Genomic DNA, 44852 nt, shown 5'->3' on the forward strand with positions numbered 1-44852 from the left:
TGCTGTTTTGCAGAAAATTGGCTGCTGTTATCCGGTTCACATTATCGTAAGTAAAATCATATTTACGGTTAGTGGCACCACCGGCAGATTTCCATACTGTACCTGTAATGTTACCATTGTATTGTGCATTGGCATAAGTTGTGCCTGCAACGGAATTGGTTTTGTCATAAGCTAATTCCATTCCAAATTTATTGGTGCTGCTAAACTGAATGCAGCAAGTGGTGCAATTTGTGCATCAGCAAATTGCACAGCGAAACATGTGCAGAAGAGAGGGATGGATACCTCAGGTGCACGCTCTTAAAGCCGGGGGGCACTGTTCATTTCCTATAAGTAATACATTGAACAAAGAAAGGCAAGAGATATCATTAAACTGCCAATTCGTCATTAAATTAACCTGTTCTCTCCTACCTACCTGCTTCGAGAATGGTTCGATACAAGTTCGACTCAACAGCGTTGAAAACCGAACTTGTATCGAACAGGTATGGGTTTTGTCTCCTGCCAGTTTTGCAGTTTTTTTTAGTTTAAATGGTGCATACATCAACACAACGGTACCAAAGGAGAATGGAAACATACTTCTTCTCATTATGCCTAACACAAAAACAGGCAGCTAAAAATGTTTATGATTGTTTTTACATCTTTCCCTTTACTTTGCAGCCAATAAAAAAGGAAGTATGGAATATAGAAAGTTAATTGCTATTTCAGGCATGAGTGGTTTGTTTGAACTGGTAGGCAGTAAAACAGATGGCGCTATTGTTCGCTCATTAGAAGACAATACCACCAAATTTGTGAGCAGTCGTGTCCATAATTTTTCGCATATTGAAAGTATTGAAATCTTTACCATCCGTGAAAATGTGAATTTAGTGGAAGTATTTAAGGCAATGGATAAAAATGCAGAAGTAATACCCTCAGAAAAAGACCCGAAAGCCATCTTAAACTACTTTAAAAAAGTATATCCTGAAATGGACTTTGACCGGGTGTATGCTAGTGATATGAAGAAAATGGTGCGTTGGTACGGCATCATCAAACAAAATGATATTGCCATTGAATTACCCGAACATACCGATTCAGAGGAAACAACCTCAGCGGATTAATCTCCTTTTCTCCAAAAAAATTTTTATATTAACGCCGTACCACATCATTGTACGGCGTTTTATTTACCCACCACTCCTGTATTTTCCTGCAAAATAATTCGGCTTTCTGCCTGTTTTTGGTAAATTGTGACCACTACCAATGGGCAGTACAACTTAACTTTAATATTATTTACCGTATCAGGTTGTTTGTAAAACGGCATCATCTTATCAAAAATATGCGTACCACATTCACGTATCACCCAAAATTTTTTTTTACCCCTACACAGACCAATATGCTTAATACAAAACACATCCAACCATTAACCATAAAAATTATTTTTTGAATATGAAAACATGCTTAGCTGTTGTACAGTTTTTATTTATCAGTTGTTCATTGCAGGCACAAAATTTTTATGCGCACACCAAAGCAGCAGACAAATGGGTGAACCACACCTTTAAAAAAATGAATAAAAAAGACCGCATTGCCCAACTGATGATTGTACGTGCCCATAGTAATTTAGGTGCAGAACATGTACAGGCAGTAACCCAATTGGTGCAACAATACCATGTGGGCGGATTGTGTTTTTTTCAGGGAGGGCCGGTACGTCAGGCTTTACTTACCAATTACTACCAAAACATTGCCAAAACTCCATTAATGATCTGTATTGATGGCGAATGGGGGCTCGGCATGCGTTTAGATAGCGTGATACCTTTTCCACGCCAATTGCTCATGGGTGCTATCAGTGATAATGCACCACTCATTTATCAGTTTGGTAAAGCAGTGGGCGAACAATGCAAACGGATGGGTATTCAGGTAAATTATGCACCGGTGGTTGATATTAACAACAATCCGGAGAACCCGGTGATTAACGACAGAAGTTTTGGAGAAGACAAATACAAAGTAGCTTTATACGGTACCGCCTTTATGCAGGGTATGCAGGATGAAAACATCATGGCTTGTGCCAAACATTTTCCCGGCCATGGCGATGTTTCAGTTGATTCACACAAAGACCTACCCGCTATTAATAAAAGTATGGCTCAATTAGAATCATTGGAATTATACCCATTTAAAACGCTGATTAAAGCCGGGGTAGGTAGTGTAATGATGGGCCATTTGTTTGTACCGGCCATTGACAGCACGGAGCATGTTGCCACTTCCATTTCTAAAAATGCCGTTACCGGATTATTAAAGAACAAATTGGGCTTTCAAGGAATCACTTTCACCGATGCGTTAGAAATGCAGGGTATTGCCAAATATTTTCCTGCCGGCGAGGCAGCCTTACAATCGCTTATTGCAGGTAATGATATGCTATGTTTACCTGGCGATGTACCGGGTAGTATTGAACTGATATTAAATGCCATCAAGCAAAAAAAATTAAGCTGGAATGATATTAATGCAAGAGTGAAAAAAGTGTTATTGGTGAAATACAATATGGGATTAGCACAACGTAGACCTATTGACACCACAAACTTAGTTAATGATTTAAACCAACATACGGCTGCACTGAACAAAACAGTAACAGAACAGGCAATTACTTTATTAAGGCTAAACAATACAAGTTTACAACCATTACAACAGAATAAAAAAATAGCATATGTATCTATAGGTGCAAATGGGGAGCCGGTTATTGCACAACAACTACAAAATAACTACGGTACTAAATACTACGCTTTTGCAGACAAACAGGGCATGGGCAAAGAAGTAATGGATAACTTAAACAACACCATTCCACAGGCAAAATCAGATACGGCGGCTGCCAATCTTTTACTGAACAGCATTCATTCGGGCAATTATGATATCATTATTGTTGGCTTACACAATTACAGTCGCCGCCCCGCCCATAACTTTGGAATAGATAATCCTTCAGTATATCTGTTAAACCAATTACAACAGTTACCACAAAGTATTGTATGCATTTTTGGTAATCCGTATGCCATTGCCAATGTTTGTGAAGCACCCAATTTGTTAGCTTGCAATGAAGATACTTACGATACACAATTGGCAGCTTACCAATGGCTAACAGGCAACTTAACAGCCAAGGGAACTTTGCCGGTTTCTGTTTGTACTTCTTTGCCTTACGGTACCGGATTGCAGTACAATGATTGGTTTCCTGCAACAACGCCTGAGGCAGTGGGCATGAATGCTGCTATACTTCAACAAATAGATAGTATTGCACAGGAGGGTGTTGATAAAGGCGCCTATCCCGGTTGCCAAGTATTGGCGGCAAGAAATGGGAAAGTAGTGTATCACAAAGCATTTGGCTATACGAATTTTGATAAACAGATACCGGTAACATTACAAACAGTATACGACTTAGCTTCGGTAACTAAGGTATCGGCCACTACAGTAGCTATCATGAAATTAGTAGATGAAGGAAAGGTAGATATCCATAAAACCTTAGGCGATTATTTACCGGTGGCACGTGGCACCAACAAATCCGGTTTGGTGTTGAAAGATATATTATTGCATCAGGCAGGCTTAGTACCTTTTATCAGTTTTTATAAAGAAGTAATTGACTCGGTAACGGGCATGCCTTTACCACAATATTTTTCTACACAAAAAGATGCTAACCACCAGATAAGAGTAGCTGAAAACCTATACCTGCGTAACAATTGGGAGGATACTATTCTACACCGCATTATGCAAAGCAAACTACTGCCACACGGGCATTATGTGTATAGCGATAATGATTTTATTTTATTGGCTAAAGTAGTAGAAGCAGTAACCGGCCAGCGTTTAGATGAATATGTAAACGATCAGTTTTACCGGCCTTTACAAATGATATCTACCACCTTTTCACCCCGCAAAAAAATTCCTTTGGATGAAATAGCCCCAACGGAGGTAGAAACGCATTTCAGAAACCAACAAATATGGGGTGATGTACATGATGAAGGCGCTGCGATGCTGGGTGGTATTGCAGGCCATGCCGGTTTGTTTAGTGATGCCTACGATTTAGCTCAACTATATCAAATGTTATTGAACAAGGGCGTAATGAACGGCAAACGCTATTTATCGGAGCAGGTAATTAATAAATTTACTGCATACAATAGTGCTGAAAGCAGGCGAGGACTGGGTTTCGACAAACCTGAAAAAAACAATGCCACATCCAAAGACCCTTACCCCTACCCGTGTAAAGACGCATCGCCCCTTACGTTTGGGCATACCGGCTTTACAGGCACCTGTGTGTGGGTTGACCCCAAAGAAAATTTGGTGTACATTTTCTTAAGCAACCATGTAAATCCTACCCGCAACAATAATTTATTGTTTAATTTACATATACGACCTAATATTCAGGAAGTATTGTACCATGCTACAAAGAATTGAAAGGAATTTTATATATTTATGTGATTTTGAAAGAAAATTACCACATTTTTACAACCATATTATAAAATACACTTCATGCAACGTCATATTTTTTCCTATTGCATTGTGCTACTGGGCATTAGCCTGCTGGCCGCCTGCTCTTCTAAAACACCCAAAGAGTTAAAACTCATACCCAATGATGCATCTACCATTATGTGCATAAACACCCAACAAATACACAACAAATTAGAAACAGCAGGCATTTCAGTTGACTCGGTTATTCAAAAACTGATTAAAACAGATACAGGCAATACCAATTTGTTACAACAATATCAACAACTGAAGAAGGCGGGCATTAACTGGAATAGCCGGGTAATACTTTTTAAAACTACAAAAGTATATGCCAACAAATCGTACAGCAATTTTATAAGCTTAATTATGGGAATTACCGACAGCGGTAAGCTCTCGGCTTACTTAACCGGTATTGATTATTTGAAAGGAAGAGATATACACCATGAAAAAAATTATGCTTTTATACAATGGGATGGCAACGGTATTGTTTCATGGAATAAAGAAAATGCGATAGTTACGCTGCAAGATTACACAGAACAACCCAAAGGGTTATTTCCTGACAGCATTATGCGGGTAAAAGAACCTGACATAATTAGCAAGGTTAATGAATTAAAAAAAGAAGTAAACCGCTATTATACGGAAAGTACAGGCACATCTATGAGTGCAATACCATTGGTTCAGAATTTATTTAAAACCCCTTCTGATGGCTATTTTTACAGCACCACTACCAATGCACTAAATACTTTTAATACCGGCATGTTGCAATTGCCCAAATTAAACGATTTACTCAATAACAATATTACGACCGGTACTTTTAATTTTGAAAAAGGAAAAATTGTAGCCAATACTAATTTTTATCCCAACAAACTGGTAAAAGCAATTTTAGAAACCTATAAAAGCGGCAAGGTAAATACACAACTGATTGAACATTATCCTTCAAAAAATATTGATTTTGCGATGCTAATGGCATTTAATCCACAAATTATTAATGGCGTTTTACAAGAGCTAGATGTGGCACCGTTAGTAGATGGGTTTTTAGACAAAACTGGTATACCCTCATCAACAATTTACAACGCCTTTACGGGCGATATGGCTTTAGTAATTTCTGACCTGAATTTAAAAAGTTACAAAACCGATATACACAAGTGGGGTAAATTTTTGATAAATATGCCAATTGGCAATCCTTCCAGCTTTCATACTATTATGAACAAAGTTGCTGAAGCCGGCTGGGTAGTAAAAGAAAATAAAACCTATAAAGCAGGTAAAATAATGGGGGCCATAAACTTAACGTTATTCACTGACGATAAAAACATGATCATTACCAACGATACTGCCTTATTGGTTACCTATAATAACAACAATGCACCGGTTGCTTTTAACGATAACATTTTACAGCAAATGAAAGGTAGCCATACATTTGTGTATAGCGATATTGAAAAAATTATTGATGTTATTGCCACCGACAGCAGTGCTTCAAACACGCTTATTCACCACACTTTTAAAGATGTAATTATTAAAGGAGTACCCTTTAATGGCACAAATACATCAGGCAGTTATGTACTGCGTATGCAGAATGAATCGCAAAACAGTTTAGTAAGCATACTGCAACTATTTCCCTACATTTCTAAACAAATGCAAAAAAACAGGAATGCCAGAAAAAATAATGACGGCGATACCAATGAATCTATTTTCAATGTTCCTTTTTCTTCCAGATTGGGCAGCCTGTAATTTGAAGCAACAACATGATGCACTTACATATTGAAAACCTGGTTCCTGTTCCATTAAAATCAAATCTACAAAAGCGTAACAGCGATATTTGGTTACAAGATGTGGAATTTGCATCCGGTCATTTTATTAAAATAAAAGCACCCAGTGGTACAGGCAAAACCACTTTTATTCATTTATTGTACCACCTGCGTAACGATTATGAAGGAAGTATTTACTGGAACAAACAGGAACAAAAACAATACAATGCAGCGGAATTAGCTATTCTGCGCCAACAAAACATCAGTATTATATTCCAGGACCTGCGCCTATTCCCAAATATTACCGCCCGTGAAAATATTGAATTAAAAAGGGTTATGTATCAACCCTATTATCCTTCTTACATCATTGATGAAATGGCAAAAGAATTAGGGATTAGTAAAATTTTAAACCAACGGACAGGCATTTGTAGTTATGGAGAACAACAACGAATTGCAATTATTCGTGCACTGATGCAACCTTTTAACTGGTTATTGATGGATGAACCTTTTAGTCACCTTGACCGTGAAAACACTGCAAAAGCCGCTGTACTGATTGCCGAAGAATGTACCAAAAGAAATGCCGGTTTTATATTAACCGATTTAGATGAAGATGCACATTTTTCATACCACCAAACTTTACAACTGTAGTGAAAGAATGGAATAGCATATTAAAAAAAATCATTAAAACCGCATCGGGCAGATTACGTTTGTTGCTGGCTATTATCGGGCTATCTGCTGCGCTGTTACTCATTTTATCTGCAGTACAGTTACAAGCCAATTACAACGATTTATTGCACAGTAAAAGCAACCAGGATAGTGTAGCCAACTTTTTAGTAGTAAATAAACAACTCACCAACGCCAATTATGGCAATACCACTTTATCGGCTTCAGCCATTGATGATTTTAAAAAACAACCTTTTGTTGATGCAGTAGGTATTTTAACGCCCAGCCGCTTCAAAGCCTCTATACAAAGCTATAGCAGCCAGTTTCCGTTTTATACCGATATTTCATTTGAAAGTGTACCTGCAGCATTTATTGATGTAGACAGTTCTCAATGGCATTGGGCACCCGGAGAAGATATTATACCTATAATTGCGCCAAACTTATTTCTCGATTTTTATAATTTTCAATTTTCACTTTCACAAAACCTGCCGCAGATAACACAGGAAATTGTAAAAATGATTGTGTTTAAAGTGAATATTCAAACACCCAATGGCATGGTATCATTAAAAGGAAAAGTAGTTGGATTTAGCGATAGAATTACTTCATTACTGGTTCCGGAATCATTTATGCAATGGGCTAACTCACAATATGCCACCGACAATGTGTTGCAACCATCCAGAGTGGTAATTCGTACCAAAGACCCCGGAAATCCTGCATTGGTGCAATATTTAAAAGCACACCAACTCACTACTGATGCCGATAAAACCCGCTTTAGCAAATACCGGCAAATTGTAAATATGGTGGTGCGCATTAGTTGGATTACCGGTATCATTTTATTACTGTTTGCACTACTCATCTTTTCATTGTTTATTCAATTAACCATTGCATCTTGTAAGAATGAAATACAATTGCTCATTACCTTGGGTGCAGCACCAAAACAATTAAGGCAGTTTTTAATGCACCGTTTTTTTCCTCCCAATATTTTTATTATTACAGGTGCAGTATTGATTATTGGCATACTGCAATATGCCGTTGCCGGTTGGCTGCAACAACAATATATGTTCATCAGCAATATGCTTTCGGTATATACCTTTACCACAGCAGTATTATTTTTAGGAATTTTGTGGATTGTCAATTTCTTTACCATTCAACATTATATACAAAAAGAAAACAATTGATACTCTTTTACTTTTAAAGCATGTTATACAGTAACGCATTCTACATAAAACGTTTACAATGGTGTTGGCTGTTATGTTTATACTGCATACAAAGCTTGGCACAAAGCAGCTTACAACCCATTGGCTATTGGCGGGAGCATTTTAATTACAAAAATGCAACAGCAGTAGTACAGGGTGATAAATTGTATTGTGCAACAACCAATAATGTTTTTAGCATTGATGCCAACAATGAAATAGAAAGATATAGTAAAGTAACCGGCCTTAACGATATGGGTGTAAGTACAATTGGATGGGATGACCTTACACAGCAATTGGTAATTGCCTATAACAGCAGCAATATAGATGTACTAAAAGGAAGTATCGTTACCAACATCAGCGATATTCAAAGAAGCAATATCAGCGGCAATAAAACCATTCATTCTATATACTGCAATGCCGGTTTTGCTTATTTATCAACCGGGCTGGGCATTGTTGTGGTTAACCTGCAGAACTACGACATAAAAGATACTTGGATAATTGGCAGCAATGGCAATCAAATAAACATCAATGCCTGTATTCAATCTAACAATCAGTTGTATGCTGCTACCGATGAGGGTTTAAAAACAGCACCGGCTGCTGGCACTAACTTAGCCAATTACAGCAACTGGTCAAACATGAGTGGCACCAATGGCTTGCCAGCCGGTACCGTAAACAATATAGTTGTTGCCAATGGTTTACTTTATGCACAATTACAAAATACCATTTACGTATGGAACAACAATAACTGGGTATTGTGGTATGCTGATAATAATTGGCCAATTACTAAAATGGAAGCATCGGGTAATAACCTGTTAATTTGCCAAAGAACGGCTTCAGGTAATAGCAGGGTAATTACTTTAGCAGCAAATGCAAATATAATCAATACCATTGCAGTACCCAACGTAGTATCCTTTCCGAAGGATGCGATTATTGCTAATAATACTACCTGGATTGCAGATTATTATGGAGGATTATCGGCCTTTAGTAATAACAGTTATCAACGGTATGTTCCCAATGGCCCATTAGGGCCTGCCAGTGGCGATATGGTTATTACCCAACAAACATTATATGTAGCTGCCGGCAGTGTTAACGATGCCTGGAATTATCAATATAACCGAAATGGTATTTATTTTTTGAAAGATGGTATATGGAGTGATGTGGGTGCATATACTAATGCGGTTTTAGATACCACACTCGACTTTATTACTTTAGCCACTGATAATAAAGATGGAAGTATTTGGGCAGGCAGTTACGGTGGCGGGTTGGTGCACATAAATGGAAACAATATTCAAATATATAAGCAAAGCAACTCCACCCTACAACCCACAATTGGCGACCCTGGTAGTTACCGCATTAGCGGTTTGGCTTTTGATACGCAACATAATTTATGGATAAGCAACTATGGTGCTGCACAAAATTTACAGGTTTTAAAAGCAGATGGCAATTTTAAAGGTTTTTCGGTTCCTTTTACTTTAGCAGAAAATGCACTGAGCCAAATTGTGGTAGATGATGCCAATCAGTTATGGATAATAAGCCCCAAAAACAACGGTTTGCTTTGTTATAATTATGGAAATAGTATTGATGCTACCAATGATGACCAATGGCAATTGTTACAAACCGGTATTGGCAAAGGAAACTTACCCGGTAATAATGTGTATTGCCTGGCAAAAGATAAAAACGGATTTATCTGGATTGGTACCGATAATGGCATTGGAGTAATACAATGTGCTACCAATTATTTTCAACAACCTTGCGATGCCGTTTGGCCCGTTATTCAACAAGACCTTTTTGCGGGTTATTTGTTTCAAGGCCAACAAGTAAAATGTATTGCTGTTGATGGCGCTAACAGAAAGTGGGTAGGCACTAATAATGGTGTATGGCTGGTTTCAGCCGAAGGCGATAAAATTATTCAGCATTTTACTGCATCCAATTCACCCTTGCCAGATAATAATGTTCAAAAATTAGTAATTAATCCCAATACCGGCGAAGTATTCATCAGCACCTTTACGGGTATTGTAAGCTATAGAAGCACTGCAACAGAAGGTACTACTACCAACGATAGTGTATTAGTGTTTCCAAATCCAGTTCCTCCCGGCTATTCCGGAACCATTGCCATAAGAGGGGTTTCCGAAAATGCATTGGTGAAAATTGCTGATTTATCGGGCAGATTGGTATATCAAACACAAGCATTGGGCGGACAAGCCGTTTGGAACGGATTAAATTATAAAGGCGAAAAAGTAGCCAGTGGCGTTTACTTAGTATTGATACGCGACCAGTTAATTGGACAGGAAAAATTAGCAACGAAAATTGTAATAATTAGTGGCAGGTAATTCAAGGCCTTATTAAACTTATGTTAATACATCAAGGATATACCGTTAGTGGCAGCTGCAGGGCCAATCCTCTTTTAAATCAATACAGGTAATAACGGTTAACACATCACCACATTCGGCTACTATTACCCGCAGGTATTGGTTTTCGTTTGTATTCCCTTCTAAAGCATAACGCTTTTGGCAATTATCGGCTTGTAACTGGCTTTTACGGTAATCAATTTTACCATTATGTATTATTTCACCTATCTCATTCTCTGTAATATGCCTGCATTCCATTCTGCATCTGGCATGACGTGAATAACGAATGATTTTGGGATTAGAATTAAACCCGGCATCTTTTTTCAGTTTTAAAATACCTTTATAGTGTGGTTTTGACTGATTATTTTGGGGTTGCTGACAGCCTATAGTGCCAGCATATGCCATTGTTAGAAAAATGAAAACAAATAGAATTTTCCGCATATCTTTGTTTTTAAAAGAATGGACATTGTACTTTAATCAATTATTAATCCTATAAGGCAAAATAAACGATTCCGTATAATAAACATTACAGTAATTTTGAACAGGTGTATTGCACAAATACAATTTGTCAAAAGTAATTTTAAACATACTATCTATTATGGATGAGATAGAAGTACCTACCGAGCATTTGCATGAAACCATCAAAGAAAAAGTAGAAGAACTCAACGAAAAAGAACCTTCGCATTTTTCAATGTATATTGCTATATCAACGGCATTAATGGCAGTACTGGCAGCAATATCCAGTTTACTGGCTGGCCATCATTCCAATGAGGCCATGATTGACCAAATAAAGGCCTCCGACCAATGGGCTTACTATCAGGCAAAAACAATTAAAGCCGAAATTAGAAAACTAGAATCAACTACTTCAATTACAAGCCACAAAACAGCAGATGAAACCTTACAGGAAAGCAATGCTATAAAAGCTAAAGCAAGTTCTTTTGAGGAAAGTAGTGAGGCGCACCTTGCCAAACATATGTTATTGGCCAGAGCTGTTACATTATTTCAAGTAGCAATTGCTATTTCTGCAATTTCTATTCTTACTAAAAAAAGTATTTTATGGTGGGGTAGTTTAATCATTGCTATTGCAGGATTATTTTATTTTATTAGTAGTATTTTTTAATTAACTTTTGCTGCGTAACCTATTTTTATTTGATGATACTAAAGAATAAAAATTAATTCTGGTACAAGAACTTCATTGAATGAATGAAATTAACAGTATTTTCATTCATCTACCTATGTTTTTCAGGCATTTACCGCCCAATTACCTCCAAATACCTAACTACTATTTTCGTATGGGATGAAAGTATTTAGCTTTGACTCATCAATAAAAAAAACATGATGAATCATCCATACGAACACAAAAGCAACCGGCTCTACATGGGCATCTTCTTTATTATTGGCGGATTATTGTTATTGGCTAACAAAATGGGTTATCCCATCCCTGACTGGATTTTTTCCTGGCCAATGTTACTGATTGCTATTGGCATCTTATCGGGTATTAAACATCGATTCCAAAATTTTTCCTGGATTATTCTAGTTGGTATTGGTAGCTTTTTTCTAATTGATCAGCAATTAGCTAATGCTACATTTCATCAATATCTATGGCCTGCCTTTTTAATTGGCTTAGGTATTATTTTTATTGTAAAACCTAAAAAAATCAATCACGGATGTGGTAGAAGATTCCGGTATGAGCAAAATTATAAAAGTACAATCGCCGATACGCCAACACCAATTACCAGCGAAGAAGATTTCTTAACCATTAATTCAATTTTTAGTGGTGTGCAACGCAGTGTTATTTCAAAAAAATTTTCAGGCGGTAAAATTAACTGTGTATTTGGCGGTGTTGAAATAGATTGTACACAAGCCGACATGCAAGAACCGGCCTGCCTGCAAATAGAATCAGTTTTTGGGGGTGTGAAATTGATTGTGCCGAAAAGCTGGACTGTTAAAAACGAAATGGATGGCGTATTTCATGGTGTAGATGATAAACGTAATCAAAATACCATCATTTCAGATACACCTAATAAAGTACTCATTTTAAAAGGATCTGCCGTATTTGCAGGTATTGAAATCAGGAGTTACTGACGGTGCAGCCATAGGGTAACATTCACATTAAACATAAACATCCGACTATAAATGAATTCAACAAATCAATAAAATGAAACAAACTATTTTAGGTGCCGGTGGGGCCATTGGTATAGAACTGGCAAAAGAATTGCCAAAATTCACTCCAGATATTAGATTAGTAGGAAGGAACCCAAAAAAAGTAAATGAAACAGATGAATTGTTAGCAGCCAATCTTTTCAACCGGGAAGAAGTATTTAAAGCCGTAGAAGGCAGTGTTATTGTTTATTTGTTAATTGGCCTCGAATACAATACCAAAATTTGGCAACAGATGTGGCCCCCATTAGTTAAAAACGTGATAGATGCTTGTGCACAACACCGCTGCAAATTAGTTTTCTTTGATAACGTATACGCCATTGGCGGAGACTATGTAAACCACATTACTGAAGCATCGCCTATTAGTCCTACCAGTAAAAAAGGTAAGGTAAGGGCTGAAGTAGACAAACTGATTCTCAATAGTATAGAAAGTAAAAACTTAGATGCCATCATTGCCCGTGCTCCTGATTTTTTTGGCAGCGTTATTCAGAAAAGTATTCTCATGACAATGGTGTACAAAAATTTAAAATTAGGGAAGAAAGCACAATGGGTATGCAATGCCAAAGTAATACACAGCATGGGTTATACACCTGATTTAGGCAAAGGAACAGCCTTATTGGGTAATATGCCGTCTGCTTACAATCAAATTTGGAACCTGCCTACAGATACGCAAAAAATTACCGGCGAAGAATGGATTCAATTATTTGCAGAAGAGATGCATGCAAAACATCAATACCAGGTATTACCCAAATGGGGCATTCAAACACTGGGTATGTTCATCCCAATATTAAGAGAGTTGAGTGAAATGTGTTATCAATATGACAGGGATTATTATTTTGACAGTTCTAAATTTAACAGGTATTTCAATTATACACCAACTTCTAATCAGGAAGCAGTTAAACAAACCATTACAGCGCTACAAATGAAGCATATCAACAAATAAGAGCTATTTACAACAAACAGCAGTGAAGTGCTGAACAGAATGTTGTCGTTGATGAATGGAGAATAGGTGAATAGCTAAATAAACCATTGAGTTATTTTATATTATATATCTTTCAAACAGAACCACATGAACTGCTATATTGCAAAAATGGTTTTCAGAATTGTTTGTGGAAATGGAAACCATACGCCGCAATTTGATGAACAAATCAGATTGTTTTATGCCACTCACCAACAAGAAGCTTTACAAAAGGCTATTGTATTGGGTAAAGCAGAAGAAGATTGTTTTATGAACATTCACCAACAGCCGGTGCAGTGGCAGTTTATTGCCATTACGGCTTTATACGATATTCAATCGCCGACAGATGGAATTGAAATTGCCTCCTGTATTAAAGAAGTTGATAATGCAGAAAACTATTTATATATTACCCACAAAAAAGCAGTACAAGTTGTAGAAGCCAATTCATTACAAACACAAACCATTTACTAATATAGTGACCCAATCTTTTTTACACGGCAAAGGAAATGTACCAGCACTCATTTTCTGGTGGCTGGTTTGGATAATATTGCAATGGAACATTTTATTAATAACCGGAATAAGTTCCGCAATCGCTATTACAGATAGCATTGTAGGAAATATTTTGTTGTTTGCCTGTTGTTGGTTGGTGATCAATAACCTACGATACTATTTACCCAAAAAAGAAAAATACTGGTACATTATTGTAGTAAGCTTTGTATTAAGCGTAGCATGGGTCATCGTGATACAATTCATACTAAAGCATATTTTTGCCGGTAATGCAGCTTATATACAATTACTAAAAACTACCTTATTATTGCGCTTTGCATTTGGGTTCTTGATGATGGGCTGCATTACATTAGCCGGTTTAATTTGGTACACACAAATAGATTGGTTAAAAACAGAAACCCAACAGCAGAGTATTGCTGAATTAGCCAAAGAAGCAGAACTATCTAAATTGCGCCAACAATTGCAACCCCATTTTTTATTTAATAGTTTAAATTCCATTAGCGCATTAACTACTGTACAACCTGAAAAAGCCAGAGAAATGATACAACAATTGTCTGAGTTTTTGAGAGGCACATTGCGTAAAGAAGACCATTGGAATACATTAGAAGAAGAATTATCCTATATTGGTTTGTATCTTTCTATTGAACAGGTACGTTTTGGGTATAGAATGTTAACCAATATTCAGGCAAACAGCAATGCCTTACCGTTAACACTTCCCTCATTGTTATTGCAACCCTTGGTTGAAAATGCGATTAAATTCGGGTTATATGATACCATTGGTGAGGTTACCATTAACATACAAGCAATAAATGAAAATGGCCAGTTAATTATTACAATTCAAAATCCCTATGATGCCAGCACAGCTGTAACTTTGCCCGGAACAGGCTTTGGAATATCGGCAGTGAAACGAAGACTCTGGCTGTTATTTGGACGAAATGATTTATTAACCATTGAAAAAACTGAGACCACCTTTAGTACAACTTTGTTGATTCCACAACTTAAAATAAATACAACGAACTAAACCCATGAATTGTATTATAATAGATGATGAGCCACTGGCACGCAGTATTATCAAAGAGTACTTGCAACATTATCCTTCTATTCATTTACAAGCCGAATGTGGCGACGGCTTTGAAGCAGCTAAACAAATACAGCAATACCAGCCCGATTTATTGTTCTTAGATATACAAATGCCCAAAATAACCGGGTTTGAATTATTGGAATTAGTAGAAACGAATGCTGCCATTATTTTTACAACTGCCTTTGAAGAATATGCCATTAAAGCTTTTGAACAAAATGCAATTGATTATTTATTGAAACCTTTTAGCCGCGAACGGTTTGATAAAGCCATGCAAAAAGTACTAAACCAAAAAACCAACACCAATACAAGCAATTTTTTAGAAACATTGGCACCTACACCACAGGAAACCAATCGGATTGTAGTAAAGGATGGAACAAAAATAAAAATTATACCGGTTACACAAGTACACTATTTAGAAGCGGCTGATGATTACGTAAAAATAGTAACTAAAGAAGGATATTATTTAAAGAAAAAAACCATGCAGTATTTTGAGCAAACTCTTTCTCAGCAGCAATTTGCCAGAATACACCGCTCTTATATTGTAAACCTGCAGCTCATAACCAAAATTGAATTATACGAAAAAGAAAATTATGCTGCCATATTGAGCACCGGCCAGCAATTACCTGTGAGCAAAACCGGCTATACGCGCTTAAAAACTGTTCTGGGTATTTAAAAAAACGGAATGCCGTTGTCGCATCATGGCATTCCGTTGTATAAAAAATATTACCTGCTTATTCTGATTTGTACACTTTACCTGATTTCATCACAAATACAATTTTGCCCATTACATTCACATCCTGCACAGGGTCGCCATACACCGCCACTACATCGGCCATTTTTCCTTTTTCAAGGCTGCCAATTTTAGTATCCCCAATTAAATCGGCAGCACTAACGGTAGCGGCTTTAATACATTCTAAAACAGGCATACCTGCTTCGTGCATATAACCAAATTCCATCCAGTTTTTTCCGTGGTTGTACACACCGGCATCCGTACCAAAAGCAATTTTTACACCGGCTTTGTATGCTTTTGCAAAAGTAGCCTGAATAACCGAACCTATTTGAATGGCTTTTGCACGAATAATCGGTGGAAAATATCCGGGCATTTTAGTGGCTGAATCGGCTACTGATATACCGGCAATAATGGTAGGCACTAAATAAGTACCTCGTTCCTTCATTAGTTCCATTATTTCAGGCGTCATGTATGTTCCATGCTCAATAGAAGTTACACCTGCCAATACAGCCCGCTTCATGCCTTCAGGGCCATGTGCATGTGCAGCTACCCGCATTCCATAATCTTTCGCTGTTTCTACAATGGTTTTAATTTCATCTTCTGTAAACTGCGCACCTGCTCCATCTTTCTCTAAACTTAATACACCACCGGTGGCAGTAATTTTAATTAAATCGGCGCCATCTTTATAATGCTGCCGAACAGCCTTTCTACATTCATCATTGCCATTTACCACATTTTCATTCAATTGTGGCATCATCATTAAATCTTCTCTTAATCCGTTGGTAGGGTCCCCATGACCACCGGTAGTAGATATAATAGAGCCGGCCGTAAAAATCCGGGGGCCAATCACCAAACCTTTATTAACCGCATTACGCAACGCAATATTTACGCCACTGCCGCCTACATCACGCACAGTGGTAAAGCCTGCCATTAATGTTGTTTTGGCATACACGGCTGCCTGAAAAGCAATATCGGCAGGGTTTTGAGTTAATCGTTTCATCATGGCATCAGGACTGGTTTGACTTTCCAAGTGCACATGCGCATCAATTAAACCGGGCATAACGGTATATTTTTTCAAATCAATTACTTTATCATTAGCAGCGGCATTTACGTAACCTTTTTGAATATCGGCAACTGTATCGCCTTGCACAATAACGGACATGTCTTGCTGTACCGATAATTTATTTACATCAATTAATTTGCCGCAGTAAATAATGGTTTTTTGGGCAGCCGCCATTTGATAAAATAGCAGTGTCAGGAGTAGCATTTTTTTCATATCAATTTGTTTGTTTAAAGGGGTTAAGTTAAGGAATTAAAGTAGTAACCCCACAAAAAAAGCCCTGAATAAACAGGGCCTTATTACAAGTATGATGAAAAAAGGTATTAGTCTTTATCAGGCTGTGGGGTATAACGCAAATAAGGTTTTACCACTTTTACACCTTTAGGAAATTTAGCAGGTGCATCTTCTGTTTTAATTCCCAAACCAATAATTACATCTTCACCGGGATTCCAGTTTGCAGGTGTTGCCACACTATATTTTGCAGTTAATTGCAATGAATCCAACACACGCAATACTTCATTAAAGTTGCGGCCGGTAGAGGCCGGATAAGTGATAAATAATTTTAATTTTTTATCAGGTCCAATAATAAATAATGAACGAACGGTATGTGTTTCAGAAGCATTGGGATGAATCATATCAAATAATGTAGCCACTTTTTTATCTTCATCCGCAATAATCGGGAAATCAACATGGGTATGCTGTGTTTCGTCAATATCGCTTATCCATTTTTTGTGGCTTTCCACATCATCAACACTTAAAGCCAATACTTTTGTATTCCGCTTATCAAATTCTGCTTTCAATAACGCCGTTTTTCCCAATTCGGTTGTACAAACAGGTGTGTAATCCGCAGGATGTGAAAATAAAATACCCCAGCTATCTCCCAGGTATTCATAAAAATCAATGTCGCCAATAGAAGTTTTTGCTTTGAAATTGGGAACTGTGTCGCCTAAACGTAAGCTCATAAAACGATATTTTTAATGGTTAACAAATCAATTTGGGTGAAAAAGAAAGCGCAAAGATAAATACTCTATCAATTCAGTAGATTAATAAATGTACACTTCATCAAAATTTAACTTTACAGGCTTCTTCCTTTTTGCAGTGCAAAGGTACCATATTTGTTTTTTACGGCATCAATTGCTTTGTATAAGTTGGCCTTTGTATGGGTTTGATTAAACAAATCAGGTGCTTGTCCGTGTAAACTTAAAGCACTTAAGCGCACGCCCAAAAGCCGAACAGGAAGGTTAGGTTGATGCAATTGTTGAAACAGTTGTTTAGCCACCGGTATCAATTCATCATCACAAAACGTAAGCGGTATGGTAGTTTGTTTAGAAGTAGTAGTAAAATCGGCATAACGTATTTTAACGGCAAGGCAACCGGTAAACTGAGCATCCTGTCTTAATTCATAAGCCACTTTTTCGGTCATTTGTACCAGTTTTTGTTCCAAAAAAGCCTTATCAGTGGTATTGGCAGCAAAAGTTTGTTCGGTAGAAATAGATTTGGCTTCACGCGCCGTTTCCAAAGGCGAATCGTAACTACCTGTAGCAATGTGGTAAAGGGTTTGCCCCCATTTACCCAACTTTTGTTCTAAATGTTGTGGTGTAAACTGCAATATATCTTCAATGAAATGAATACCCATTTGCTGCAAAACAGGCAAAGTATGTTTACCTACACCCGGAATTTTTTGAACAGGAAGGGACGCTAAAAAATCTTTTTCCTTACCGGGCTGCACAAACAGGTATCCGTTAGGTTTAGCTTCATCAGTAGCAATTTTGGCAATGAGTTTGGTTGTAGCTAACCCAAAAGAAATAGGCAAACCGGTGGCAGCCATTATTTGCTGCCGCAAATCAATGGTCCATTGCAATGGATTAAAAAAGGCATCCATCCCCGTTAAATCAATATAAAACTCATCAATACTAGCTTTCTGAAAGGCAGGTGCTGCTTGGGCAATGATATTGGTAACCCGATTAGAAAAGCGGCTGTACTCTTTATAAGAACCTGGCAACACAATTGCCTGGGGGCAAAGCTGTAAAGCACGCTTCATGGGCATGGCGCTATGTATACCAAATTTACGAGCTGCATAACTGCAGGCAGCCACTACCCCTCTTGCACTACTACCCCCCACCAAAACAGGCAGATGTTGCAGTGCAGGATTTTTAATGACTTCCACACTCACAAAAAATGAGTCTAAATCAAAATGGGCAATATAACGCTGAGGCTGATTCATGAAAATAACAGCAGCTAAATTACAGAGATGTCAGGAGAAGGTGGGAACAAGTCATTTTATCCTACCCTAAATGTTTAAAATGTGTGTATGTTATGTTTCTTAGTGAATAACTGAAAGAAGCAATAAAAAGCAATTTTGTTACATCATTAAAAAAAATTAAAATAGTGAAATATACAGTATTATCAACTAATCATTGTATAGAGATTTTGAATAAGCGGTTATTTACAAATGAATGACACCACACAATATGATGGCAAAATAAATGATGTATTTGCCAATATAAACAAAACACGCATTACTACCGGTTTACCAAGGGATGATGGAATTGATTTTTAAACTTAGACAACTATACCGGCACTGTAGTACCTGACAGCAATTTTGCTTTCTACTCAATAAAGAACACAGACAATATACTACCTATATTAAATTTATTAAAAAATATTTAAAATTGCTATGTATTACCGAGAATAAATTTTATTTTTAACCCATGCTTTAAATATTTTCTTATGAAAACTATACAAATTCTTTTCATTGCAATTACCTGTTTTGCAATAATTAGCTGCAAAAAAAGTGTAAACCAGTTAAGTTTATTACCACCGATAACCGATACCGGGGCTAATACTTTTGGGTGTTTAGTAAATAATATAGCATCATTACCAAAAAATGGTAATCCGACTTGGTCTACTCCGTTCGGAAAAGAAGGTGTAAGTGTAATCTTCGGTTCCGATTGGATCGAATTTTATGTAGGGAACTATCAAGATGGGAAGCCAATCAATAGTATGATGATACATTTGCAAAATGTACAGCAACTTAAATCTGGAGATTATAACTGGAAGCAAACCACATATGAAAATGCTGTAACAGGATTTCCTGTGTATTATGAGAACCACATTTATTGTAGGGCGTTTGATTATAATAAAAATATTTGGATTTATTATGGCTCATATGATAGTTCAGGTAAAATAACTATAACAAACTATGATGCATTAAAACACATTATATCTGGTACATTTTATGGAAAGTTATGTGAAAAAAATGGAACAGATACAATTAGTATTACTAACGGACGCTTTGATATAAACTGGACAACAATACGATATAAAAAATTTTAAAAAACAGAGGCAGACTGCCATCTGCCTCCTTCGATAATAATTAAAAACAATCAACCCGATTATTTACAATTAAAACCTATGCAAGTTATGAAAAAGTTACTAACTGTATCTATGGTAATATTTATGCTTACCATGTTCAACAATCCTATCCTATCCCAAACATCCGATTTGGATGCCATGCTTACCAATGTTAACCAGTCTTCGGTAACCAGTGGAATAATATATGAACGAGTGATACCTTTCGCTAACTTATACAATTATAATCAGGCTTTCGATACTGCTACATTAGGATACTTTGAACAGGCTTTCAGCGAATTATATCGTGCCAGTAATCAGCAAAAATTTATTCCTTATACAACTTTACGCCAGCGATATACCGACGCAACCCAAACTTCAGTAGTTGATATTGGTATCATAAATACCCAATTTTCTATCTTAAATTATAATGCCAATAACCCTTCCGCAGGTAGGTTAACATTAAGTAACAATCAATTTTACTCCATAGCAGGTAAGCCGCCATTTTTGCAATTGCATACATTAATAATCGCTCCTTTAAAAAATGGTATTACTGGTCAAAATTTTACTTTTAATTTTAGAAATGATTTGTTTTTTAGTAATGGTACCCAAACCATAACAAGTTTAACCGCAGATTTAGGCGATGGGATTCAGCACAGTATCATTGCTAATGGAAGTTTTATAGCTAACTCAGTGAATGTATCCTATACACAAACGGGTTATAAAGTATTAAGTTTTACAGCTACATATAGCGATGGTAGTACACATACAACTTATGGCAATTTGTACGCAATAGTAATACCCATACTCACTGTTAATGGGTTTGACCCTTTAATAGAAGATGGCACATTAACAGCCAATATTGCTTTTCAGGGCTATAGCGAAACAACACCTGTTTATGGTCAGTTGCAATACCGTATTTTTTATCATAACAATAATGGCAATACACAGCCCACCTTACTTAAGCCAATTATTATTTCCGATGGTTTTGATCCTGGAGATATAAGAAAAATACAAGAAAAAGACTATTCAAGTGACCACCCTTATACGAAAGACATCGACCATTCAATAGAAGACATCATGAAGTACACAAATTGTAATGGTGTTGATACAAATTTAATTGCAGTGTTAAGAGCAAAAGGTTATGATGTTGTAATTGTTAATTACCCAGAATACACATATAACGGACAAAAAATAGATGGCGGGGCAGATTATATAGAACGTAACGCAATGAATATGGTTGCACTTATACAAATGCTCAATGGAAGATTACAATCTGCAGGTATTAATGAGCAATTGGTAATTGCAGGCCCTAGCATGGGCGGGCAAATTTCCCGTTATGCCTTAGCTTATATGGAAAAAAAATATGCTGAAACTAATAATGCCCAATGGTTGCATCATACCCGTTTATGGATAAGTATTGATAGCCCGCATTTAGGAGCTAACATACCTTATGGTGCACAAAGCTTAGTATATCAACTTAAAGATGATGCTCCAAAAGCAGCAGATTTTTACAACAATTGGTTAGGCTCTGCCGCTGCAAAACAACAATTAATTGAATTACAAACGCCTGACTATTCTTCTGCGAATATGAACGGACGAACAATAACGCAAGGTTTTTCAATGAATATAGGTTCACCATTCTACCAACAATATTATAATAACACTTTCAATAATGGGTTACCCAATTCTAATGGATATCCTGTTAATTTAAGAAAAATTGCATTAGTAAATGGTTCCTTATCTGGTAAAAAAACTTTTGCAATCAATGGAACTGTTAGCGGAGATTTTGGAATTCAGAGTGATCAAAGACTGAATGTAAGAGGCTTTATACATACTTTTTGGTGGGATAATTTGGTGGCTGCTTTAGAAGCATATAACTTACCCTCCTATGGTAGTTCTGGGATGATAAGCCGTAAGTTTAGATTTTTAAGTACTAGTTCAGGATATAATCAAACTATTACAAATATGAATTCAAGAGGCAGTATGGATGTTATTCCAGGAGGTTGTTTTCCGGCTTGGGATCTTCTACATTCAGCTATATTAGGTACAAATGTTCATGCAATTTGGAACTCAGGTTGGCCAAGTTTTGAGTGGTTAAAGATTAATTGGGAATCAAGAACAAATGGTTTAGTTCATTCTTTTATTCCTTCCTTCTCAGCATTGGGTATAAAAAATCCGGACCAAGATTGGAGCCAGCCTTTAAACAGAAATTTGGTTTGTAGCAATGAAACTCCTTTTGATAGCTATTTTGGCTATGACTACAATACACAACACACCAGTTTCGATTGTGAAAGTGTCAATTGGTTATTAAAAGAATTAGATGGTGTACCACAAGCACCATGGTATCCTATAAAGTTTAATGTAATAAATGGAGATTCTTATGTATGCATATCATCTAACAAAAATTTTAATATAAATTCATGTGACGTGCCAAGCACTCCAACATGGTCGGTATCTTCAAATTTGCAGATAATCTCTTCAACTTCATATAGTTTAACTGTCTCAGGCTTAAGCAATGGAAGTGGTATAATTACTGCAACCTTTACTAATGGTCAGTCAATATCAAAAAGTATTACAGTTGGCACCCCCACTATTCAGGGCTGGTACAATTCGCCCACCAATTCCAGTGAGCCATTAAAACCTTATAGCCGTTTTCAAACAGATTATAATGATGCCTGTTACTTGCAATATATAACAACTAACATGGCAGTTTCACCGGGTGCTACGGTGCTGTGGGATACGCCTTCCTTATCTTCTGCTTCCATACCCTGGAGCCAAACGGGTAATAACCTGCGTTTTTATTTTACAGATATTAACCAATGGGGTATTTTCCCCATCTATGCTACCAACGCTTGTGGTACCAACAACTTACGGTATCGCTTTCAATCTTCTAATGGCTGTGCCGGTACTCTGAGCCTGCGCAATGTACAATCAGGAATTGCAATGGATGAAAGCCTTGAAAAATTTGCAGTATTTCCAAATCCTGCAAAAAATTTACTCTATGTAGCCATACCTGCAGACAGCATTGATAGAGCTCATGCACAGATTCATTTAATGGATTTTTCGGGCAAAACCTTACAAAGCATTCAAAAAGTAAACACCCTGAATACTTTCAATATGAATGGGTTTGCCTCCGGTATGTATTTGATAGAAATAACAGATAAAACAAAAGAATCATAAAAAAAATTATAAAATATTAAGCCTTTCATGAAGTTTGTTATGGGTGGATCAAAAGTCAGCCACCCTTTTGTATATAGATTAATCTAAATACATTTTCCTACCGCAACACCTGCAAAATAGCCGCATCAATTCGCCTCGGGCGAAAATTAGCACGGTGTATCAATGCCCAAATACTGGTGGCTTTAATAATGGTTTGGTTATCGCGCAAGCGCACAATGGTATAATGGCGTTGCCAGGTTACGCCGGTATGTTCGCCGGGCCAGGTAGTTATTTCTAATTCATCACCTAAAAAAGCGCCGGATAAGTAATCTATTTCATGGCGGCGTACTACCCATAATACTTCGCGGTGCAAGGCTTCGGGTACTTTTTGCATCCAGTGGTTATAAGCAGCATCCTGTAACCATTGCACATACACCACATTGTTTACATGGTTTAAATGGTCTAAATGTGCTGCTGTTACCGTAATGGTAAAGCGAAACAGAGGATAATCATTATTTTCCATGGATTTACAGATATATTGCTAACAAACCTTCGGGCAGGTTTACCCAAACTTCTTTTCTTTTACGGTCTATTTTCTGAAGGGTATCTTCATGCAGGGGAATAAGTACCTCTTTGCCTTCAATGGAAATGCGTACCAATACCTGATGTGGTTGCGTTATTACTTCCTCTATGGTACCCAATGTTTTTTGCTTTTCTACAATGGTATATCCCAATAAAGCAATGGGTGCATTCACATCCATTAATGCAATGGCATCTGCCTCAGGCAACCATACATTTTTGTTTAAAAAACGGTGCGCTGCTTCTTTACTGCCTACCCCTTCTAATTGTACAAAAGTTTCTTCGGTGTTTTTGGGTTTGGCGGTTTCTACAAAATAAGGCAGGTAACTGTTTTTATTTTGTTCTATAAAAATGGCCTTAATGCCTTTCAATGCCGTTTTTTTCCCCAGTACATGCTGCACAATTACCTGTCCGTTAGTGCCAAAAGTGGCCACAATTTTACCGATATGAATATATTGTTGAATAGCCATGCGTCCAATGGGTTTACACAAAACTATGTAGTTAAAAGAATGAAAAGGCAGAAAATTAAAAAGCCCTGTTAACGGGTTTATGGTTAACGGGGCTACATTTTTTTGTGCAGGCTTACTACGCTTCTGAACCGCCTTCAGCAGGTTGTTCTTCTACCTTTTTAACAACAGGTTTGTACTCCTGACGCTGGCGTTTTTGTTGCTTGTGCGATTCGCCTCTGCGTTTTAACTGGGCTTCATGTTCATCGTGCCATGCCTGAAATTTGGTCATAGCCGTTGCATCATCAAATAATCCCAGGGAAACACCACGCAACAAATGCTTCAGGTACAATACCCCTTTAAAGGAAAGAATCCTTCTTACTGTGTCGGTAGGTTGTGCACCTTTATGTAACCAGTCTAAAGCTTTCTGACGATCTAATTGAATGGTTGCCGGTACGGTTAAAGGATTGTAAGTGCCCAGTTTTTGGATGAATTTACCATCTCTGGGTGCACGGGCATCGGCCACTACTATAAAGTAAAATGGGCGTTTTTTACTGCCGTGTCTTTGTAATCTCATTTTTACTGCCATGTTAAATAGACATTTAAAGGCGTTAATAAATAGGGTTTCAATTTTATTTGGACGGCGAAAATAATAAAGGATTGCTTTCCCTCCAACTTTAGCTGTTTTGTTTTTGATATTTAATACAAAATTATGAGCCTTGCTCGTTTTTTTTGACATTTATCGCCTGAACCCCGGCATTCTGCCCCCTATGGGTAATTTATTCATGGCGCCCATCATTTTTTTCATTTGTTCAAATTGCTTCATGAAGGCGTTTACTTCCTGAATATCTTTTCCGCTGCCTTTGGCAATACGCAATTTTCTTCGTTGGTCAATTAAATCGGGATTAGACCTTTCTTCGGGTGTCATGGAATGAATAATGGCTTCAATTCCTTTAAACGCATCATCATTAATATCTACATCTTTAATGGCTTTACCTACACCGGGTATCATGCCCATCAAATCTTTCAGGTTACCCATTTTTTTAATTTGCTGCAGTTGTTCTAAGAAATCCTGAAAATCAAATTGGTTTTTCCTGATTTTTTTTTCCAGCTTTCTGGCACGTTCTTCATCAAATTGCTCCTGTGCTTTTTCTACTAATGAGGCAATATCACCCATCCCCAAAATACGCTGTGCCATACGGTCAGGATAAAACACATCGAGTGTATCCATTTTTTCGCCGCTGCTCATAAATTTAATGGGCTTCTGCACAGTGTATTTGATGGAAAGTGCCGCACCACCACGGGTATCGCCATCTAATTTGGTTAATACCACGCCGGTAAAATCGAGCCGGTCGTTGAAGGCTTTAGCTGTATTTACCGCATCCTGTCCGGTCATGGCATCTACCACAAATAAAATTTCAGATGGATTTACCGCTTGTTTAATATTGGCCACTTCGGTCATCATTACTTCATCAATGGCCAAACGGCCTGCCGTATCAATAATCACCACATTTTTGTTCTGTGCTTTGGCGGACTTTAACGCATTTTGCACAATGCTTACGGCATCTTTGTTTTCGCGTTCTGCATAAACAGGTACTCCTACCTGTTCGGCTAAAACAGTTAACTGGTCAATAGCAGCCGGTCGGTAAATATCTGCCGCTACCACCATGGGCGATTTACCTTTTTGGTTTTTTAAATAATTGGCCAGCTTGCCTGTAAAAGTAGTTTTACCACTTCCCTGTAAGCCTGCAATTAAAATAATGGCGGGGTTGCCAGTTACTGAAAATTCAGCCGCTGTGCCACCCATTAATTCAGTTAATTCATCCTGCACAATTTTTACCATTAACTGCCCAGGACTAACGGCATTAATTACCTTTTCGCCAATGGTTTTTTCTTTTACTTTATCTGTAAATTCTTTGGCAATTTTAAAGTTCACATCTGCATCAATCAATGCCCTGCGAATATCTTTCACCGTATTGGCAACATTCAGCTCGGTAATACGTGCCTGGCCTTTTAGATTTTTAAATGCGGATTCTAATTTTTCACTCAGTGAATTAAACATAATACATCAATTAATGGTCTGTTTATCATTAAAAAAGTGAACTTACCGGTTCACTTTTTAATTTGATGCTGCAAATATAATGGCAACTGTGTTTTTAACCCAGATAAACCTTTAAATGCTTGCAGCGGCTGGTACTTCTTAACTTATTAATGGCTTTATCTTTAATTTGCCGCACTCTTTCACGGGTTAAATTAAAACGGGCACCAATATCCTCCAGGCTCAACGACTCTTCCGTACCTATTCCAAAAAAATAACAGACTACTTCTTTCTGCCTTTCGGTTAACGTTTTAAGGCTGCGCTCTACTTCTTTTTTTAATGATTCATAATGCTCAACCGCCATATCGGTTCTTTCAGCATTTGGGTTGTACATAATATCGAGCAGGGTATTATCTTCTCCATCGCCCAAAGGGGTATCTACACTAATGTGGCGGGCATTTACCTGCATAGCGGCATTAATTTCAGAAAGGTCGGTTTCTAATAATTCTGCCAACTCTTCAAGGGTAGGCTCTCTTTCATTTTCCTGTTCTAGTTGTTGAATGGCACGCCCAATGCGGTTGGTAAGGCCAACTTTATTTAAAGGTAAACGCACAATACGGCTTTGTTCGGCCAATGCCTGTAGAATGCTTTGGCGTATCCACCAAACGGCATACGAAATAAATTTGAATCCACGGGTTTCATCAAAACGAAGGGCGGCTTTCATTAAACCAAGGTTCCCTTCATTAATTAAATCGGGTAGTGTTAGCCCCTGATTTTGATATTGCTTGGCTACCGATACAACAAAACGCAGGTTGGCTTTGACTAATTTTTCTAAAGCAGCCTGATCGTGGTTTTTGATTCGAATAGCTAATTTCACCTCTTCTTCGGGTGAAATTAATTCTACCTTCCCAATTTCCTGCAAGTACTTCTCTAAACTCTGGCTCTCCCGATTGGTGATGGATTTAGCAATTTTGAGTTGACGCATACTCATAGCAGTGGTTGTTTTGTGTTAGATAGAAGAAGTTGGTTTTGGTGGAGGAGCGGATAAATTTTTCAAATAGCAATTTAATTTATTTAAAGCATATCTCCCAAAAAATATATTATGAAGAATTTAAACCGCTAAAAGCCCTATTTCAGTAGGTTTAAACCGGAATATAAATCCAATAAACTTACTGTTTTAAAAAAAACATTTGGAGGGTATGTATAATTTAATATTATTGCAGCCCACAAAGTAGTTAGTAAAGCATTTGAAATGAGCAAAAAACAGTTATTTACAATTGAATTCCCCGTAAGATGCTCGCCAGGTATTTTATATGAGTTTTTAAGTACCCCAGCCGGTTTGCAGGAATGGTTTGCAGACAAAGTGGATGAATGGGATGGCGTATATAGTTTTAGCTGGAACGGCGGCACACCCGATAAAGCCAAAATTATGGAAAAAGAGCAGGATAAGTTTATCCGCTTTCACTGGCTGCATAGCGAGAAAAATGAATATTTTGAATTCAGGATTGAAAAAACAGAAATTTCGAACCAAACCATTTTAGTGGTAAAAGATTTTGCTGAGAAGAATGAAATTAAAGACCAAAGCCGCCTTTGGGAATACCAGATTAAAGAGTTATTTCACCGCTTAGGCAGCTAATTGAACACATTTTTCATCAACGCTTCGAAAGAATCCTGAAAAAAAGCGGGGGCTTCTGCCCACTGCTGAAGAGGTATTTTTTTAACTACTTTTATAAATGGCTTCTCCATTAAAGCGCTACATGTAATATTAGCTAACGGTGTAGTATTGCTGTTATCAATTACATGTTGCCATTTGTCTTCGGCTGTCAATAGCAACCAATCGGTTTGCACTACAGCTAATTGTTGTAATTTAGCCGCAAACATTTCAATAAATAATCCACTTATTTGCAGCGTAATGCTAAAATAGTGACCCCACCAAAAATAACTGCGAATGGCTAACTCAGCTTCCCGGGTAAAATAACGCGGATAATCGAGCATTACCCAGGGCAATCCCTGATAATTTTCGCCATTGTATATCTTAGGCGAAATTTGTTTTACCGCAGCGGGAATATCTTTCGCCTGTTGCAATAAAATTAGATAGTGACTGCATGCCTGACCCAATACCGCATTGGCAGCAGCAATAATGCGGTTCTTTGTTAAAATAAACGGTATGTTGGTAACCAGTTCTAATTCTGCGGCCGAAAGTTTTACATTTGCCATTACGCAACAATAGTAAGAAAGGAATTTGTGATAAAAAAATTAGACATTTTAGTAGTACGTGCATTTATTGGCCCCTTTCTGGCCACTTTTTTAATTGCATTATTTGTGCTGGTAATGCAGTTTTTTTGGTTGTATATTGATGATTTGGTTGGAAAAGGAATTGACTTTGGCACATTGGCTTACTTAACCGGACTGGTTGCCATTACCTGGGTGCCACTGGCTTTACCGCTGGCACTGCTGCTTTCTTCCATCATGACTTTTGGGAACATGGGCGAATCGTTCGAAATTGTGGCCATTAAAGCCGCCGGCATTCCTTTATTGCGGTTTATGCGCCCTTTATTAATTGTAACCATCATTATTAGTGGTATTGCTTTTCTTTTTGCCAATAATATTATTCCCGTTGCACAATTAAAATTAGCATCGCTTCAATATGATATTATTGTGGCCAAACCTGCTTTTGATATTAAAGAAGGCGTTTTTTATAATAAAATTGAAGGGAACGTGATTAAACTGGGTAAGAAAGAAAGCGATGACAGCACCATCAAAAAAATTGTTATTTTTAAAAAAACCTATGGCCTGCAGGATAATTTAATTACCGCCGAAAGCGGTGTAATGAAGGTAACCCCTGATAAAAAATTTTTAGAATTTAAATTGAAAGATGGTTACAGCTATGAAGAAAAAGGGCCCCGCCAAACCATTCAAACCGATTTTACCAGAACCCATTTTAACACCTATACCAAATTGTTTGATTTAAGCACTTTTCAAATGAATCGTACCAAAGACAGTGCTTTTATTTACGATCCTAAAATGCTGAGTGTTCGCCAGTTAAATACCACCATCGATTCTTTGGAAAATTTACAGGCCTATTATTTAAAACGTTCTAAAATAGAAATTAATCCCTATTTATCATTTGCCAAATACATGGATTCTACCTGGCCTAAAACCGATACCGGTTTTTTAAAATCGGTTGCTTCTATTCAACAACTCATTCCCGATTCAGAAAGGCATTATATTGAAGAACGTAGTTTGAGCCAGTTAGGCACCATTACCAATAATGTTTCTTTAATTTATGACGATTATAAAACAAGGCAGGATTCTTTATTGAAACATGAAATTGAATGGCATAGAAAGTTTACTTTAAGCATAGCCTGTATTGTTTTGTTTTTAATTGGTGCACCACTTGGCTCTATTATTCGCAAAGGCGGACTGGGAACACCATTAGTATTTGCCATTGTATTTTTTGTATTGTTTCACTTACTGAATACCTTTGGCGAAAAGTTTGCCAAGAGTAATGTAATGAGTCCGCTGGCAGGTATGTGGCTTTCAACGCTGGTATTAATACCCATTGGATTTTTTCTTACTTTTAAAGCCATGCGTGATTCGCAGTTATTTAATCAGGAATTTTATTACAGGACATTCAAAGAAATAAGAAAATTTATTCATATAAAGAAAACAGAATACGAAAATAAGCACCAGAGTGCTGTATAATGTTACAGTATAGAAAGTGAAGGATTGAATAACTGCCTGCAAAACTACTATCATCCAGTAAACCAACTTTCATACTTTGTTATATCATCATTAAAAACAGATACTGTTCATGAAAACTACTACCAAATGGGTAAGCCACCTGGCCTTTAACAGCAGCGATGAAAACAATCATACCGTTCGTTTAGATACCAATGCTGCAGATGGCAGTTTAAACAGTGGCATGAGCCCAAAAAAAATGTTATTGGGTGCTTTAAATACCTGCAGCGGTATGGATGTAGTAGGTATTTTACAAAAAATGAAAGTACACTTCACCACCTTTGAAATAGAGGCCAGTGCCGAACAAACTACCACACATCCAAAAGTATTTACCGGCATTCATTTACTATACAAAGCTGATATTGCACCGGAAGCATCCGAACAATTTAAAAAAGCCATCGAACTTTCGCTCAACGCCTACTGCGGTATAGCTGCCATGTTGCAAAAGCACTGTAAAATTGAGCACAGTATTGCTTTATTGCCTACTACCAAAAATAAATAACCCATACGTTGCAAAAAGAAAAACAAAATTATCGTTTGCAGTTGTTCATTACACTTTTAAGTGTAGTACTGTTTGCTGCAAAAATAATTGCGTTTTACCTTACTAATTCTATTGCCGTTTTAACCGATGCTTTAGAAAGTACAGTAAATATGCTGGCAGGATTAATTGGTTTGTACTCATTATATGTTGCAGCAAAACCCAAAGATAAAGAGCATCCTTACGGCCATGGAAAAGCTGAATTTATTTCGGCTGCAGTAGAAGGCTCACTGATTATTACTGCAGGTATTTATATTATTTTTCAAACCATACAAAGTTTCTTTGTACAAAAACCGGTACAGGAATTAGATAAAGGCATTATACTGGTTGCCATTACAGCCATTGTAAATTTTGCCGCAGGCTGGTTGTGTTTACATATTGGGCAAAGAAACAATTCATTAGCCTTAAAAGCCAGTGGTAAACACTTGCAATTAGACACTTATTCCACCATCATTATTATTGTTGGTTTATTTATTATAAAAATAACCAACTTATTTTGGTTAGATAAATTACTGGCATTAGGTATTAGTGCCGTAATTATGGTAAACGGCTACAAAATTGTACGGGCATCATTAGCAGGCATTATGGATGAAGCAGATATGGAGCTGCTGAAAAAGTTAGTTACCACACTGAACCAAAACAGAAGAAACAACTGGGTTGATTTACACAACCTGCGGGTGATTAAATATGGTGCCACTTTACATGTGGATTGCCATTTAACCCTGCCCTGGTACATGAATTTACATGAAGCACATGCTGAAGTAGACGAACTGGAGGCATTGGTGATTAGCACTTTTGGAGATGATATTGAACTCTTTGTGCATACAGATGGTTGCCTGCCCTTTAGCTGTCCTGTTTGTATTAAAACCAATTGCAGTGTGAGAGAACATGCTTTTACACACAAAGTAACCTGGACATTAGATAATATTCTCTCCAATCAAAAACACAATGCACCCACCACCACTTAACAAATTGTTTTGGTGTTAACTTGTTACCTTTACCATTTCATTCAAAGTTCATAGAAAATCAAAAAATGCACATATGGAACCATGGAAAAATTACATTGAAAGCAATCAACAACGCTTTCTGAACGAGTTGATTGATTTATTAAAAATACCCAGTATCAGTGCCAGAAGCGAACACAAACCTGACATGCTGGCTTGCGCCAAATTAACAGAAAAAAAATTGATAGAAGCAGGTGCCGATAAAGTTACAATTTACAATACTAACGGACACCCTATTGTGTATGCAGAAAAAATAATAGACCCAACAAAACCTACCGTTTTGGTATACGGCCATTATGATGTACAACCTGCAGATCCGTTGAACCTTTGGAATAGTCCACCTTTTGAACCAATAATAAAAGAGGGTAAAATTTATGCAAGAGGCTCTGCTGATGATAAAGGACAATTTTATATGCATGTAAAAGCTTTAGAAACCATGCTGCAAACCAATTCAATGCCCTGCAACATGAAATTAATTATTGAAGGGGAAGAAGAAGTGGGCAGCCCGAATCTGGCAACTTTTGTAGAAACACATCAGGATTTATTGACTTGCGATGTAATACTCATCAGCGATACTTCAATGATTGCTTTAGACACTCCATCTATTGATGTGGGCGTACGCGGACTAAGTTATATTGAAGTAGAAGTTACCGGCCCTAATCGCGATTTACATAGCGGTGTATATGGTGGTGCCGTTGCCAACCCTGCTACCATACTGGCAAAAATGATTGCATCCTGCCACGATGAAAACAATCATATTACTATTCCGGGGTTTTATGATGATGTATTGGAAATTAGCGAAGCAGAAAGAGCCGAAATGGCGAAAGCACCTTTTAATGAGGAAACTTATAAAAAAGAATTAGGTATTACTGATGTTTGGGGCGAAAAAGGTTACTCTACCATTGAACGCACCGGCATTCGGCCAACCTTAGAAGTAAATGGAATTTGGAGTGGCTATACCGGTGAAGGTGCAAAAACAGTACTGCCTTCAAAAGCATATGCTAAAATTTCAGCACGATTGGTACCTAACCAATCATCCAAAAAAATAACCGCCGCATTGATTCACTATTTTGAAAGCTCAGCACCAGCAAGTATTACCGTAAAAGCTATGGAACATCATGGCGGCGAACCCTATCAAACTCCCATCGATTCTATTGAGTACTTAGCTGCGGCAAAAGCAATGCTAACAACGCTGGGAAAAGAGCCTGTTCCGGTTCGTGGCGGTGGCAGCATACCCATTTGCGCTTTGTTTGAAAAAGTATTACATAAAAAAATTGTGTTTTTAGGATTTGGATTGGATAGTGACAACCTACACAGCCCTAATGAAAAATTTGATTTGGCTAATTTTTATAAAGGCATTGAAACCATTCCTTATTTCTTTCAATATTATACAGAATTGTATCAGGCAAAACATTAATGCATTAAACCTTCTTTGTGTAAAAGCGCAGCACCGAAATGCTGCGCTTTTTTATGTTATGCTACCCGGTTTATTTTCCTTCAAAAATATTACCTTCATCATTACTTACAGTAAATGAATGTTGTATGGATGCCGTAAAAGAAAAAATAAGAATTGATAAATACTTGTGGTGTATACGCATTTTTAAAACCCGTTCGCTGGCAAGTGAAGCCTGCGAAAAAGGCAAAGTAAAATATCTGGGCAATAATGTTAAACCCTCAAAAACGGTTACTATTGGCGATGAATATGAAATTAAAACCGAAACCCGTAAATGGATAATAAAAGTTACTGCATTATTAGATCACCGGGTAGCTTATGCCGAAGCTATAAAACATTATATAGATATAACACCGGTAGAAGATTTAGAAAAACCGGCATTTCTGCCTCCTTCATTCCATACAGGCAAACGTTTAAGTAGAATTGGCCGCCCTACCAAAAGAGAAAGAAGAGATTTAGACAATTTTATGGAAAGTGAATAGCATCTTTGCAAAATGATAATTGATATTATTTCTGTTGTACCTGAATTATTAGAAAGTCCGTTGAATCATAGTATTATGAAGCGGGCTCAGGGAAAAGGCCTGCTGCAGGTGCATACACATAACCTGCGCCAATGGGCCATCAACAAACACGGACAAGTAGATGACTACCAGTATGGCGGCGGAGCAGGTATGGTAATGATGTGTGAGCCACTGTTTAATGCCATTACGCACTTACAAACTACCACAACTTACGATGAAATTATTTATTTAACACCCGATGGAGAAACTTTTAACCAGTCAATGGCTAACCGTTTATCGCTACAAAAAAATTTACTATTTATATGTGGGCATTACAAAGGTATTGACCAACGCATTCGCGATCATTTTGTAACCAAAGAAATTTCTATTGGCGATTATGTGCTTAGTGGCGGAGAACTGGCAGCAGCAGTAATTGTTGATGCCATTGGGCGTTTAATACCCGGTGTTTTAAATGATGAAACTTCAGCCTTATTCGATTCTTTTCAGGATAACCTTTTGGCGCCCCCGGTATATACCCGACCGGCAGATTTTAATGGATGGAAGGTACCTGATATTTTATTGCAGGGCGATTCCAAAAAAGTAGAAACCTGGCGCTATGAAGCCGCACTGGCTATTACCAAAGCAAAACGGCCCGATTTGTTGAAGGACGAATAATATTTTTTTAATTTACCTATTACACCAACCTCAATGTTGTGTATGAGCAGTTACACAACATTTTTTAAAACCAGATGATAAATACAATGGAACAAAACCAATATACTATCAGCGGACAATTAGTAGATGTCTGGAAGCAACAAATTTATCCCGCTACAATACATATAAATGCAGGCTGGATTGCTGCTATTGAAGCATTGCCAAAACATACATCCGTACCCGATCAATATATTTTTCCGGGCTTTATCGATAGCCATGTGCATGTAGAAAGCAGTATGCTGGTACCCAGTGAATTTGCACGGTTAGCAGTTGTTCATGGTACGGTGGGCACCATCAGCGATCCGCATGAAATAGCCAATGTATGTGGTATTGAAGGCGTTGAATTTATGTTGGCGAATAGCCAACAAACTAACTTTTCTTTCAACTTTGGCGCACCCAGTTGTGTGCCTGCCACCACCTTTGAAACTGCAGGTGCTGCACTCAATAGTACTGACGTAGCTGCCTTGCTGCAAAGAGAAGATATTAAATACCTGAGCGAAATGATGAATTTTCCCGGTGTGTTGCATGGCGATGCGGAAGTGTTAAAAAAAATTGTAGCAGCCAAAGCAGCAGGAAAGCCGGTAGATGGGCATGCACCGGGATTAATGGGCACACAGGCGCAACAATATATTGCTGCCGGCATTAGTACCGACCATGAATGTTTTACGGTAGAAGAAGCATTGAACAAGTTGAACTATGGCATGAAAATATTAATCAGGGAAGGAAGCGCGGCCAAAAATTTTGAAGCATTGATTAATTTAATGCATACTCATTATGATAACATGATGTTTTGCAGCGACGACAAACATCCCGATAGCTTAGCCATTGGCCATATTAACCAATTATGTGCCCGGGCAGTAGCAAAAGGTATTGATGTATTTAAGGTACTTAAAGCCGCCTGCGTTAACCCGGTACAACATTACCGGTTAAATATTGGCTTATTAAGAGTAGGCGATCCGGCTGATTGCATTGTAGTGAATAATCTTACCGATTTTAAGGTACTGCAAACCTATATTAAAGGCCAATTGGTTGCAGATCAAGGCCGTACATTGTTATCCTCAGTTCCGGCTACGCCCATCAATCAATTTAATTGTATACCTGTAACAGAAAATGACCTGGCTATCCCAATAACGGAGTACCCCTTACAGCAGGATACAATACCCGTAATACAGGCATTAGACGGTCAATTAATTACCGAAAAAATTTGGGTATACCCCAAAATAAGCCATGGATGCATGGTTTCAGATATAGAAAAAGATGTACTGAAAATAGTGGTTATAAACCGCTACCAACCTGCACCCATAGCAAAAGCCTTCATCCAAAATTTTGGATTACAAAAAGGGGCTATCGCCTCTACCGTAGCACATGACAGCCACAATATTGTAGCCGTTGGCACCAATGATGCCGATTTGGCAAAAGCCATTAATGCGGTTATTCAGGAAAGGGGAGGAATCAGTGCCGTAAACGGAAACAACACAAAAGTATTACCGTTACCAGTAGCCGGACTTATGAGTACCGATGATGGCTATACCGTAGCAACTGCTTATACAGCAATAGATGCCATGGTAAAAAATGAATTAGGCAGTACGCTTGCTGCACCCTTTATGACACTTAGTTTTATGGCCCTGTTGGTAATTCCCCATATTAAATTAAGCGATAAAGGCTTGTTTGATGGGGATTGTTTTCAACTTTGGAGATAGTTATAGCTACTCTATTGCATTCATCTACCTATTGCACCATACAAAAAGATATAACTGTACACGAACACTAAATAAAATTCAACACTAATCCTATACATACCTTTAATTACCTACCATGAAAACAATTGCCTGTAAAATTTAAAATTCCAAAATGGTATCAAATTTTTTATTATGTCTTTTTTAGATATTACTCCTAACACATAAAGCCTAATACCTGATACAATTGGGTGATAAATTAATGAATATGTAAACAGGCTAATTGTAAATTCAGCAGGATGAATATAACCCATTTTTGAAAAAAGAACCATGATTAACAATGGAGTAGCTATCAAAAACAAATAAAATGGAAGATATTTTAAGTTCATATTGAATCATTTTAATGTTAAACAATTTTTTACTGCACATGCAGTAACGAAATATATCTTTTGCGAAAGACTATTTCAATAAATCAATAGCTTTTTCTAACTGTTTGTCAGTAGCATTTTGTAAAGCCGAAAGATTAAATGCAACATAATAATCGGGAGCAATTCCTTTTCCCTCATAAATTTTACCATCAATATATTTAAACTTTGATGAAGATATTTGTACACTCATGAAATCAGGTACAGTAAAACTACCATCATTGTATAAATTATTATCACTAACAATGGGTCCTGTTGCACCAAACGTTGTTTCGCCAACAAAAACAGAATTAGGAAATGCTTTAACTGCCATTACAGTAGCTTCCGCTAAAGAAGCTGAAACATTATCTGCTAAAACAATAATAGGAATATTTAACTGCTTCGTGTTTTTTGGTGGATTTATATAAGCAGGCAGCCATGCACTATAATCATACTTTCCATTGCCAATTTTATATTGCGTATAACCAAACAACAAAGGTTTGTCAATGAATCTTCCAATTAAAAAATTTAAGTCACTTAAATCTCCCCCATAATTACTTCTTACATCAATAATTAATCCTTTTAGATTAGAAGGTAAATTGTTTAAAGTGTTGAAAAAAGAATTTAAAATGGGTTGAATTTTATTTGCAGATGTTGAATAATATGCTTTTGACAATGAAAAATAATTACAAGAAAAAAATAAAATATTATGCTGAATAGTTCCGTATAAAACAGTTAAAGGCTGCCCTCCGTATGAATAAGTATTCTCAACACCTAATTGATAATTTGCATCTAAATAACCTGTATCTACTTTATAAAAAGCATAGGGGCTATGAAAATCGTATAAATTCTTTTTCTTATCATAAGCAGGATAAACAAATGAATCTATAATAGCATTTTGCATAAATGAAATATAATAATGCCCATCCATTATGGTTTTTGTCATCTCTTTAAAAAAAGAAACACTCTTTTTAAAATCGGCAGCGTTATTCAAATCTAACTTTGCAAATACAGGCTTATATCTCAGATACATCCTATTCCAATTTGTTGTATCAATATCCCAATAAACATAATTCATATTCATTTTATTCCAAAACTGTTCAAACACACCACTAAATGTTTTGGGGATTTCATTATTTATGGGTAATGCAACTTTTTTACATGAAGAAAAAATAAAAAGAAAAAATAAAACATTAATAAGTTTATGTTTCAAAAGAATATTTTGCATTACTGTCAATTTTTTTTATGAAAATTAAACATACAGCCTGCAGAAATTACACTGGTTTGATTATACTGCATAATCTGACTAATAGAATAATTTTTTTGTTGCGAAATGATAGATAAGTAAAATCTTGTATTGACAAAAAAAGAATATCTGTTATTAAGTATATACATTGATGTTATACCCACTAATGGTCCCACCTCAAATCGATTATCATTTAAATGAGAAAAAGTGTATTTTTTATAATAATCGGAAAAACGCAAATAATTTGTCACTACACCTGTAGCATCTACGGCATAGTAACTATCAAACACATTAGATATTACACCCTTTATGCTTCCATCAACCCAATAAGAAACAAAGAATCCGGCATCGGCCCATAATTCCCATTTACTTTTTTGTAGTAACTTGTATTCAATAATAACCGGCAATTGCAAATACGTATTTCTGTAATTCGCAAAAATACCTTCGTAAATCCCTTTGCGAACAAATGAATAATTTTTTTGCAATACATCTAATTCAGTTAGTAATTGAATTTTATTTTTATATGCATAGTTAAATATTAAACCTGTACTAAAACTATTGCCATTCTTATTTTCAGTAAACAAACGATTAGAAATATTGGTTTGTAAATGATTATTAGTATAACCTGAAAATACTCCTATACTATATTGTGCATTAAGGCTTTTTATAATAAAAAAGCATAGCAAAATATATATTTGCCGCATGCTGTTATATTTTTAAATGCTATTGAAAAAATATTTCTTTACAGTTAACAGCCAATTCTATATTACAAACCAATTTAGTGTGTGGTGCGTTTGTTCTTTTAAGTATTAGATAATACCAATAACCAAACTTTTTATTTCCTTTTTTGGTTATTTTTTTTACCACCAACCTATCTCCGTAATGTAATAGCTCTTTTAATTTATCATTCTGCCTGGCAAATTCAGGGTTTACCCGATTCAAATAAGTGGTTTTCATTTCTGCATCATGAAATAGCAATAAATTGGCATTGAGTTGTGTTTTAAATCTAATCTGCTGATAAATACCATTTACACCTGAACCGCTGCCCACTTGTAGTGTTAAGCCTTCATAAATTTTAAAACCGGAATCGGTTATTAATGTATTATTTTCTTCACGATAACTGGTACTTGGATATATGGTTTCACGCCTTGTTTGAGAAAAACAAACAAAAGGACATAAAATTATAATAACCAAACAAATACGAAACATGAATATTGTTTGAAGCCTGAAACCTATATTCGGGCTATGATGAAAAATTAAAAATATAAAAACCAATTGTTGCCATTGCTTAACACTACATTATAATATTCCTTTAATAAACTTAAGTTGTAGGTAGCATAAACAGCCTGATAGGCCACCGTAATGTAACCATCAGTTGATATGTTAACGAGGCTCCCTTGTGCAGAAGTTCCATCTACATTATATACAAATACAATATCCCCCTTTGCCATTACTTTTTGTAGCTTAGCCGCTGTAATTTGTCCTTGTGTGGGAGCAGAAACTTCTTTAGTACAAGAGGCAAAAGAAAAACCAGTAATAATTAACAAGAAGAGTAAAATTTTAATTGGATATTTGTTCATATACTATGAATTTAATTGCTTACAAAATTGGCTAAAAAGGTTTTAATAATTGTTGATTTTGGGGTACTACCATTGTTGGGTATAACGTCAAATGTTATTCGAACAGCAACATAATTATTACGTGGTTGCACTCTTGGTACTGTATAAGTTGTACCTACAGATGGTCCGGTAATGACTGTATGAGCTCCTATGATTCCAAGATTTCCGCCAATGACGGGATTTGCAGACAAATCTGGGTCAATTAATACTACTTCAGTTTTTAAATTTTTAATTGCAGCACCAGTTGATGAAGAATTTATAACTGACGGATTCCATAAATAATTAATTGAAAAAGTATTAACTGTATATAAATTATCATATTGATAATATATGCCACCATTTTGGCTTACTTTAATTGAATTAGTATGTATATTGACAATGGGTTTTGAAGATAAATTAAAAATACCTAAACTATTTGTATACAACGGAATATACCCTTGTGCAGTAATAGGATCTATGATTGTCCCAGGTACATATACAGAAGCGGGACTTGCAGGAAAAGAACCTTTACTTGTACTAGTACCATCCAATTGTAACTTTGCATTGAGTGTTAAACTTATTGTTTGTGCATTGCTGTTTCCGCCTATTATTGCACTTAATAATCCTGCAACTGCACCTGGAATATTGCCAGTTGCAGCAGAAAATGCACTATTTAGTCCACTCTGAAGTGCTGTGAAAGTTGCATTTGACAATCCTAATTTATTGTTAACTGTGGTAGGTGAGAACCCCTGCAGAGTCCCATCTGGATTTAGTATTGGGTTTACTGCAGAAAAATTGCCGCTGGCATTATTTACGGCAGAACTTCCTGCCAAAGAAAGACCTGCTGTTGTAACAACTTTTAATCCATTTAAAAGGGATGAACTAATATTAGACGTAGAAGACCCAACAGAACCATTTACACTACCTATCAATGGGCCACCCAATGATATTTTAGAAATACTATTATAATTGGTGTACCAACTCAATTGAATATTGTTATAATTTGAGTTCGCTAAATTGGGATCATAGGCCAATTCATATTGTAGCATGTACCACTTTCTGGTTCCTAATGGAGCTGAGCCATCTGGTGGACCTGGTTCTATTTGTGAATATGATAATTGATTTTGAGAAACATCGACAATATCATTACCCAAAAAGTTTAATAGACTTGTAGTTCCAGATGTTGATGCTGTAAGCCCATCAACTAAATAATCGGAATTAGCAGAAACTTGGGAAGTTACAAAAAAATAAATACGCATTAATCCTCGATATCTATTATACAAAATAAAGTAAGGATCTTCCAACGGACCAGGAGAATTTGGGTCAAAACTATTATACACTAAAACCCATCCATCACTTGCCTTGTAATCATTCGCTACATCAATACCATATATAGAAGTTATACTTCCCTGCCCAATCCATGGTGGATTTATTAAGGTTTGACCTACAACAGCGGGAGTAGGCATCCAATCAACTGTTTCCCAATTAAAGTTAAAAGGTTGTATCCCATCCTTTCCTTCTGCTAGTATTGAAGTATTAAAGTGTTTTTTGCAACTTGTAAGCATGAGTATATTCAACATGAAAATCAAAATAAACCATTTTGAATAAATGAATTCATAACAACGTATTTTTTTCATAAGCAAATAATTTTATGTATGATATTAAAAAAAATAAATAATTCCCCTCCCCTGCCTAACACTCATGGGGTCGGATGTTCATCGAATTTTTTACTTGCTTTACTGCATGGGGTAATACCTGTCTATTGCATGGCCTTTGTAACAAACAGTATTCCCTGTTTTTTACCGGTAAATGGTATTATTTGTGCACATCCAACAATACATAACAAACCTAATCATTTCAAATTATAAAAACGTACGTAGTTTTACGCTATTTTTTTAATCCCTCAACAAAATTGTATGATTGATGAACACGGGTATTCCATTGTAATATAAAATTAAAATTTATTGGGGGGAAAGCTTAACCATTTTCATATAGCAGAATGGAATAACTATTAAGATTAGCTATATAAATTTCAATAATTGTTGATTTTAGGTGGTATGTAACCATCAGTTACTAATTGTTACTTAAACCATTTGCTTAAATATTTTAATATTAACCAACAATAACAAAATCACAATGCGCATTTCCCATTCATAAAAATGAATTATTAGTTAATTGAAAAAAAACAATAAACCAGGCAATCAGGAAAGTTGAACATATTTTTAGCCATAAAGACAATAAGTTTAGTTATACAAATATTAATTTCCCGTCCTCTTTTTAATATCCTGATTAGCAATGTTCCTTTCACTAATAGTTTTTAAATTTCTATTACCGAATTGATAAGTGAAATTTAAACTGATACTTCTGTTATAAGTGTTGTTAAAAGAATTGTTAGCAGTAAAAAGTGGATTTGTAAAAAGACTTTGCCAAACTTTTGAAGAACCATTATAGATATCAGCTAAATAAATATAAAATGAAAAATTTTTGTACGTTTTCTTTATCATAATATCCAAATTAGAAATTCCATTAATAGTATGTGCAGCAAGAGTCTGCTGGGGTGAATTGTAATGCAGGGTTACAAAAGCCATCCAGTCCTTTTTTTTAGTTAAATACACATAGTTATCCCAATTTATCATACCATTGGCATTGTTTAACTGAATATTTTCTACGTCTGTATTGCCTTTGTAATGGGTATAATTAAAAGCAGTGTTGATGTACATTTGCCATATATCATTGATGATGGGCTTGTATAAACTAAATATAATTGAATAGGTATTACTGGAACCATAATTCAAATAAGTGTTATTGAATTTATTTTGATTATTCTCAACAACCGGTACTATAAAATTACTATATGCATTTTGTATATGTGAATAGCTGGCCACAATACTGAATAAATTATTATAAACATAGGTAAACTCAGCATTATTATATAGTTGGGGTTGAAGAAATGGATTATTCTGTGCAAAAAAAGTGGGATTATAGTAGGTACGCCCCGGAAAAAGCAATTCAATGGATGGGCGCATAATTTTTCTGGCAAACGAAAAACCAAAATTGTTTTTTGCATTAACAGCATAACTTAGGCCGAAAGAGGGAAAAAAATTAACATAGTTAGAATCCTTTGAAATACCGGTGTTCTTCTCTTGGGTATTATACTGTGTAGTTTCTATCCTTCCACCAATATTCATTTGCCATTTATCTGAAATAGTATAAGCAAATGAGGTATAGCCGGAACCATAATTTTCTGTATAGGCATAATGTTTACTAAGAGCAGTATCTAAAGTGAAATTATTAGAATTCCCATTATAATATTTCAAATTGTTGTCTACTTGAGTTTGGCTAAACTGAATACCCAAAATCCACTTTAAATGGTTAGATAGTTGGTTGCCATAATCAATCCTTTCAGATAAATTAAAAAAGTCTTGTGGTAAATGATTGTTATAAAACACCAATATTCCCTGCCAGATTCCCCTGCTGGTCTAATTGATTAAAATTGCCTACACTATTTTGTTCCTGATAAAATTTGTTGTAATCTACATTAACATCAATATTTTTTTGATTTAAAGAATCAAACTGATGATGAAAATATATATTTCCAAAGTTATATATATAATGATCTGTTCCATTAACATAAGTTTGTTGTGGATTATTAAAACCTGACTGATTAGAAGGCAGATGATAAATGAGATTATTATCAATGGTATTACCATTCACTGTGGAATACCAGCCTTTATAACTTAAAGTGTTATTATTATTGATATAGTAATCTGCATTTAAGCCACCACCAGCAACAGTGTAACGCCTGTAGTGATCAACAGTAGTAGAATCCTTTGAATGGTCTGCATAAGTAAAACGATTATAGCCGGTATTATAATTAAAATTACTACTTAAATACGGAATAAACTGTAAAGCCAGATTATGTTTATTATAATTAACAGAACCATTTAATTGAGAAGTATTATAAACACTTTGCTGCGTGTTTAACTGAATATTGCCCATCCATCCTTCATTTAAATTTCGGGAAATATTTATATTGATGATTCCTCCTGTAATATCAGCATTATATTCACTTCCAGGATTGGTAATTATTTCGATATTTTTAATATTTTCAGCAGGAAGCGCTTTTAACATAGCAATGATTGTTTGCCTTGGCAAATTGCTTTTTCTATTATTAATATACACAGTAGTATTAGTTTTATTAATAATTTAAAAAAAGTCATCATTTTCATTATAAATTACCAATGGTACATAACGCATTAACTGTAATCCATTGATACCGGCTGCCACCCATTTATTGGGTGTAAAAACAAAACGATCGCCCCTTTTTACAAAAAGTGGTTTTTTAGCATTAACAGAAACATCTTTTAATGTATGCACAGAATCAACAAGCGTAATTTGCAACTGGGCATCACTATTAAGTGTAATAGTTTGCATAAAAGTATTGTAGTTAAGGCTTTTACAAACCAGCAAATACCGACCTTGAGGTAAAGATGGAACAGAGAAATTACCTAAACTGTCTGATACCCCCGCACCTATTAATACACTATCTTTTTGAACAAGAATCGTAGCTAATAGGATAGGCTTATTAACAGCATTTTTTATATTGCCATGAATAGAAAACTGACTCAAAGCTGGTATTGAACAAATTGAAAATAGTAAAATATAGAGTACTTTTTTGGGAAAAAGATTAATTAAACAATCCATATTGCATTATTAATTAAAATTTATTCATTTCAATTGCCTAATTCTAACTGGTTCTTTATTAATTGAAAATAATGGCTTTTATTATATACTAATTTTTCATGATTGCCTTGTTCTATAATTCTTCCGTTATTTAAAACAATAATTTTATCTGCATTTTTTACAGTACTCAACCTATGCGCAATAATAACAACAGTTTTTCCATGAAAGAATTTATTCAAATTATCCATTATTTCTCTTTCATTGTTTGCATCTAAAGAACTAGTGGCTTCATCAAAAAAAATAAATTCTGGATTTTTGTAAATAGCTCTTGCAATTAGTATACGCTGTTTCTGACCACCACTTAATTGCATCCCTACAGAACCAACCTTAGTATCAAATTTCATTGGCAGGCTCAAAACAAAGTCGTAAAAAATACTACCCAACTTCATAATAATAAATAAGCGTAATATGGGTAAATCTTACTTACTGTACAATATAAGGTTTTTAATTCATAAATTAAAAATTATAAGTTTGTATTTTTTATGTTTCGTCCTTCAACTTTTTTATTAAAATCAACATCGCCCTCTTTTTTTGATTTACCAAAAAAATAATTGAAAGAAAGATGAATATCTTGAAACTTAGTAATTTCAGAATAGATTCCGGAAATATCTGGTGAAGAATAATTTGAATTTATGCTGTTGTCAAAATTAAAAATATGATTCCATTCACATCGGACAAACAATTTATTCTTTAATAAGTTCTTATTGAAAATTAAAGACATGTTTGGATTTGCCAATGTATTTACTGTCTCTTATACACATCTCC

General features: G+C 36.1%; 42 protein-coding genes. 22 read left to right on the forward strand and 20 right to left on the reverse strand.

Going from position 1 to position 44852, the window contains the following annotated elements:
• The coding region (locus tag JK139_RS13005; RefSeq protein WP_218331455.1) for a hypothetical protein at nucleotides 1–181 on the reverse strand (181 nt) is incomplete at its 3' end.
• Nucleotides 182–671: 490 nt separating this feature from the next.
• Between JK139_RS13005 and JK139_RS13010 the strand changes: the two genes are divergently transcribed.
• From JK139_RS13010 to porZ, 6 genes are all read left to right on the forward strand, one after another.
• The gene (locus JK139_RS13010; protein ID WP_218331456.1) at nucleotides 672–1091 is read left to right on the forward strand and encodes a DUF5606 family protein; all 420 of its coding nucleotides are present in this window, start codon (nucleotides 672–674) and stop codon (nucleotides 1089–1091) included.
• A gap of 325 nt (nucleotides 1092–1416) precedes the next feature.
• On the forward strand, nucleotides 1417–4395 hold the full coding sequence (locus JK139_RS13015) for a glycoside hydrolase family 3 N-terminal domain-containing protein (protein ID WP_218331457.1): 2979 nt from the start codon (nucleotides 1417–1419) through the stop codon (nucleotides 4393–4395).
• A 75-nt stretch (nucleotides 4396–4470) separates the two neighbouring features.
• A complete protein-coding gene (locus JK139_RS13020; RefSeq protein WP_074418511.1) occupies nucleotides 4471–6174 on the forward strand; it encodes a DUF4836 family protein in 1704 nt (567 codons plus the stop codon).
• Between the two features lie 14 nt (nucleotides 6175–6188).
• The gene (locus JK139_RS13025; RefSeq protein WP_228733230.1) at nucleotides 6189–6839 is read left to right on the forward strand and encodes an ATP-binding cassette domain-containing protein; all 651 of its coding nucleotides are present in this window, start codon (nucleotides 6189–6191) and stop codon (nucleotides 6837–6839) included.
• Nucleotides 6839–8032, forward strand: a complete 1194-nt coding sequence (locus JK139_RS13030; protein WP_074419234.1) for a hypothetical protein — start codon at nucleotides 6839–6841, stop codon at nucleotides 8030–8032. The genes JK139_RS13025 and JK139_RS13030 overlap by 1 nt, the downstream gene beginning before the upstream one ends.
• Nucleotides 8033–8052: 20 nt before the next feature.
• Nucleotides 8053–10380, forward strand: coding sequence for a type IX secretion system anionic LPS delivery protein PorZ (gene porZ, locus JK139_RS13035; RefSeq protein WP_218331458.1), 2328 nt, complete (start codon nucleotides 8053–8055; stop codon nucleotides 10378–10380).
• Nucleotides 10381–10425: 45 nt separating this feature from the next.
• Here porZ and JK139_RS13040 read toward each other — a convergent pair whose 3' ends face one another.
• Nucleotides 10426–10803 carry a DUF4258 domain-containing protein gene (locus JK139_RS13040; protein ID WP_218331459.1) on the reverse strand — a complete coding sequence of 126 codons (378 nt, stop codon included), beginning with the start codon at nucleotides 10801–10803 and terminating at the stop codon, nucleotides 10426–10428.
• A gap of 160 nt (nucleotides 10804–10963) precedes the next feature.
• Here JK139_RS13040 and JK139_RS13045 point away from each other — a divergent pair, with 160 nt between their 5' ends.
• The 6 genes from JK139_RS13045 to JK139_RS13070 all read left to right on the forward strand — a co-directional run bounded on the left by JK139_RS13045 (nucleotide 10964) and on the right by JK139_RS13070 (nucleotide 15777).
• Complete coding sequence (locus JK139_RS13045) at nucleotides 10964–11518, forward strand: DUF4337 domain-containing protein (protein WP_218331460.1); 555 nt, start codon at nucleotides 10964–10966, stop codon at nucleotides 11516–11518.
• A gap of 215 nt (nucleotides 11519–11733) precedes the next feature.
• Nucleotides 11734–12483: a LiaF transmembrane domain-containing protein gene (locus JK139_RS13050; protein WP_218331461.1), complete on the forward strand. Its 750-nt coding sequence runs from the start codon at nucleotides 11734–11736 to the stop codon at nucleotides 12481–12483.
• 73 nt (nucleotides 12484–12556) lie between these two features.
• Entirely contained in the window at nucleotides 12557–13501 is a 945-nt protein-coding gene (locus JK139_RS13055) for an NAD-dependent epimerase/dehydratase family protein (RefSeq protein WP_218331462.1), read from the forward strand.
• Nucleotides 13502–13627: 126 nt separating this feature from the next.
• Complete coding sequence (locus JK139_RS13060; protein WP_074419240.1) at nucleotides 13628–13987, forward strand: DUF4288 domain-containing protein; 360 nt, start codon at nucleotides 13628–13630, stop codon at nucleotides 13985–13987.
• Nucleotides 13988–13991: 4 nt separating this feature from the next.
• A complete protein-coding gene (locus JK139_RS13065) occupies nucleotides 13992–15044 on the forward strand; it encodes a sensor histidine kinase (RefSeq protein ID WP_218331463.1) in 1053 nt (350 codons plus the stop codon).
• A gap of 4 nt (nucleotides 15045–15048) precedes the next feature.
• Nucleotides 15049–15777, forward strand: coding sequence for a LytR/AlgR family response regulator transcription factor (locus JK139_RS13070; RefSeq protein WP_218331464.1), 729 nt, complete (start codon nucleotides 15049–15051; stop codon nucleotides 15775–15777).
• 58 nt (nucleotides 15778–15835) lie between these two features.
• Here the strand turns inward: JK139_RS13070 and JK139_RS13075 are convergent, their stop codons facing one another.
• The 3 genes from JK139_RS13075 to dinB all read right to left on the reverse strand — a co-directional run bounded on the left by JK139_RS13075 (nucleotide 15836) and on the right by dinB (nucleotide 19118).
• The gene (locus JK139_RS13075) at nucleotides 15836–17110 is read right to left on the reverse strand and encodes a metal-dependent hydrolase family protein (protein ID WP_218331465.1); all 1275 of its coding nucleotides are present in this window, start codon (nucleotides 17108–17110) and stop codon (nucleotides 15836–15838) included.
• A gap of 107 nt (nucleotides 17111–17217) precedes the next feature.
• Nucleotides 17218–17856 carry a peroxiredoxin gene (locus JK139_RS13080; protein WP_218331466.1) on the reverse strand — a complete coding sequence of 213 codons (639 nt, stop codon included), beginning with the start codon at nucleotides 17854–17856 and terminating at the stop codon, nucleotides 17218–17220.
• 113 nt (nucleotides 17857–17969) lie between these two features.
• Complete coding sequence (gene dinB, locus JK139_RS13085; protein ID WP_218331467.1) at nucleotides 17970–19118, reverse strand: DNA polymerase IV; 1149 nt, start codon at nucleotides 19116–19118, stop codon at nucleotides 17970–17972.
• Nucleotides 19119–19624: 506 nt separating this feature from the next.
• On the opposite strand from dinB, the gene JK139_RS13090 reads away from it, so the two are divergent.
• Entirely contained in the window at nucleotides 19625–20230 is a 606-nt protein-coding gene (locus JK139_RS13090; RefSeq protein ID WP_218331468.1) for a hypothetical protein, read from the forward strand.
• An 87-nt stretch (nucleotides 20231–20317) separates the two neighbouring features.
• Entirely contained in the window at nucleotides 20318–23428 is a 3111-nt protein-coding gene (locus tag JK139_RS13095; RefSeq protein ID WP_218331469.1) for a T9SS type A sorting domain-containing protein, read from the forward strand.
• 97 nt (nucleotides 23429–23525) lie between these two features.
• On the opposite strand, the gene JK139_RS13100 is transcribed toward JK139_RS13095, so the two are convergent.
• The 5 genes from JK139_RS13100 to JK139_RS13120 all read right to left on the reverse strand — a co-directional run bounded on the left by JK139_RS13100 (nucleotide 23526) and on the right by JK139_RS13120 (nucleotide 27455).
• Nucleotides 23526–23930: an acyl-CoA thioesterase gene (locus JK139_RS13100; protein WP_218331470.1), complete on the reverse strand. Its 405-nt coding sequence runs from the start codon at nucleotides 23928–23930 to the stop codon at nucleotides 23526–23528.
• Nucleotides 23931–23934: 4 nt separating this feature from the next.
• Nucleotides 23935–24477 (reverse strand): ribosome maturation factor RimM, encoded by a 543-nt coding sequence (rimM, locus tag JK139_RS13105; RefSeq protein ID WP_228733231.1) that lies wholly within the window; start codon nucleotides 24475–24477, stop codon nucleotides 23935–23937.
• A gap of 94 nt (nucleotides 24478–24571) precedes the next feature.
• Nucleotides 24572–25021, reverse strand: coding sequence for a 30S ribosomal protein S16 (gene rpsP, locus JK139_RS15775; RefSeq protein WP_074417431.1), 450 nt, complete (start codon nucleotides 25019–25021; stop codon nucleotides 24572–24574).
• A 150-nt stretch (nucleotides 25022–25171) separates the two neighbouring features.
• Nucleotides 25172–26494: a signal recognition particle protein gene (ffh, locus tag JK139_RS13115; protein WP_218331471.1), complete on the reverse strand. Its 1323-nt coding sequence runs from the start codon at nucleotides 26492–26494 to the stop codon at nucleotides 25172–25174.
• A gap of 94 nt (nucleotides 26495–26588) precedes the next feature.
• On the reverse strand, nucleotides 26589–27455 hold the full coding sequence (locus tag JK139_RS13120; RefSeq protein ID WP_074417465.1) for a sigma-70 family RNA polymerase sigma factor: 867 nt from the start codon (nucleotides 27453–27455) through the stop codon (nucleotides 26589–26591).
• Between the two features lie 267 nt (nucleotides 27456–27722).
• Between JK139_RS13120 and JK139_RS13125 the strand changes: the two genes are divergently transcribed.
• Nucleotides 27723–28106 (forward strand): START-like domain-containing protein, encoded by a 384-nt coding sequence (locus JK139_RS13125; protein WP_074417433.1) that lies wholly within the window; start codon nucleotides 27723–27725, stop codon nucleotides 28104–28106.
• On the opposite strand, the gene JK139_RS13130 is transcribed toward JK139_RS13125, so the two are convergent.
• On the reverse strand, nucleotides 28103–28687 hold the full coding sequence (locus JK139_RS13130) for a hypothetical protein (protein ID WP_218331472.1): 585 nt from the start codon (nucleotides 28685–28687) through the stop codon (nucleotides 28103–28105). The two genes, JK139_RS13125 and JK139_RS13130, sit on opposite strands and share 4 nt — an antisense overlap.
• A gap of 27 nt (nucleotides 28688–28714) precedes the next feature.
• Here JK139_RS13130 and JK139_RS13135 point away from each other — a divergent pair, with 27 nt between their 5' ends.
• The 7 genes from JK139_RS13135 to ade all read left to right on the forward strand — a co-directional run bounded on the left by JK139_RS13135 (nucleotide 28715) and on the right by ade (nucleotide 36120).
• Nucleotides 28715–30175: an LptF/LptG family permease gene (locus tag JK139_RS13135; RefSeq protein WP_218331473.1), complete on the forward strand. Its 1461-nt coding sequence runs from the start codon at nucleotides 28715–28717 to the stop codon at nucleotides 30173–30175.
• A 109-nt stretch (nucleotides 30176–30284) separates the two neighbouring features.
• A complete protein-coding gene (locus tag JK139_RS13140) occupies nucleotides 30285–30713 on the forward strand; it encodes an OsmC family protein (protein ID WP_218331474.1) in 429 nt (142 codons plus the stop codon).
• An 8-nt stretch (nucleotides 30714–30721) separates the two neighbouring features.
• A complete protein-coding gene (locus JK139_RS13145; protein ID WP_074417436.1) occupies nucleotides 30722–31717 on the forward strand; it encodes a cation diffusion facilitator family transporter in 996 nt (331 codons plus the stop codon).
• 73 nt (nucleotides 31718–31790) lie between these two features.
• Entirely contained in the window at nucleotides 31791–33170 is a 1380-nt protein-coding gene (locus JK139_RS13150; protein ID WP_218331475.1) for a dipeptidase, read from the forward strand.
• Nucleotides 33171–33295: 125 nt separating this feature from the next.
• A complete protein-coding gene (locus JK139_RS13155) occupies nucleotides 33296–33688 on the forward strand; it encodes an RNA-binding S4 domain-containing protein (protein ID WP_074417467.1) in 393 nt (130 codons plus the stop codon).
• A 12-nt stretch (nucleotides 33689–33700) separates the two neighbouring features.
• On the forward strand, nucleotides 33701–34381 hold the full coding sequence (gene trmD, locus JK139_RS13160) for a tRNA (guanosine(37)-N1)-methyltransferase TrmD (protein WP_218331476.1): 681 nt from the start codon (nucleotides 33701–33703) through the stop codon (nucleotides 34379–34381).
• An 86-nt stretch (nucleotides 34382–34467) separates the two neighbouring features.
• Nucleotides 34468–36120, forward strand: a complete 1653-nt coding sequence (gene ade, locus JK139_RS13165; RefSeq protein WP_228733232.1) for an adenine deaminase — start codon at nucleotides 34468–34470, stop codon at nucleotides 36118–36120.
• A gap of 435 nt (nucleotides 36121–36555) precedes the next feature.
• Here the strand turns inward: ade and JK139_RS13170 are convergent, their stop codons facing one another.
• The 9 genes from JK139_RS13170 to JK139_RS13210 all read right to left on the reverse strand — a co-directional run bounded on the left by JK139_RS13170 (nucleotide 36556) and on the right by JK139_RS13210 (nucleotide 44470).
• Nucleotides 36556–37578 carry a S41 family peptidase gene (locus tag JK139_RS13170; protein ID WP_218331486.1) on the reverse strand — a complete coding sequence of 341 codons (1023 nt, stop codon included), beginning with the start codon at nucleotides 37576–37578 and terminating at the stop codon, nucleotides 36556–36558.
• 155 nt (nucleotides 37579–37733) lie between these two features.
• Nucleotides 37734–38450 carry an outer membrane beta-barrel protein gene (locus tag JK139_RS13175; protein ID WP_074417442.1) on the reverse strand — a complete coding sequence of 239 codons (717 nt, stop codon included), beginning with the start codon at nucleotides 38448–38450 and terminating at the stop codon, nucleotides 37734–37736.
• A 19-nt stretch (nucleotides 38451–38469) separates the two neighbouring features.
• A complete protein-coding gene (locus JK139_RS13180) occupies nucleotides 38470–38955 on the reverse strand; it encodes a hypothetical protein (RefSeq protein ID WP_218331488.1) in 486 nt (161 codons plus the stop codon).
• A 47-nt stretch (nucleotides 38956–39002) separates the two neighbouring features.
• Nucleotides 39003–39326, reverse strand: a complete 324-nt coding sequence (locus JK139_RS13185) for a hypothetical protein (RefSeq protein WP_074417444.1) — start codon at nucleotides 39324–39326, stop codon at nucleotides 39003–39005.
• An 11-nt stretch (nucleotides 39327–39337) separates the two neighbouring features.
• Entirely contained in the window at nucleotides 39338–40981 is a 1644-nt protein-coding gene (locus JK139_RS13190; RefSeq protein WP_218331490.1) for a hypothetical protein, read from the reverse strand.
• A 621-nt stretch (nucleotides 40982–41602) separates the two neighbouring features.
• Nucleotides 41603–42793, reverse strand: coding sequence for an outer membrane beta-barrel family protein (locus JK139_RS13195; RefSeq protein ID WP_317196308.1), 1191 nt, complete (start codon nucleotides 42791–42793; stop codon nucleotides 41603–41605).
• Entirely contained in the window at nucleotides 42783–43475 is a 693-nt protein-coding gene (locus JK139_RS13200) for a hypothetical protein (RefSeq protein ID WP_218331501.1), read from the reverse strand. The genes JK139_RS13195 and JK139_RS13200 overlap by 11 nt, the downstream gene beginning before the upstream one ends.
• A 75-nt stretch (nucleotides 43476–43550) precedes the next feature.
• Complete coding sequence (locus JK139_RS13205; protein WP_218331503.1) at nucleotides 43551–44048, reverse strand: carboxypeptidase-like regulatory domain-containing protein; 498 nt, start codon at nucleotides 44046–44048, stop codon at nucleotides 43551–43553.
• A gap of 29 nt (nucleotides 44049–44077) precedes the next feature.
• Nucleotides 44078–44470 carry an ATP-binding cassette domain-containing protein gene (locus tag JK139_RS13210; RefSeq protein ID WP_228733233.1) on the reverse strand — a complete coding sequence of 131 codons (393 nt, stop codon included), beginning with the start codon at nucleotides 44468–44470 and terminating at the stop codon, nucleotides 44078–44080.
• Between the last annotated feature and the right edge of the window lie 382 nt (nucleotides 44471–44852).

The organism is Hydrotalea lipotrueae (assembly GCF_019249625.1).
Classification (GTDB): Bacteria; Bacteroidota; Bacteroidia; order Chitinophagales; family Chitinophagaceae; genus Hydrotalea; species Hydrotalea flava.

What these genes read in the sequence shown, in the direction of transcription:
- JK139_RS13025 (WP_228733230.1), top strand. Translation starts at nt 6,189, where the DNA reads ATGATGCACTTACATATTGAAAACCTGGTTCCTGTTCCATTAAAATCA.
- JK139_RS13070 (WP_218331464.1), top strand. Translation starts at nt 15,049, where the DNA reads ATGAATTGTATTATAATAGATGATGAGCCACTGGCACGCAGTATTATC.
- JK139_RS13060 (WP_074419240.1), top strand. Translation starts at nt 13,628, where the DNA reads ATGAACTGCTATATTGCAAAAATGGTTTTCAGAATTGTTTGTGGAAAT.
- JK139_RS13200 (WP_218331501.1), bottom strand. Translation starts at nt 43,475, where the DNA reads ATGTTAAAAGCGCTTCCTGCTGAAAATATTAAAAATATCGAAATAATT.
- JK139_RS13130 (WP_218331472.1), bottom strand. Translation starts at nt 28,687, where the DNA reads ATGGCAAATGTAAAACTTTCGGCCGCAGAATTAGAACTGGTTACCAAC.
- JK139_RS13020 (WP_074418511.1), top strand. Translation starts at nt 4,471, where the DNA reads ATGCAACGTCATATTTTTTCCTATTGCATTGTGCTACTGGGCATTAGC.
- JK139_RS13075 (WP_218331465.1), bottom strand. Translation starts at nt 17,110, where the DNA reads ATGAAAAAAATGCTACTCCTGACACTGCTATTTTATCAAATGGCGGCT.
- JK139_RS13150 (WP_218331475.1), top strand. Translation starts at nt 31,791, where the DNA reads ATGGAACCATGGAAAAATTACATTGAAAGCAATCAACAACGCTTTCTG.
- JK139_RS13100 (WP_218331470.1), bottom strand. Translation starts at nt 23,930, where the DNA reads ATGGAAAATAATGATTATCCTCTGTTTCGCTTTACCATTACGGTAACA.
- JK139_RS13140 (WP_218331474.1), top strand. Translation starts at nt 30,285, where the DNA reads ATGAAAACTACTACCAAATGGGTAAGCCACCTGGCCTTTAACAGCAGC.
- JK139_RS13155 (WP_074417467.1), top strand. Translation starts at nt 33,296, where the DNA reads ATGGATGCCGTAAAAGAAAAAATAAGAATTGATAAATACTTGTGGTGT.
- JK139_RS13185 (WP_074417444.1), bottom strand. Translation starts at nt 39,326, where the DNA reads ATGAACAAATATCCAATTAAAATTTTACTCTTCTTGTTAATTATTACT.
- JK139_RS13055 (WP_218331462.1), top strand. Translation starts at nt 12,557, where the DNA reads ATGAAACAAACTATTTTAGGTGCCGGTGGGGCCATTGGTATAGAACTG.
- ffh (WP_218331471.1), bottom strand. Translation starts at nt 26,494, where the DNA reads ATGTTTAATTCACTGAGTGAAAAATTAGAATCCGCATTTAAAAATCTA.
- JK139_RS13205 (WP_218331503.1), bottom strand. Translation starts at nt 44,048, where the DNA reads ATGGATTGTTTAATTAATCTTTTTCCCAAAAAAGTACTCTATATTTTA.
- rpsP (WP_074417431.1), bottom strand. Translation starts at nt 25,021, where the DNA reads ATGGCAGTAAAAATGAGATTACAAAGACACGGCAGTAAAAAACGCCCA.
- JK139_RS13175 (WP_074417442.1), bottom strand. Translation starts at nt 38,450, where the DNA reads ATGCGGCAAATATATATTTTGCTATGCTTTTTTATTATAAAAAGCCTT.
- trmD (WP_218331476.1), top strand. Translation starts at nt 33,701, where the DNA reads ATGATAATTGATATTATTTCTGTTGTACCTGAATTATTAGAAAGTCCG.
- JK139_RS13120 (WP_074417465.1), bottom strand. Translation starts at nt 27,455, where the DNA reads ATGCGTCAACTCAAAATTGCTAAATCCATCACCAATCGGGAGAGCCAG.
- JK139_RS13010 (WP_218331456.1), top strand. Translation starts at nt 672, where the DNA reads ATGGAATATAGAAAGTTAATTGCTATTTCAGGCATGAGTGGTTTGTTT.
- JK139_RS13090 (WP_218331468.1), top strand. Translation starts at nt 19,625, where the DNA reads ATGAAAACTATACAAATTCTTTTCATTGCAATTACCTGTTTTGCAATA.
- JK139_RS13170 (WP_218331486.1), bottom strand. Translation starts at nt 37,578, where the DNA reads ATGAATTATGTTTATTGGGATATTGATACAACAAATTGGAATAGGATG.
- JK139_RS13095 (WP_218331469.1), top strand. Translation starts at nt 20,318, where the DNA reads ATGAAAAAGTTACTAACTGTATCTATGGTAATATTTATGCTTACCATG.
- JK139_RS13190 (WP_218331490.1), bottom strand. Translation starts at nt 40,981, where the DNA reads ATGAAAAAAATACGTTGTTATGAATTCATTTATTCAAAATGGTTTATT.
- JK139_RS13015 (WP_218331457.1), top strand. Translation starts at nt 1,417, where the DNA reads ATGAAAACATGCTTAGCTGTTGTACAGTTTTTATTTATCAGTTGTTCA.
- porZ (WP_218331458.1), top strand. Translation starts at nt 8,053, where the DNA reads ATGTTATACAGTAACGCATTCTACATAAAACGTTTACAATGGTGTTGG.
- ade (WP_228733232.1), top strand. Translation starts at nt 34,468, where the DNA reads ATGGAACAAAACCAATATACTATCAGCGGACAATTAGTAGATGTCTGG.
- JK139_RS13180 (WP_218331488.1), bottom strand. Translation starts at nt 38,955, where the DNA reads ATGTTTCGTATTTGTTTGGTTATTATAATTTTATGTCCTTTTGTTTGT.
- JK139_RS13040 (WP_218331459.1), bottom strand. Translation starts at nt 10,803, where the DNA reads ATGGCATATGCTGGCACTATAGGCTGTCAGCAACCCCAAAATAATCAG.
- JK139_RS13050 (WP_218331461.1), top strand. Translation starts at nt 11,734, where the DNA reads ATGATGAATCATCCATACGAACACAAAAGCAACCGGCTCTACATGGGC.
- dinB (WP_218331467.1), bottom strand. Translation starts at nt 19,118, where the DNA reads ATGAATCAGCCTCAGCGTTATATTGCCCATTTTGATTTAGACTCATTT.
- JK139_RS13080 (WP_218331466.1), bottom strand. Translation starts at nt 17,856, where the DNA reads ATGAGCTTACGTTTAGGCGACACAGTTCCCAATTTCAAAGCAAAAACT.
- JK139_RS13125 (WP_074417433.1), top strand. Translation starts at nt 27,723, where the DNA reads ATGAGCAAAAAACAGTTATTTACAATTGAATTCCCCGTAAGATGCTCG.